Source organism: Cupriavidus necator (assembly GCF_040578825.1).
Lineage (GTDB): Bacteria > Pseudomonadota > Gammaproteobacteria > Burkholderiales > Burkholderiaceae > Cupriavidus > Cupriavidus necator_E.
Genome location: NZ_JBEFLI010000024.1, coordinates 1 through 57,671 on the forward strand (window position 1 = coordinate 1; position 57,671 = coordinate 57,671).

The 57,671-nt window shown below is 68.6% G+C and carries 40 protein-coding genes and 2 tRNA genes (1 of these 42 running past the window's edge); 19 read left to right on the plus strand and 23 right to left on the minus strand.

Annotation, left to right across the window (positions count from 1 at the left end):
- The 6 genes from AB1I47_RS13990 to AB1I47_RS14015 form a co-directional block, all read right to left on the minus strand.
- Window positions 1–229: NAD-dependent epimerase/dehydratase family protein (locus AB1I47_RS13990; protein ID WP_354684345.1), on the minus strand; the 229-nt coding region annotated here is incomplete at its 3' end.
- Window positions 226–1,164, minus strand: a complete 939-nt coding sequence (locus AB1I47_RS13995) for a formyltransferase (RefSeq protein ID WP_354684346.1) — start codon at window positions 1,162–1,164, stop codon at window positions 226–228. The genes AB1I47_RS13990 and AB1I47_RS13995, both read right to left, overlap by 4 nt.
- Complete coding sequence (locus tag AB1I47_RS14000; protein ID WP_354684347.1) at window positions 1,164–2,162, minus strand: glycosyltransferase; 999 nt, start codon at window positions 2,160–2,162, stop codon at window positions 1,164–1,166. The genes AB1I47_RS13995 and AB1I47_RS14000 overlap by 1 nt, the downstream gene beginning before the upstream one ends.
- The gene (locus tag AB1I47_RS14005; RefSeq protein WP_354684348.1) at window positions 2,141–3,310 is read right to left on the minus strand and encodes a DegT/DnrJ/EryC1/StrS family aminotransferase; all 1,170 of its coding nucleotides are present in this window, start codon (window positions 3,308–3,310) and stop codon (window positions 2,141–2,143) included. Before AB1I47_RS14005 ends, AB1I47_RS14000 begins: the two co-directional genes overlap by 22 nt.
- Window positions 3,311–3,364: 54 nt before the next feature.
- On the minus strand, window positions 3,365–3,736 hold the full coding sequence (locus tag AB1I47_RS14010; protein ID WP_354684349.1) for an EamA family transporter: 372 nt from the start codon (window positions 3,734–3,736) through the stop codon (window positions 3,365–3,367).
- Window positions 3,737–3,779: 43 nt separating this feature from the next.
- Window positions 3,780–5,516: a glycosyltransferase family 39 protein gene (locus AB1I47_RS14015; RefSeq protein WP_354684350.1), complete on the minus strand. Its 1,737-nt coding sequence runs from the start codon at window positions 5,514–5,516 to the stop codon at window positions 3,780–3,782.
- Between the two features lie 350 nt (window positions 5,517–5,866).
- Between AB1I47_RS14015 and AB1I47_RS14020 the strand changes: the two genes are divergently transcribed.
- Window positions 5,867–6,766: a hypothetical protein gene (locus AB1I47_RS14020; protein ID WP_407935835.1), complete on the plus strand. Its 900-nt coding sequence runs from the start codon at window positions 5,867–5,869 to the stop codon at window positions 6,764–6,766.
- Between the two features lie 62 nt (window positions 6,767–6,828).
- Here AB1I47_RS14020 and AB1I47_RS14025 read toward each other — a convergent pair whose 3' ends face one another.
- A complete protein-coding gene (locus AB1I47_RS14025; RefSeq protein WP_354684352.1) occupies window positions 6,829–7,140 on the minus strand; it encodes an amino acid ABC transporter permease in 312 nt (103 codons plus the stop codon).
- A 211-nt stretch (window positions 7,141–7,351) separates the two neighbouring features.
- On the opposite strand from AB1I47_RS14025, the gene AB1I47_RS14030 reads away from it, so the two are divergent.
- The 8 genes from AB1I47_RS14030 (at window position 7,352) to AB1I47_RS14065 (ending at window position 15,688) form a co-directional block, all read left to right on the plus strand.
- Window positions 7,352–8,461, plus strand: coding sequence for an acyltransferase family protein (locus tag AB1I47_RS14030; protein WP_354684353.1), 1,110 nt, complete (start codon window positions 7,352–7,354; stop codon window positions 8,459–8,461).
- A gap of 292 nt (window positions 8,462–8,753) precedes the next feature.
- Window positions 8,754–9,992, plus strand: a complete 1,239-nt coding sequence (locus tag AB1I47_RS14035) for a GTP cyclohydrolase II (protein WP_354684354.1) — start codon at window positions 8,754–8,756, stop codon at window positions 9,990–9,992.
- On the plus strand, window positions 9,989–11,311 hold the full coding sequence (locus AB1I47_RS14040; protein ID WP_407935836.1) for a URC4/urg3 family protein: 1,323 nt from the start codon (window positions 9,989–9,991) through the stop codon (window positions 11,309–11,311). Before AB1I47_RS14035 ends, AB1I47_RS14040 begins: the two co-directional genes overlap by 4 nt.
- A gap of 114 nt (window positions 11,312–11,425) precedes the next feature.
- Window positions 11,426–12,160, plus strand: coding sequence for a uracil phosphoribosyltransferase (gene upp, locus AB1I47_RS14045; protein WP_407935837.1), 735 nt, complete (start codon window positions 11,426–11,428; stop codon window positions 12,158–12,160).
- The gene (locus AB1I47_RS14050) at window positions 12,160–12,882 is read left to right on the plus strand and encodes a TetR/AcrR family transcriptional regulator (RefSeq protein ID WP_354684356.1); all 723 of its coding nucleotides are present in this window, start codon (window positions 12,160–12,162) and stop codon (window positions 12,880–12,882) included. The genes upp and AB1I47_RS14050 overlap by 1 nt, the downstream gene beginning before the upstream one ends.
- Window positions 12,883–12,963: 81 nt before the next feature.
- Window positions 12,964–14,244 carry an amidohydrolase family protein gene (locus AB1I47_RS14055; RefSeq protein WP_354684357.1) on the plus strand — a complete coding sequence of 427 codons (1,281 nt, stop codon included), beginning with the start codon at window positions 12,964–12,966 and terminating at the stop codon, window positions 14,242–14,244.
- A 97-nt stretch (window positions 14,245–14,341) separates the two neighbouring features.
- Window positions 14,342–14,428 (plus strand) — tRNA-Leu (locus AB1I47_RS14060).
- Window positions 14,429–14,800: 372 nt separating this feature from the next.
- Window positions 14,801–15,688, plus strand: a complete 888-nt coding sequence (locus AB1I47_RS14065) for a hydrolase (protein WP_354684358.1) — start codon at window positions 14,801–14,803, stop codon at window positions 15,686–15,688.
- Between the two features lie 80 nt (window positions 15,689–15,768).
- Here the strand turns inward: AB1I47_RS14065 and AB1I47_RS14070 are convergent.
- Window positions 15,769–15,845, minus strand: a tRNA-Arg gene (locus AB1I47_RS14070).
- 90 nt (window positions 15,846–15,935) lie between these two features.
- Window positions 15,936–17,648, minus strand: a complete 1,713-nt coding sequence (locus tag AB1I47_RS14075; RefSeq protein WP_354684359.1) for an MBL fold metallo-hydrolase — start codon at window positions 17,646–17,648, stop codon at window positions 15,936–15,938.
- A gap of 273 nt (window positions 17,649–17,921) precedes the next feature.
- On the opposite strand from AB1I47_RS14075, the gene AB1I47_RS14080 reads away from it, so the two are divergent.
- Entirely contained in the window at window positions 17,922–18,299 is a 378-nt protein-coding gene (locus AB1I47_RS14080; RefSeq protein ID WP_354684360.1) for a short-chain fatty acid transporter, read from the plus strand.
- Between the two features lie 224 nt (window positions 18,300–18,523).
- Window positions 18,524–19,939: a DUF1254 domain-containing protein gene (locus AB1I47_RS14085; RefSeq protein ID WP_354684361.1), complete on the plus strand. Its 1,416-nt coding sequence runs from the start codon at window positions 18,524–18,526 to the stop codon at window positions 19,937–19,939.
- Window positions 19,940–20,042: 103 nt separating this feature from the next.
- Here AB1I47_RS14085 and metE read toward each other — a convergent pair whose 3' ends face one another.
- Window positions 20,043–22,424: a 5-methyltetrahydropteroyltriglutamate--homocysteine S-methyltransferase gene (gene metE / locus AB1I47_RS14090; protein WP_354684362.1), complete on the minus strand. Its 2,382-nt coding sequence runs from the start codon at window positions 22,422–22,424 to the stop codon at window positions 20,043–20,045.
- Window positions 22,425–22,533: 109 nt separating this feature from the next.
- Between metE and AB1I47_RS14095 the strand changes: the two genes are divergently transcribed.
- Window positions 22,534–23,457 carry a LysR family transcriptional regulator gene (locus AB1I47_RS14095; RefSeq protein WP_354684363.1) on the plus strand — a complete coding sequence of 308 codons (924 nt, stop codon included), beginning with the start codon at window positions 22,534–22,536 and terminating at the stop codon, window positions 23,455–23,457.
- 18 nt (window positions 23,458–23,475) lie between these two features.
- Here the strand turns inward: AB1I47_RS14095 and AB1I47_RS14100 are convergent, their stop codons facing one another.
- Window positions 23,476–23,820 carry an AsnC family transcriptional regulator gene (locus AB1I47_RS14100; RefSeq protein WP_354684364.1) on the minus strand — a complete coding sequence of 115 codons (345 nt, stop codon included), beginning with the start codon at window positions 23,818–23,820 and terminating at the stop codon, window positions 23,476–23,478.
- A 151-nt stretch (window positions 23,821–23,971) separates the two neighbouring features.
- On the opposite strand from AB1I47_RS14100, the gene AB1I47_RS14105 reads away from it, so the two are divergent.
- Window positions 23,972–24,442 (plus strand): Lrp/AsnC family transcriptional regulator, encoded by a 471-nt coding sequence (locus AB1I47_RS14105; protein ID WP_354684365.1) that lies wholly within the window; start codon window positions 23,972–23,974, stop codon window positions 24,440–24,442.
- A gap of 27 nt (window positions 24,443–24,469) precedes the next feature.
- Here the strand turns inward: AB1I47_RS14105 and AB1I47_RS14110 are convergent, their stop codons facing one another.
- Entirely contained in the window at window positions 24,470–25,000 is a 531-nt protein-coding gene (locus AB1I47_RS14110) for a riboflavin biosynthesis protein RibA (protein ID WP_354684366.1), read from the minus strand.
- Window positions 25,001–25,292: 292 nt separating this feature from the next.
- Between AB1I47_RS14110 and ribA the strand changes: the two genes are divergently transcribed.
- From ribA to AB1I47_RS14135, 5 genes are all read left to right on the plus strand, one after another.
- Window positions 25,293–25,889: a GTP cyclohydrolase II gene (gene ribA, locus AB1I47_RS14115; RefSeq protein ID WP_354684367.1), complete on the plus strand. Its 597-nt coding sequence runs from the start codon at window positions 25,293–25,295 to the stop codon at window positions 25,887–25,889.
- Between the two features lie 389 nt (window positions 25,890–26,278).
- The gene (uvrA, locus tag AB1I47_RS14120) at window positions 26,279–32,182 is read left to right on the plus strand and encodes an excinuclease ABC subunit UvrA (RefSeq protein ID WP_354684368.1); all 5,904 of its coding nucleotides are present in this window, start codon (window positions 26,279–26,281) and stop codon (window positions 32,180–32,182) included.
- A 101-nt stretch (window positions 32,183–32,283) separates the two neighbouring features.
- The gene (locus AB1I47_RS14125) at window positions 32,284–32,643 is read left to right on the plus strand and encodes an endonuclease (protein WP_354684369.1); all 360 of its coding nucleotides are present in this window, start codon (window positions 32,284–32,286) and stop codon (window positions 32,641–32,643) included.
- A gap of 116 nt (window positions 32,644–32,759) precedes the next feature.
- Window positions 32,760–33,656, plus strand: coding sequence for an endonuclease/exonuclease/phosphatase family protein (locus AB1I47_RS14130; protein WP_407935838.1), 897 nt, complete (start codon window positions 32,760–32,762; stop codon window positions 33,654–33,656).
- The gene (locus AB1I47_RS14135; protein ID WP_354684371.1) at window positions 33,640–34,359 is read left to right on the plus strand and encodes a BON domain-containing protein; all 720 of its coding nucleotides are present in this window, start codon (window positions 33,640–33,642) and stop codon (window positions 34,357–34,359) included. The genes AB1I47_RS14130 and AB1I47_RS14135 overlap by 17 nt, the downstream gene beginning before the upstream one ends.
- 82 nt (window positions 34,360–34,441) lie before the next feature.
- On the opposite strand, the gene AB1I47_RS14140 is transcribed toward AB1I47_RS14135, so the two are convergent.
- From AB1I47_RS14140 to AB1I47_RS14150, 3 genes are read right to left on the minus strand one after another with little or no spacing between them, the layout of a single operon-like run.
- On the minus strand, window positions 34,442–34,843 hold the full coding sequence (locus tag AB1I47_RS14140; RefSeq protein ID WP_354684372.1) for a hypothetical protein: 402 nt from the start codon (window positions 34,841–34,843) through the stop codon (window positions 34,442–34,444).
- A gap of 30 nt (window positions 34,844–34,873) precedes the next feature.
- Window positions 34,874–35,107, minus strand: a complete 234-nt coding sequence (locus AB1I47_RS14145) for a hypothetical protein (protein ID WP_354684373.1) — start codon at window positions 35,105–35,107, stop codon at window positions 34,874–34,876.
- A gap of 36 nt (window positions 35,108–35,143) precedes the next feature.
- The gene (locus tag AB1I47_RS14150) at window positions 35,144–35,509 is read right to left on the minus strand and encodes a BON domain-containing protein (protein WP_354684374.1); all 366 of its coding nucleotides are present in this window, start codon (window positions 35,507–35,509) and stop codon (window positions 35,144–35,146) included.
- Between the two features lie 586 nt (window positions 35,510–36,095).
- Between AB1I47_RS14150 and AB1I47_RS14155 the strand changes: the two genes are divergently transcribed.
- Complete coding sequence (locus tag AB1I47_RS14155) at window positions 36,096–36,752, plus strand: malto-oligosyltrehalose synthase (protein WP_354684375.1); 657 nt, start codon at window positions 36,096–36,098, stop codon at window positions 36,750–36,752.
- Window positions 36,753–36,806: 54 nt separating this feature from the next.
- Here the strand turns inward: AB1I47_RS14155 and treY are convergent, their stop codons facing one another.
- The 8 genes from treY to AB1I47_RS14195 all read right to left on the minus strand — a co-directional run.
- Entirely contained in the window at window positions 36,807–39,515 is a 2,709-nt protein-coding gene (gene treY, locus AB1I47_RS14160; RefSeq protein ID WP_354684410.1) for a malto-oligosyltrehalose synthase, read from the minus strand.
- Window positions 39,515–41,509, minus strand: coding sequence for a malto-oligosyltrehalose trehalohydrolase (treZ, locus tag AB1I47_RS14165; RefSeq protein ID WP_407935839.1), 1,995 nt, complete (start codon window positions 41,507–41,509; stop codon window positions 39,515–39,517). Before treZ ends, treY begins: the two co-directional genes overlap by 1 nt.
- 312 nt (window positions 41,510–41,821) lie before the next feature.
- Window positions 41,822–44,365: a glycogen/starch/alpha-glucan phosphorylase gene (locus AB1I47_RS14170; RefSeq protein WP_354684377.1), complete on the minus strand. Its 2,544-nt coding sequence runs from the start codon at window positions 44,363–44,365 to the stop codon at window positions 41,822–41,824.
- Between the two features lie 111 nt (window positions 44,366–44,476).
- Entirely contained in the window at window positions 44,477–46,771 is a 2,295-nt protein-coding gene (gene malQ / locus AB1I47_RS14175) for a 4-alpha-glucanotransferase (RefSeq protein WP_354684378.1), read from the minus strand.
- Window positions 46,768–49,050, minus strand: a complete 2,283-nt coding sequence (glgX, locus tag AB1I47_RS14180) for a glycogen debranching protein GlgX (protein WP_354684379.1) — start codon at window positions 49,048–49,050, stop codon at window positions 46,768–46,770. The genes malQ and glgX overlap by 4 nt, the downstream gene beginning before the upstream one ends.
- Window positions 49,047–51,344 (minus strand): 1,4-alpha-glucan branching protein GlgB, encoded by a 2,298-nt coding sequence (glgB, locus tag AB1I47_RS14185; protein ID WP_407935840.1) that lies wholly within the window; start codon window positions 51,342–51,344, stop codon window positions 49,047–49,049. The genes glgX and glgB overlap by 4 nt, the downstream gene beginning before the upstream one ends.
- On the minus strand, window positions 51,341–54,703 hold the full coding sequence (gene treS / locus AB1I47_RS14190; RefSeq protein WP_354684380.1) for a maltose alpha-D-glucosyltransferase: 3,363 nt from the start codon (window positions 54,701–54,703) through the stop codon (window positions 51,341–51,343). Before treS ends, glgB begins: the two co-directional genes overlap by 4 nt.
- Before the next feature lie 23 nt (window positions 54,704–54,726).
- Window positions 54,727–57,671, minus strand: partial view of an alpha-1,4-glucan--maltose-1-phosphate maltosyltransferase gene (locus tag AB1I47_RS14195; protein WP_354684381.1) — the 3' portion only. 475 nt of this gene lie beyond the right edge of the window; the window shows 2,945 of its 3,420 coding nt (coding positions 476–3,420); its start codon lies beyond the right edge, outside the window; it ends in the stop codon at window positions 54,727–54,729.

The window sequence follows — 57,671 nt, forward strand, 5'->3', positions numbered from 1 at the left end:
CCACCAGCGGCAGCACCACGTCGCACTTGCGGATGTTGTACTCGATCCACTCCTTGTTGATGGTGATGTCACCTTCGAAGAAGTGCATGCGCGGGTGATCGACGAGGTCGCCCAGACGGTCCGTGGACATGTCCATGCCGTAGACTTCCCACGGCGTGGTTTCCAGGATGCGGCGCGTCAGGTGGTGGCCGATGAAGCCGTTGACGCCAAGAATCAGGACCTTTTTCATCGGTTTTCCTCGTTGGACTGTTCGGTAAGAAGTTGGGCGCAGGCATCCGGCGACACGGCAGAGCCGTCCTGCGCCAGCAGTTGGGTCACGAGCACCAGGCCGCCGTCGCCGCACAGGCCGACGATGCGGCCGTCGCGCAGGTGCAGGCCGGGCGGGGTGCCTGCCGGCAGCGCCAGCGCGGCATCAGGCAGCGGACGCCGCGCCTGCGCCACGATCAGGCGCTGGCCGGCCAACTCGGTGAACGCGCCGGGGTAGGGTGGCGCGACCGCGCGAATCAGGTTGTAGACGTTGGCGGCTGGCTGGCTCCAGTCAATGCGCCCATCCTCGGGCCTGCGCCCGGAGAAATAGCTGCCTTCGGCCAGCAGGTTCGGCCGCTGTGGCGTCTGCCCGGCGATCATCGCGGGCAGCGCGCGCCACAGGGTCTGTTCGGCGGCGACGGTGACCTTCGCGAAGACTTCGGCCGCGGTATCGTCGGGCAGGATTGGCACCGCGGTCTGTTCGACGATATAGCCGGCGTCGGGTCTGGCTTCCATCGCGTGCAGCGTGGCGCCGGTCTCGGTTTCGCCGTGCAGCACGGCCCAGTTCACCGGCACGCGGCCCCGGTATTTCGGCAGCAGCGAGCCATGCATGTTGAAGGCACCGCCTGGCGCCAGCGCCAGCACGTGCGCCGGCAGCATGGCGCGGTAGTAGAACGAGAAGATGACGTCGGGCCGCGCATCGCGCACGGCCTGCGCGATGGCGGGATCGTTGGGGTCTTCGCCGTAAAGGAAGGGGATGCCCAGTTCCGCCGCGGTATCGGCCACGCGCCGGAACCAGATGTTCTCGTCGGGCCGGTCGCGGTGCGTGATCACCAGCGCCACTTCCACGCCGCGCGCATGCAGCACGCGCAGGCAGCGGTCGCCGACATTGTGGTAGCCAAAGACGACGGCGCGCATCATCGCTCCGTGCTGGCCGCGGCAGGTGCCGTGGCGCTGCGCGCCGGATCCGCTTCCAGCACCGCCTTGATGCGGTAGCGCGGCCGGTCGCGCACTTCCTGGTAGATGCGGCCGACGTACTCGCCCAGCAGGCCCACGCCGAACAGCAGGATGCCGATCAGGAAGAAGTTCATGGCGAACAGCGTGAACACACCCTGCACTTCCGAGCCGAGCACAAAGCGCCGTACCAGCAGCAGCACGAACAGCACGCCCGAGAACAGCGACAGCATGGTGCCGATGGCGGAGAACCACTGCAGCGGCACGATCGAGAAGCCGGTCACCAGGTCAAAGTTCAGGCGGATGAGCTGGTACAGCGAATATTTGGATTCGCCGGCGTGGCGCTGCTCGTGGCTGACCTCGATCTCGACCGGGTTGGAAGCAAAGGTGTACGCCAGCGCGGGAATGAAGGTGTTGACCTCGCGGCAGGCGTTGATGGTGTCGATCACATTGCGGTCATAGGCGCGCAGCATGCAGCCCTGGTCGGTCATGCGGATCTTGGTGATGCGCTCGCGCAACCGGTTCATCGCGCGCGAGGCATAGCGGCGGAACGCGGTGTCGTTGCGATGGCGGCGGATGGTGCCGACGTAATCGTGGCCGGCGCGCATGGCTTCGACCAGCCGCGGGATTTCTTCAGGCGGGTTCTGCAGGTCGGCGTCGAGCGTGATCACGATCTTGCCGCGGGTATGCTCGAAGCCCGCCAGGATCGCCATATGCTGGCCGAAGTTGCCGTTGAACAGCACCACCCGGGTCACGTCCGGGCGTTTGTGGAACTGCGCTGCCAGCAGCGCCGCCGAGCGGTCGACGCTGCCATCGTTGATGAAGATGATCTCGTACGACTCGCCGAGGCCATCCAGCGCCGGATAGAGGCGGTCGAACAGGGCTTGCAGCCCGTCTTCTTCGTTGTAGACCGGAATGACGACCGAAACCTGGACCGGGCTCATTTGGAAAGACGTTTGCATGTTTCGCTGAGGGTTGCGCAGACCCGCTCTACGTCGGCAGCTTGCATCGCGGGGAACAGCGGCAGCGTGACGATGCCGCGCCCGATGCGTTCGGCGTGCGGCAGCATGCCTTCGCGCCAGCCGAGCGAGCGGTAGTAGGTGAAAAGATGAATGGGCGGGTAGTGCACGCCGGTGCCGATGCCGCGCTCGCGCATGGCTTCCATGACTTTCTGGCGTGCCTGCGCCGGACCGCCTTGCAGGCGTTCGGTCGGCAGCACCACCTGGAACATATGCCAGTTGGTGGTGGCGGCCTGCGCATCGAGCGGCTGCGGCAGTTCGATGCCGAGTTCGGCCAGGCCATGGTCGGCCGCGCCGCGGAAATACGCCTCGGCAAGTTCCGCGCGGCGCGCGGTGATGGCATCGAGCTTGCCGAGCTGCGCCAGGCCCACCGCGGCGTTGACATCGGTCAGGTTGAACTTGCCACCGGGCTCCTCGACGTCCATGCCGTCCATGCCAGTGCGGATCACGCCCTGCAGCCGCAGGCGCTCGGCGCGCACCGCTTCTTCCTGCGTGTTCATCACCAGGCAGCCGCCTTCGATGGTGGTGATGTTCTTGTTGGCCTGGAAGCTGAAGCTGACCAGGTCGCCGAAGCTGCCGATGCGCTGGCCTTTCCAGCGCGAGTCGATCGCCTGCGCGGCATCCTCGATCACGCGCAGGTTGTGCTTCGCGGCGATGGCGTAGAGGCGGTCCATGTCCACCGGCAGGCCCGACAGGTAGACCGGCATGATGGCGCGCGTGCGCGGCGTGATCGCGGCTTCCACCGCATCGAGGTCCAGGTTGCGCGTGCGCGGGTCGATATCGACGAACACCGGCTGCGCGCCGACCGCCAGTACCACGTTGGCGGTGGCAACCCAGGTGATCGGCGTGGTGATGACCTCATCGCCGGCGCCGATATCGGCGATGCGCAGCGCAATCTCCATCGTCGCCGAGCCGTTGGCGAAGGTGCGCACCGGGCGCCCGCCGAACAGGTCCGACAGCGCGGCTTCGAACGCCTGCATCTTCGGGCCGGACGTGATCCAGCCCGAGGCCAGTACCTTGGTGACTTCGGCAATGGCGGCGGCGTCGATATCGGGCCGGACGAAAGGCAGGAATTCGGCAGGAGCGGTCATGGGATTGGCAATGGGATGCGGTCGGTGCTGCGGTCGGGGTGCCGGGAAACCGCGTCAGGAGCGGGCGATCAGGAAGACGCCAGCCAGTATCAGCAGGATGCCGGCCACGCGCAAGGGGCCGATCATCTCGCCAAACAGGTACCAGGCGGCCACCGCGTTGACCACGTAGCCGAGCGACAGCATCGGGTAGGCGATCGACACGTCCACGCGCGACAGCCCCACGATCCAGACGCCCACGCTGACCACGTACAGCGTCAGCCCGGCCAGCACCGGCCATTGCGTCAGCACGCGCAGCGCGGTCAGCAGCAGCGTGCCGCGGTCCAGCGTGATCGCGCCGACGGCGTTGACGCCGGCCTTGAGCAGCAGTTGGGCGGCCGCATTGAGCAGCACGCCGGAAAAGATGAAAGCGAAAGTCGAAAGCGTCATGGAGCCGCGTGTTGCTGGCGTGGTGCCGTGGTGTCGTGCCGATTTACTGTCCCTGGGATGCCGCCCGCGGTCCCTGGCCCGGCAGCGCGAAATTGCCGACCACCACGCGGCGGCGATCGCCCGCGATCCGGTGCATCGGCACGCCGCGCGCTGTCAGCGCCTTGTACGTGTCGGGCAACATGATCGCCACCGCGCGCTGCCCGTCCTGCCAGCGCGCAATAAAGGCGTCCATGGTGGGAATCCACTTCTGCGGCTCCTGGCCGATGCCGAATTCCAGCTCGTCCGGATGCGCGACCAGGATGGTGGTGCGTCGCAGGTAGAACGGCAGCGTGTGGTCCAGCATGCCCACGCTGTACAGCGGCATGTCGGGCGCCAGCACGGCGTTGATCGCTGGCACCAGGTCTGCGCCGGAGCTCGGCCGGCCCATCGCCTCATGGCCGCGCAGCGCCACCGTGCAGCAGACGAACATGGCCAGCGCATAGGCGACCACGCTGGGAAACACGCCGCGGGTACGCAGCAGGCGGCGCGCCAGCAGCGCGCCGGCCAGCATCACGACGAAGGCGATGCCCATCCACAGCGTGAATTCGCGATAGACCGCATTGGGCGTGCTGGGCTTGTCCAGCATGGCGACGAAAGGGCAGGCCAGCAGCCCCACCACGCCGAGCGCGATCATGGCATTGACCTGCCAGCGCCACGCGCGTTCCGTCACGGTGTCCAGCGCCACGCCGGCGAGCAGCGCCAGCGCGGGGAAGATCGGCACGATATAGCCCGGCAGCTTGGAGCCTGACAGGCTGAAGAAGACAAAAATCGACGAGGCCCACAAAGCCGCCAGCAGCGCCGGCTGGAACGGCCGCGGCGAGGTGCCGCGCTCGACTCCCGCGCGCTCGCGCACCGCCTGCAACATCTGCGGCGCCAGGCCCAGCCATGGCAGGAAGCCCATCAGCAGCAGCGGCACGAAGAACCAGATTGCGCCGTCGCGCTGGTGCACGTTGGAGGTGTAGCGCTGCCAGTGCTCGTGGATAAAGAAGAAGCGCAGGAATTCCGGGTTGCGCTCGGACACCAGCCAGAACCACGGCACCGTCACCAGCAGCATGACGGCAATGCCGGCCAGCAGATGCAGGCGGCGCCACAGGCCCAGGTCGCGCGTCACCAGCGTATAGACCACCAGCACCAGGCCCGGCAGCGCCAGCCCCACCAGGCCCTTGACCAGCACCGCCACGCCCATCGCCGCCCAACAGGCCAGCATCCAGTTGCGGCGCGCCGCCGGCGTGGCGTCGGGGTGCTGTGCCAGCAGCATGAAGGCCAGCACGCAGGCCATGGCCCCGGCCAGCGTCATGTCGAGCGAATTGAAGTGGCCGGCGATATTCCACATCGGCGCCGATACCAGCACCAGCCCGGTCAGCATGGCCGCGCGCGTGCCGAACCAGCGCGCCGCGGCCAGCATCGACACGGCCAGCCCCAGCATGCCTGACAGCGCCACGCACAGGCGCGCCTGCCAGTCGCCGACGCCGAACAGCGTATAGGCCACCGTGGTCACCCACAGGTGGAAGGGCGGTTTCTCGAAGTATTTGAGTTCGTGGTAGCGGATCGTGACCCAGTCGCCGGTGGCGAACATCTCGCGGGCAATCTCGGCGTAGCGGCCCTCGTCCGAGCGCAGCAAGTGGCGCATGTCGAGCGTACCGAACCAGACCAGCAGGATGAACAGGCTGACCAGGGCGATGGCACCGGCGGTGGCTCCAACGGAGAGGCCGGCATACCGCGAGGTCAATGAACTACGCATAGAACTCCTGGAAAAGCACGACGGATGGATGATCCTTTGCGAGGGTGCGCCGTGACGGGAAGCCATCACAACGCATTGCGCGGCCCATTGGTGGACATCAGGGAGACACCAGGGCGCAAACTGCCGGATGGGCACCGTCGATGGTGGACTGGCATGCGCCTGGGACGCCACAGCCACCATGCGGGCACGCGAGGCGGGCATGTTAGCACGGCGGCAATGCGGCTCCTTCCGGGAGACGGGTGATTTACCCAAGGCGGCCCAAAGACACCATAATTCCGCTGAGCGGGCTTCGCTTGATATGCCGGGCGCTATGTCGGGGGCGACGGGACCATTCTAAGACAGGGAAGGATGTGAGGATCAAGGCGCAATATCAGCTGGCGTGCCTGGCGGTGGGGATCGCGCTGGCAACGGGAGCCGGCGCACAGCAAGGGGCTGCCCCTGCGGGAGGTGTTGCCGCAAGCGCTGCGGCCATGGCGGCCGCGCAGGCCGCGGTGAGCCAGGTCTCGGCCAAGGCGGCGGCGGTGCTGTGCAATGCACCGTGGTTCCAGTCGGGCGCGCACGTGCAGATGGAAGGCGACGGCGTGATGCCGATGTCGATCAGCATGACGCTGCGCGACGTCAGCCGCAGCGCCTCGGGCTGCCGCGCGCAACTGCAGATCAACTCCAAATCAGCGATGTCGGCGTTGATGGGCCCGCCGGTGATCATGGACCAGGTGCACCAGGTGGTGATCGAACGCAGCCCGGCCGACCAGACCAGCATCGAAAGCCAGAACGCCATCATCAACGCCCGTGCCCGCTATGCGCGCATGTACGGCGAGGCCGCCTTCCGCGGCAAGGGCGTGTTCAACTACGCGGGGCTGGACCTGCGCGAGGGCGGCACGCTGGAGGGCGAAACCTTTGAATCGAGCGTCTCGCTGAAGATCTACCCGCTGACATCGGACGAAGTGGTCAGCACCATGCGCGCGCTGCACGCATCGATCCATATCGGGTCGCGGCAGGTCGGGCGCAAGCAGATGATCGATACCGCCATGGGGCGCAAGGAATGCCTGCCGATCAACTATGACAAGCGCACTTCGCTGGGACCGCTGATGGTGGGTGCGGAGGTGGTGCAGGTCGATCCCACGGTGATGCATATCACCGACTGGTACTGCCCGGCCGAGGCCTTCGTGCTGCGCACCGAGGTGCGGCAGAACGACAAGGTGCAGCGTGTGGATGTGACGGCGCTGGAGCGCGACTCGCAGGCGCCCTGAGCGGGTCGCCAGTTCACAGAAAAACCCGCCGAGGCGGGTTTTTCTGTGCACGCGGCGGGCGCTCAGCTTGCGGCGGGTGCGGGAGCGGCTTTCTTCAGGGCCTTCTTCTTGGCGGCCTTCTTGGCCGGCTTCTTGTCGGCCGCCGGCGCGGCAGGGTCGGTCAGGTCGGTGCGGGTGCTCTTGTTCGCGCCCTGCGAGTACGGGTCGAACTTGTCGCCGGCCTTGGCGCCCTGGCTGTACGGGTCAAACTTCTCGCCCGACTTGGCTCCCTGGGAATACGGGTCGAACTTTTGCTTGCCGGCGGTCTGGGCCTGCACGGCCAGCGAGGCGGCGCCGAGGCAGAGCGCAATCGCGGTCGCGACGAACTTGTTCATGGTTTCTCCTGAGAAATGCCGCCGTCGGGCGGTCGTGTATGTGGCCTGCCTCACACAGAGGCGGCCCGGGCCAGTGTCGCCAACATCGCTCCGCGCTGTCAACTTGGGGCTTGCCCGGCGCCAACACCTCATGGAAACCCTGCATTGCGGCCCCGGCCCGCTTGCCGGGTAGAATCGCGGCTCTACGCCTGTTTGCAGTCTTCCTATAAACATGAGCCCCCGTCCATCGCGCCTGCCGTGCATCGACGCCCTGAAGGCGATCAGCTCGCAGCTGATCGTGCTCCACCACCTTGCCTTCTATGGCCCGATGTCGGACGCCGCCTATCGGCTGGCGCCCGGGCTGGTCGACTGGCTGTATGACTATGCCCGCATCGCGGTGCAGGTGTTCCTGGTGATCAGCGGTTTCCTCGCGGCGCGCAGCCTGGCGCCCGAGGGCCGGCTGGAGATCCGCCAGCCTGCGCTGGCAGTGCTATGGCGCCGCTACCAGAAGCTGGTGGTGCCCTATGCCGTGGCGATCCTGCTGAGCATTGCCGGCGCCGCCGTGGCGCGGCAATGGATGGTGCACGAATCGATCCCCGCGCCACCGCAGTTGCTGCAGTTCCTTGCGCACGTGGCGTTGCTGCATAACGTGCTGGACGTGGACGCGCTGTCGGCCGGTGTCTGGTACGTCGCCATCGACCTGCAGCTGTTTGCGCTGCTGCTGGCGGCGCTATGGGGCGCACGCGCACTGGCGCGCGGCCAGATGGCGGCGCGTGCCGGCGCGAGCATCGGCATCGTGGCCGTGCTGGCGGTGGCCTCGCTGTTCTGGTTCAACCGCGATGCCGCATGGGATATCTGGGCGGTGTACTTCTTCGGCGCCTACGGCATGGGGGCGCTCGCCTACTGGGCGTCGCACCCGGGCCGCTCGTCGATGGCGCTGCTGGTACTCGGCGCCGTAGTGCTGGCGGCGCTGATCGTCGATTTCCGGCTGCGCATCGCCGTGGCGCTGGCCACCGCACTGGTGCTGGCGATCTCGCGCCGCGGCGGCTGGATGGAGCGCTGGCCGCAGGCGCGTGCGGTCGGCTTTTTCGGGCGGATTTCCTATTCGGTATTCCTGGTCCACTTCCCGGTGTGCCTGCTGGTCAATGCGCTGGTGTCGAGCCTGGCACCGGGGCAGCCGGTGCTGAACGCGCTCGGCATGGTGGCCGCGTGGATGCTCAGCAACGTGGCCGGCGCGCTGTTCTATCGCTATGTGGAAAGCGCCAGCCCGCTCGCCGCGCTGCGCGCGATGCTGAGCAACGAGCGCGACAAGCGGGGTTCTCCCACTCCTCCCACCGTGTAAGGGTTGCAAGCGCTGCCGCTGCGCGAGCGTCAGCTTGCGCAGCGGCAGCGCCGTGCCCTGCCGTGCTGCCGATGCGCGCCGTTTCTTGGTGCATGCTTGCCGCAATGCGCACGAAAACGTCATGCGGCCGGCACGCGACGCGTGCACGGCATCGTCGCGGCTTGCGTTCGCCGCCACACATAACGCGGCAAAACTGGCGTAAACGGGCATTGGGTGATGGCATGAAGGTTGCCTAGTATGGAAACGTAAACCTGACCATTTGGTCAGGATTCCATCGGGAACCGAGGGTGCCATGTCTGACCATATCGTCCTCACTTCGCACGCGCGCCGCGACAAGCCGGCCGAACCGATCCACTGGGGCGCCCCCACGGCGGCCGGGCGCGGACCGGTGATCGCCAGCCTGGCCAACCCCGCGCAGCGCAACGTGATCGGCACCCATGCCGGCGCCTATGCCATCTACCGCGCGCTGGCGGTGGCCGCGGGGGCACTGCAGCGCGACCATCGTACCGACCTGACCGATACCGCGCCGGCCGAGGCCATCGGCCCGCACCCGCAGTGGGGCGACCCCGACAAGATCGTCTCGCTCGATCCGTGGGGCCACCTGGTGTCGACGGTCTTCGCCGACCGCATTGCCGCCGGCGTCGATATCCGCCCGACCATCGCCGTCACCCGCGCGCATATCAATATGCCGGAGCTGACCTCGGCCATCGCCGCGGGCCGGCTCACGCCCGACGGCAGCATCCTCTACGCCAACGGCGATGTGCGCGTGACCAAGGCGGCAGTGGATCCGGTCTGGTACCTGCCGGGACTGGCGGCGCGTTTCGGCATCAAGGAAAGTATGCTGCGCCGCAGTCTCTTCGAGCAGACCGGCGGCATGTTCCCGGAGCTGGTGACCCGTCCCGACCTGAAGGTGTTCCTGCCGCCCATCGGCGGCATGACGCTGTACTTCTTCGGCGACATCAGCCAGCTTGGCAGGCCCGAAACCCGCGTGGCCTGCCGCGTGCACGATGAATGCAACGGATCCGATGTGTTCGGGTCAGACATCTGTACCTGCCGGCCGTATCTGGCACATGGCATCGAGGTGTGCATCGAAATGGCGCAGCAGGGCGGTGTCGGGCTGGTGGTCTACAACCGCAAGGAGGGCCGCGCGCTGGGCGAAGTGACCAAGTTCCTGGTCTACAACGCGCGCAAGCGGCAAGTCGGTGGCGACCGTGCCGAGACTTACTTCGCCCGCACCGAATGCGTGGCAGGCGTGCAGGATATGCGTTTCCAGGAACTGATGCCGGATGTGTTCCATTGGCTTGGCATCCGCCGCATCGACCGCTGGGCGTCGATGAGCAATATGAAGCACGGCGCGCTGGTGGCGCAGGGCATCGAGGTGGTCGAGCAGGTGGCGATCCCCGAGGCCCTGATTCCCGCCGACGCGCGTGTGGAGATCGACGCCAAGGTGGCCGCCGGCTACTTTACGCACTACACGCCGCCGGATGCCGATGAACTGGCCCTGGCAAAGGGCAGGGGGTTGAACGAATGACCATGTATCCCGAAGAGGATCGTGACGGCATGGACCGTCGGGGAGCAGGAGAGGAGATGCGGCCGGGCGCAGGCTGGTTGAGCCCGGTGCCGGAAGGGCACCCTGCGTCGGCGCTGCTGTGCGCCGAGGCGGTGCGCACGCATTGCGCGGCGGTCACGGAGCACGTGGCCAGCGGCGCGTCACAGCTGTTCACGTGGCATCCCGACCGCGTGCATGCGATTGCCGACTACGTCGCCAGCACCATCCGGCAACGGTACCCGGACCTGCAGGTGCCGTACCACAGCCGCTGGCGCCACTTTGAGAGCGGCGGCATCGAGCAGCGCGCCGACCGCTGGCAGGTGCTGTGCGAGCGCGCGGGGCTGAGCGGGCCCGACCACCGTGAAGAGCGCGCCCGCATCGGCATCGACCTGGTGATCCCGAGCGTACTGCTGGACGCCGGTGCCGGTGCCGACTGGCGCTACCGGGATCCGTCGAGCGACCTGGTGCTGACCCGTTCGGAAGGACTCGGCGTGGCCAGCTTCGTGCTGTTCGCGCGCGGCGGTTTCTCGGCCGCGCCCGGCGACCCGCTGCGCGCGGATGCCGAGCGGCTGCAGCGTATCGACGCCGACAGCATCGCGCACGCTTTCCAGGTCGCGCAGCACAACCCGCTGGTGGGGCTGGAAGGCCGCGCCGGGCTGCTGCGCCGGCTGGGCGAAGTGATGGAGGCGACGCCGGCGCTGTTCGGCCGGCCGGCGCGGCTTGGCAACCTGTTCGACTACCTGAAGGCGCACGCGGTCAATGAGCGGCTCGAGGCCAGCTTCCTGCTGCGCACGTTGCTGGTGGGGCTGGGACCGGTATGGCCGGGGCGCATCACCATCGAAGGCGTGTCGCTGGGCGATTGCTGGCGCCATCCGGCCGCGCCGGGCGGGCTGGTGCCGTTCCACAAGCTGACGCAGTGGCTGACATATTCGCTGCTCGAGCCGCTGGAAGACGCGGGCCTGACCGTAACGGGGCTGGATGCGCTGACCGGGCTGCCCGAGTACCGCAACGGCGGGCTGCTGTATGACTTCGAGCTGATGGTGCCGCGCGACCCCGACTTCACCGCCCACCCCCATGCGGTGGACGAGCCGGTGATCGTCGAATGGCGTGCGCTGACCGTGAGCGGGCTCGACCTGGTGGCCGATGGCGTGCGCCAGGCGCTGGGGCTGTCGGAAGCGGACTTTCCGCTGGCGCGCGTGCTGGAGGGCGGGACCTGGGCCGCGGGCCGGCGCATCGCGGCCAAGCGGCGTCCGGGCGGCGCGCCGCCGTTCAGCATCATCAGCGACGGCACGGTGTTCTGAGCCTGCGGGCGCCCCATCTCCGCGGCGCCCCGCGGCAGCACCAGCATCGCGCGGGCAACCGCGCGATGCCGGCAAGGGATTGCGTGTAAAACGTGGCCACAGGAGTGCATCACCATGAACGACATCTCCGCTGTTCCCGTCGATGCTGTTGTCGTCCCTGACCTCATCCCTGACGTGATCCCCGACGTCAGTTCCCCGGCCGCGGCCGATGCCGCCGTGATGACCGGGGTGCTGGTGGTCGACCATCCGCTGGTGCAGCACAAGGTCACGCTGGTGCGCAGCGAAGAAACTACCACCGACAACTTCCGCCGGCTGGTGCGCGAAATCGCGCAGCTACTGACCTACGAAGCCACGCGCGACCTGGCGATGGAGACCATCTCCATCCGCACGCCGATCGCGCCGACGCAGTCGCGGGTGCTGTCGGGCAAGAAACTGTGCCTGGTGTCGATCCTGCGCGCCGGCAACGGCTTTATCGACGGCATGCTGGATCTGCTGCCGGCGGCGCGCGTCGGCCATATCGGCCTGTACCGCGATCCCGAGACGCTGGAGCCGATCGAGTACTACTTCAAGATGCCCGAGGACATCCAGGAACGGATGGTGATCGTGGTGGACCCGATGCTCGCCACCGGCAATTCGGCCATCGCGGCCCTGAACCGGCTGAAGGAGGCCGGCGTCACCACGATGAAGTACGTGTGCCTGATCGCCTCGCGACCGGGATTGCGCGCGCTGCGCGCCGCGCATCCCGAGGTGGGCATCGTCACCGCCGCCATCGACGACACGCTCAACGAGCACGGCTATATCGTGCCCGGCCTGGGCGATGCCGGCGACCGCCTGTACGGCACACGCTGATGGATGCGCGCGCCAGCGCCGCGCCACGGCGAGGGCTGCCCCTGCGGGAGGTACGGCAGGGGCGGGACACCTCGGGCGGCCGCATCCGGCAGGAGAACCAGGCCATGATCCTGCGCGCGGCCGAGCATGTGTTCGCGCGCGCGGGATTTGCCGGCGCCACCATGGCAGAGATCGCGCTGCGCGCGGGCGTGCCGAAATCCAACCTGCATTACTACTTCCGCACCAAGCAGGCGCTGTACCGCGCGGTGCTGGCGCACACGCTGCAGCTGTGGCTGTCCGAGACCGATATCATCCGCGCCGAACTGCCGCCGCAGGTCGCGCTGGAGCAGTACATCCGCGCCAAGATGCGGTTGTCCGCCAGCCATCCCGATGCGTCGCGCGTGTTCGCCAACGAGCTGCTGCACGGCGCGCCGGAGATCGGCGAGATCCTGCGCAATGCGCTGCGCGAACTGGTGTCGCGCAAGGCCGCGGTGGTGCGGCACTGGATCGACAACGGCCAGATGGCGCCGGTCGACCCGCAGCACCTGTTCTTCACCATCTGGGCGGCCACGCAGACCTATGCGGATTTCGAGGCCCAGGTGTGCGCGGTGCTCGGCGTGAGCCGGCTGCGCACGCAGGACTATGCGCAGGCCACCGAGCACCTGGTGGCGCTGCTGCTGCGCGGCTGCGGGCTGGCGCCCGAGCCGCGCGCCGTTGCCGCGATCGCGGACGGGCAGGCGTAAGGCCTGGACCGGTGGCAGTTGGCGTGCGATGCATCGCCGTGAGACGATGCACGCTGTATTCCGCCTGAGAGAAGACACCCCATGCTCGACCTGATCCTGCGGCACTGCAATCTGCCCGACGGGCGCACCGACATCGATATCGGCATTGCCGAGGGACGCATTACCGCGGTGGAGCCAGCGCTGGCCGCGCGTGCGGGCGAGGAGATCGATGCCGCCGGCCAACTGCTGACGCCGCCCTTCGTCGACGCGCACTTCCATATGGATTCGGCGCTGTCGTATGGACTGCCGCGCGTGAACCAGTCGGGCACGCTGCTCGAAGGCATTGCGCTGTGGGGCGAACTGAAGCCGATGCTGACGCAGGAGGCCATCGTCGAACGCGCGCTGGCCTACTGCGACTGGGCGGTGGCGCGCGGGCTGCTGGCGATCCGTTCGCACGTCGACGTATGCGATCCCAGGCTGCTGGCAGTGGAGGCGCTGCTGCACGTGCGCGAACGCGTGCGCCCGTACCTCGACCTGCAACTGGTGGCATTCCCGCAGGACGGCGTGCTGCGCGCGCCCGGTGCGCTGGACAACCTGAAGCGCGCGCTCGATATGGGCGTCGACGTGGTCGGCGGCATCCCGCACTTCGAGCGCACCATGGCGCAGGGCGCGGAGTCGGTGCGGCTGCTGTGCGAGCTTGCTGCCGGGCGCGGCTTGCGCGTCGACATGCATTGCGACGAGAGCGACGATCCGCTGTCGCGCCATATCGAGACGCTGGCCAGCGAAACCGTGCGGCTCGGCCTGCAAGGGCGCGTCGCCGGCTCGCACCTGACTTCGATGCATTCGATGGACAACTACTACGTGTCCAAGCTGATTCCGCTGATGCGCGAGGCCGGTGTCGCCGCGATCGCCAATCCGCTGATCAATATCACGCTGCAGGGCCGGCACGACAGCTACCCCAGGCGCCGCGGCATGACCCGCGTGCCGGAGCTGCTGGCGGCCGGCGTGCCGGTGGCCTTCGGCCACGATTGCGTGATGGACCCCTGGTACGGGCTGGGCTCGGGCGACATGCTGGAAGTGGCACACATGGGGCTGCACGTCGCGCAGATGACGGGCCAGGAGGCGATGCGCGCCTGCTTCGCCGCGGTGACCACCACGCCGGCGCAGATCCTCGGGCTGGACGGCTACGGCATTGCACCGGGCAACCGCGCCGACCTGGTGCTGCTGCAGGCGCGCGACCCGGTCGAGGCGATCCGGCTGCGCGCGACGCGGCTGCTGGTGCTGCGTGGCGGCAAGGCCATCGCACGCACGCCGGCGGCGACGGCGTCACTGGCGCTGCCGGGGCGGCCGGCGCAAGTCGATTTCCGGCGCGGCGGCGCCTAGAAACTGCAAAGTTTTTTTGCGGGAGGGTGTTGACAGTACCTGCCGCACTCAGCATAATGTCGTTCTTCGCATCGCAGCAGCAATGCAGCGAAACGAAGCCCAGATGGCGGAATTGGTAGACGCACTAGGTTCAGGTCCTAGCGGTGGCAACACTGTGGAGGTTCGAGTCCTCTTCTGGGCACCAAATTTTGGAAAGGCTCGCGCAAGCGAGCCTTTCTTCGTTTTCAGTCAGGAAGAAACCGCAGCGATGCGGTTTTTTTTCGTCCGTGTTTTGCGAGGCCACAGCGCAGGGTTTCAGCGTTATCCCTTGCGCACCGTTTTCCCTCCTCCCGCTGCCCCTCACGGACGCCATTGCGGCCTTGACGAAAAGGCGTGATTTTCGGATAAGCCGCCCCCGGAATATCTCTGCCAGCGCCGCGCAAACGCCCGCGGCGCGCGGGAATTCGCCTGCCTTTGCGAAGCGCGCGGGCGAACATTCGACGCTAACGCTGGCAGGGCATTTGTCCTATCCTCAAGCTCATCGGGCAGGTACCTATAACGTCCGAAGGTGGTAGCCATGATGCGCTTGTCATCATCGAGAGAGAGGGAGGCAGGGACTTGCCCTGGTTGGCATTCATGTGCCGCTCGCCCGGGACACGGCCTGCATCATCTTCAATACTGCGGCATCCTTGCCATGCTGTTGTGTGCGCTGGCCCATGCGGATGACGTGGTGCCCGATAGTCAGGGGCAGGCGGCCCCGGCGTCAGGCTGGGGTTGGGATCTTCCCCCGCCCGCGCAACCGGCGGCCGACGTGCCTGACCTGCTGCTCGCCGGCATGGACAGGTCGCCCAAGCCGGCCGAATCCGTCACCGTCGAGTATGCGGCACCATCGCCGCCATCCCCGTCTTCAGCATTGCCGCTTGGACCCGGGCCGGATGACGATGCCCCCGGCCTTGCGGCCGTGGATCGCGAGACGGCCGCCATGCCTGATCGGCCGCGCCGCCTGTCCTTGCACCTGGACGATGTGACCACCGCGGGCGGGTTTGCCGATAACCGCGTGCGCACCATGGCGCTGGCCGTCGATGCGGTGGTGCCGCGCGCGGGCGGGCTGACCATCCAGCCGCGGCTGCAGCTGGCCTACCAGCCCGGCATGTCTCCCGTCAGCGGCATGCCGCAGGCCATGCCCGGCGATTCCAGTGCCACCGGCGTCGGCGTGCGTCTTTACGGCGCGCAGCCAACACGGCTGGCCGGCATCTATCCGTTCGTGGAAGCGGACTGGTGGCAGGACAGCCGCAAGCAGACCATCAACATCAATGGCACCAAGATCGATACCGATCTGCTGCGCGGACTGTTCTCGTTCAACATCGGCGCGCACGGCAATACGGCGACCGGCGTGAAGTTGTGGTTCAAGGTGAGGGCGGGGCGCAATCCGAGCGGGACCATCGGGGCGCGGTATCGCTGGTAGCGAGGCAGGGCGCTATCAAAAAATCAGCGCCAACGAAAAAGGGCTTCCGTTTCCGGAAGCCCTTTCTCTTTCTGCATAGGTGGCGCGGCTGGCAGGATTCGAACCCACGACCCCTTGGTTCGTAGCCAAGTACTCTATCCAACTGAGCTACAGCCGCACACGAGAGGCGCCATTGTATCGGAATTTTCGATTTGCGCAAGTGGTCCGCGAAAAAATCTTCCGAGGATCAACGTTGCATCGTTGCCCGCTATGCCGCGACCTCCGACCAGAGCCCATCGATCTCCTGCGCCTTGCCTTCGTCGCGCAGCTTCAACAGGTGCGCCAGCAGGGATCGCTGCGCAACCGGGTGCATGCGCGGCGGCACGTCGTCATAGACGCGCACCACCAGCTCGCCGAGCGGCGCGGGCCCCAGCTCGCGCAGTGCGCCGGCCACCTTGGCCTCGCGCTGCAGCCGGTGCCGGATCAGGATGCGGATGGTGTCCTGCGGGCGGGCGATCAGGAAGCCATGCCCCGGTGCCAGCCACTCCAGGTCTTCCGCCTGCAAGGCGGCCAGTGAATCGAGGTAGGCGCGCATGTCGCCGTCGGGCGGCCCGATGACGACGGTCGAACCCTGCATCACGTGGTCGCCGGTGAAGAGGGTCTTCTCTTCCTCCAGCAGGTAGCACAGGTGGTTGGACGCGTGTCCCGGCGTATGGCAGACACGCAGCGTGCAGTGGTCGCCCAGCGCAATGCGCTCGCCATGCATGACTTCGCGCTGCGGCGCGAAGGTCGTGTCCTGCCACTGTCCCGCCGGCGCGGCGCGGCCCATCACGGTGGCGCCGGTGGCCGCCTGCAGCGCCGCGGCCGCGGGCGAGTGGTCCAGGTGCGTGTGCGTGGCCAGGATCCAGCGGATCGGCCCGGGCGCGGCTTCGAGAATGGCGCGCACGTGTTCGCCATCGTCGGGGCCGGGATCGATCACCGCCCATTCATTGCGCGCGCCGCCGCCGACCAGGTATGTGTTGGTGCCCGGACCGGTCATCACGCTGCCGTTGTTGGCGGTCACGCGCCAGATGCGCTCGGACAACTGCACCGGCACGCCGGGCGCCAGCTCATAGCGGCCGTGCACCTTGCTGCCATCCGGATCGATACGGCCGATCTCCGCGTAGCACGGCTCGTTGGGCATCACCGGGCGTACACCCGCTGCGCCGGTGGCCAGCCGCGGCATGATGCAGGCGATGCCGCGCAATTGCGCGAAGTAGGCAAAACAGGCCTCGGCAGTCTCGAACTGCGCGATCGAGCCCAGCGTGCGGCGCGTGACGTGCATCATCGGCAGGCCGCTGGCCGGATCGGCGCCTTCGGCCGGACGGATCCAGCGGTGTTCGACGATTTCGCTGCCGTCGGGCACGACCTCCTGACCTTCCGGCGCGATCGCGACGAAGAAGCGCGTATCGAAACGCTTGGGCAGGCCGGGCGGGGTCAGCCAGTAGCTGTGATAGGCGAGCCGGTCGGCCGCGAGCCGCAGGCCGAGCTGCTCGCACGCATGCGCCAGGCCGGGGCCGCTGCGCTGTACGGCGTCGCGCAGCAGCGCCTGCGCGGCCGCGTCGAGTGCATGCGGCGACTGCAGCCGGCCGTCGCGATCATAGGCGAACAGCAGGCCGGCCTCTTCATAGCATTCGCGCAGCGCGGCGACATAGAAGTCCAGGCCATGGGCCAGCAGGCCGAGCCGTTCGCTGGCAATCGCATCGTCCAGGCCATGGGCATGCGCGTGCAGCACCTTGTCCTGCGCGTCGAGCGTGCCGCCGGGAAAGACATAGGCGCCGCTGCTGCGGTCATTGGCGCGCTCGACGCGGCGCACGATCAGCACTTCCATGCCGCCGGGCGCATCGCGCACGACGAGCAGGCTGGCGGCATTGCGCAGCAGCGGGGTGGGTCGGGCAGTGGGGGTGGCAGGGCGGTTGCCGCTTGTCTCTGTGATTGTCATTGTGTCGGCATCTTGGGTGTGCTTTGCGGCGCGGGCGCAGGGCCAGCCTGGTCGGGCCGGGGTGCGGGGGAGCCGGGAAGCCCATAGTGTAGCCGCGTTGAACGATTCGCTTTCCCCGGGATTTCCGGTCGCGGGCGGGATGCCCGGGAGCCGGCTGGACTTTGGCTTTTCGGGCCAGACGCAGTAACCTGATAGCTCCGCTTCACTTTTTGGGGCCGCGATGGCCGGCGCAAGCCGCGCAGGATGCGCTGGCGCACCCCGTAGGAGTTCCGCGTGATCCGAGCTTTAACCCTGTGCCTGCCCGTGGCGTTCTTGCTGGCCGCCTGCGAAACGCCACCGCCCATGGTGCGGCGTCCGCTGCCACCGCCCACCACCCGCATCACGGTCGATCCGCAGGCCGTAGCCAAGGCCGCCTCGGTCGCCTGCGAACCGGCCGTGGCCGAAGCGCTCAAGCGCCGCTATCCCCAGCCAGGCAGCGTGATGCTGATGGCCGACCGCGAGCAGTACTACCACCGCCCGAACGCCCAGACTTCCGTCAATGGCGATGGCGTGTTCGAGCCGGATGACAGCTCGTCGTCGATCGGGTTTCACTATGCGTGCCTGTACAACGCGCGCACGGGGAGGGTGGAGGATGTGCAGATGCGTTATTGATCGGCGAAGGCGTGAGCTGCAGATGCGCCTGAGCTTCCTTAGTCCAAATTTAGCAGCGGATCTGTCTTCTCCGGTGCGCCCGCTCGCTATCCCCCCCGCGGGAATTGACATGAAGCCGGTGCGCGGCCAAGATGCGGGCGATACAGATGCGCCTCCGGGACGACATGCCGGCAGTCATCGCCGCACCGCCCGGACCCGCCGCAAGAATATTGGGAATCGGGGTCATGAAGCCTTCCTTTCGTCTACTGGCGAGCGCGGTCGCGTTCGCCGTCATGCTGTCCGGCTGCGCTTCCGCGCCAAATAACGCCGCCAACCCGTTCGTCGCCGAGCAGCCGCCGTCCGACCAGGCCATGAAGACCTTGTCGGCCGAGGTCTTCACCTACGCCTATCCGATGGTGCTGATGGACGTGACGCGCGAGCTGATGACGGCGCGCACGCCGGTCAATACCTTCCACCACAAGCGTACCTTCCCGGACGCCAGTTTTACCGACGTGGCCAGCCCCAATGCCGACACGCTGTACTCGTCGGCCTGGCTTGACCTGTCGCAGGGGCCGGTGATCCTGTCGGTGCCCGATACCAACGGCCGCTATTACCTGATGCCGATGATGGACGCGTGGACCAATGTGTTCGCGTCGCCGGGCAAGCGCACCACCGGCACCCGCCGTGGCAATTTCGTCATCACCGGGCCTGACTGGCGCGGCACGCTGCCCAGGGGCATGCAGGAAATCCGCTCGCCCACGTCGATGGTCTGGCTGGTCGGCCGCACGCAGGCCAACGGCAAGCAGGACTTCACCGCGGTGCACCGGCTGCAGGACCAGTACCGGCTGACGCCGCTGTCGGCCTGGGGCGGCGGCCGGCGTGTGCCGGACAAGCCCGCGCCGCGCGCGGCCGGCGTCGATACGCAGAGCTCGCCGGTGGAACAGGTGGCCGCCATGGACGCGCAGGCGTTCTTCACGCGCTTTGCCGCGCTGCTGCCGACCAACCCGCCGGCACCCGCCGACAGCGCCATGGTCGACAAGATCCGGCGCATGGGCATCAAGCCCGGCGTGCCGTTCAAGACCACGGTGATGGAACCCTCCACCGCGCGCGCGGTGCAGGAAGGCGCCACTGCCGCGCTGGCGGCCATCGCGCAGTGGGCGCGCAAGGGCAATGCCGATGCCGGCAATGGCTGGGTCATGCACCGCGACCTGGGCAACTACGGCACCAACTACGGCCGCCGCGCCATGACCGCATGGGTGGGGCTGGGCGCCAACCTGCCGGAGGATGCGGTCTACGCTTCCACGCGCACCGATGCCAACGGCAAGCCGCTGCAGGGCGGGGCGCGCTATGTGCTGCATTTCGACAAGGGCCAGTTGCCGCCGGCACGCGCGTTCTGGTCGCTGACGCTGTACAACGACCGGCAGGCGTTTATCCCCAACCCGATCAATCGCTATGCCATCGGCAGCCGCGATCGCCTGCGCTACAACCGCGACGGCTCGCTCGACCTCTATATCCAGCACGAGCGGCCGCCCGCATCGAAGGTATCGAACTGGCTGCCGGCACCGCCAGATGGGCTGAACATGATGCTGCGCGCCTACTGGCCTGAGCAGGCGCTGCTGGACGGCAGCTGGATGCCGCCCGCGGTGATGCGGGTGAACTGAGACGGATTTTTCGCGCTGCGGCAGTACGCCGCGCTAAAGCCAAAAAAGGCCGCATGCCCTCGCGGGCATGCGGCCTTTTGTCTTGGTGCCGGGTCTGTCAGGCTCAGTGCGCCTGCGTGGCGCAGGCCGTGCACGTGGCGCTGTCATGGCGCGCCGCGGCCGCAGCCGCGGCAGGGGCTGCCTTGCCGACGCGCTTCCACGCCATCGCCGCCGGCGCGGACCACTGCTCGCGCAGCGCCCGGGCCGCGCTGACCATATTGGCCAGCGCCGCTTCGGTTTCCTCCCAGCCACGCGTCTTCAGGCCGCAGTCGGGATTGACCCACAGCCGCTGCGGCGGCACCACCTCGCAGGCGCGGTTGAGCAGCCGCTCCATCGCCTGCACCGACGGCACGCGCGGCGAGTGGATGTCGTAGACGCCCGGACCGATCTCGTTCGGGTAGTCGAACTCGCCGAAGCCTTCCAGCAGTTCCATCGCCGAGCGCGAAGTCTCGATGGTGATCACATCGGCGTCCATCGCCGCGATCGACGGCAGGATGTCGTTGAACTCCGCATAGCACATATGCGTGTGGATCTGGGTCTGGTCCTTTACGCCGCTGGCTGACAGGCGGAACGCCGTGACGGCCCAGTCCAGGTAGGCGTCCCAGTCGGCGCGGCGCAGCGGCAGGCCCTCGCGCAGCGCCGGCTCGTCGATCTGGATCACGCGGATGCCGGCCTGTTCCAGGTCGCACACTTCGTCGCGGATTGCCAGCGCGAGCTGGCGCGCGGTGGTGGCGCGGGGCTGGTCGTCGCGCACGAAGGACCATTGCAGCATGGTGACCGGGCCGGTCAGCATGCCCTTCATCGGGCGCTCGGTCAGCGACTGGGCGTAGCGCGCGGTATCGACCGTCATCGGCTCGGGACGGTACACGTCGCCGTAGATGACAGGCGGCTTGACGCAGCGCGAGCCGTAGCTCTGCACCCAGCCGTTCTCGGTAAAGCCGTAGCCGCACAACTGCTCGCCGAAGTATTCGACCATGTCGTTGCGCTCGGCTTCGCCATGCACCAGCACGTCCAGGCCCAGCGCTTCCTGTTTGCGCACCGCCAGCACGATTTCGGCGCGGATGCGCTCCAGGTATTCCAGCGCGCCCAGTTCGCCGCGCTTGAAGGCGGCGCGGGTCTGGCGAATGGCCGCGGTCTGCGGGAACGAGCCAATGGTGGTGGTCGGCAGCAACGGCAGCTGCAGCGCCTGGCGCTGGCGTTCGATGCGTTCGGCAAACGGGCTGTTGCGCCTGGCCATGTCGGCGGTCACATCAGCCAGCCGCTGCTGCACGCGCGGGTTGACCACGCGGCGCGACTGGCGGCGCGAGGCCTGGGCGGCGTCGGATGCGGTCAGTTCTGCCGCCACCGCCGCATCGCCCTCGTTCAGCGCGCGCGCCAGCAGCGACAGTTCATCGAGCTTCTCGGTGGCGAAGGCCAGCCATGACTTCAGCTCGGCATCGAGGCGCGCTTCATGTGCCAGCGACACCGGCACATGCAGCAGGGAGCACGACGGCGCCAGCCACAGCCGGTCGCCCAGCGCGGCATGCACGGGGCGCAGCGTGTCGAGCGCGCGGCGCAGGTCGGTGCGCCAGATATTGCGGCCGTCGATCACGCCCGCCGACAGCACCGCATGCGCGGGCAGCGCGGCCTGCCAGGCGGACAGTTGTTCCGGTGCGCGCACCAGGTCGATATGGAAGCCGTCGACGGGCAGTGCGGCGGCACGTTGTGCGTGGTCGGCGGCGGTGTCGAAGTAGGTAGCCAGCAGCAGTTTGGGACCCGCATCGCGCAGGCCGGCGTAGGCGGTATCGAAGGCGTCGAGCCATGCCGGTTCCAGGTCCAGGCACAGCGCGGGCTCGTCGATCTGCACCCACTCGATGCCGCGCGCCTTCAGTTGACCGAGAATGCGGCGATAGGCCTGCACCAGCTTCGGCAGCAGCGTCAGGCGGTCAAAGCCTGCCACATGGCTCTTGGACAGCCACAGGTAGGTCACCGGGCCGATCAGCACCGGACGCGCGCGCAGGCCCTGCGCCAGCGCCTCGTCGGTTTCCTCGAAGAACCACGCCGGGCCGCCGTCGAAGGTGGTATCGGCATCCAGCTCGGGGACCAGGTAATGGTAGTTGGTATCGAACCACTTGGTCATTTCCATCGCCGGCTGCTCGCGGTTGCCGCGCGCCAGCGCGAAATACTGCGTCAGCGTGAGCTGTGCCGCATCGAAGCCGAAGCGTTGCGGCAGCGCGCCCAGCAGCGCGGTCAGGCTCAGCATCTGGTCGTAGTAGGCAAAGTCGCCGGTGGCGACGGTGTCCAGACCGCGCTCGGCCTGCAGTTGCCAGTGGCGGCGGCGCAGTTGCGCGGCCACGTCGCGCAGCTCGGCCTCGGTGCGTTCGCCGCGCCAGAAGGCCTCTTGCGCGAATTTCAGTTCACGGCGTTCGCCGATGCGGGGAAAGCCGAGGATATGGGTGCGTGCCATGAGTCTTGCTCCGGAAGATGTCTGGCGCACAGTGTCGGTTTGCCCGTAAAATGAATCAAGCGACAAGTTTTAAACAACGTATGAATCTATCTCATATCAAGGGCGGGGCATGATCGAGGTCCGCCATTTCCGCTCACTGGTGGCGATCGCCGAATCCGGCAAGCTCGCCACCGCCGCCGAGCGCGTGCATGTCAGCCAGTCGGCGCTGTCGCACCAGATCAAGGCAATCGAAGCGCACTACGGGCTGCCGCTGTTCGACCGGACCCGGCAAGGCCTGCGCTTCACGCCAGCGGGCGAGCGCCTGCTGGCGCTGGCGCGCGAGGTGCTGGCCGCGGTCAGCGCGGCTGACCGCGATATCGAACGGCTCAAGGGCGACACCCGCGGCGAGCTGCGCGTGGTGCTGGAATGCCATACCTGCTTCGACTGGCTGATGCCGGTGATGGATGAATTCCGCCGGCGCTGGCCGGAGGTGGAGGTCGATCTGGTGGCGGGCTTCCACGCCGATCCCATCGCGCTGCTCAGCGACGGCCGCGCCGACATGGTGATCGGCTCGCAGCCGGCCATGCGGCGCGGGCTGGAAGTGGCGCCGTTGTTCCGCTTCGAGATCCTGGCGGTAATCGCCAACGAACACCGGCTGCGCAACAAGCGCCGCATTGAAGCCGCCGACCTGGCCGGCGAAACACTGATCACCTACCCGGTGCCGGAACAGCGCATCGACCTGATCCGCGAGGTGCTGGAGCCCGCGGGCATCCGGCTGGAGCGCCGCACCGCCGAACTGACCGTGGCCGTGCTCCAGCTGGTGGCCAGCCGTCGCGGCGTGGCGGCGCTGCCGAACTGGGGCGTCAAAAACTACGTCGACCACGACTACGTGCTGGCCAAACGCATTGGCGCGAGGGGGCTGTGGAGCGAGCTCTACGCCACGGTGCCGGCGGCAATGGCGCAGCGGCCCTACGTGGCGGACTTTGTCTCGATCGTGCGCGATACCTGCGCGGCGCAGCTCGACGGCATCGCGCTGCTGCCGGAGGCGGCCTAGTCAGCCTGGTGGCCTTGCTCAGGCAGAGAGAGCGACGGCGGTGTCGTTGCCGGCGTGCCGGCTGATGGCCGGCGGGGCCGGTTCCGCCACGATATCGTCGCCATCCGGGTCGTCCACATCGGCGACCAGCAGTTCGACGTCGCAGCCGTTGTCCAGCCGGCGCAAAAACAGCCACAGCAGATTCACGTCATCCGCCGTCATCGTGGCGTGCAGCACCGCCTGCCGGCTCGCATCGAAACCAAGCTGCGCCGGCGCCAGCCCGGTGCGCCGGGCATTGGCCAGTACCCATTCCATGGCGCCGAACAGGTCGGCGGTGTCGAGTCGGAGCGAAAGTCGCAGGGTAGGAAGGGCAGTGGCGGGCATGTGGCGTTTCCGGCTGGTATGTCGATGAAGTTAATTTACCAGCGGCACCGCAAAATTGGCTTCTTTATTCTCTCCAAATCTACCATCAGTGGAGAATTAATATCTCCTTATGTCACAATACATAGATATTCATTCTTTCATGGATGGCGGCATGGCCCAGCAACCCAAACTCGACGACACCGACCGGCGCATCCTGCGCGAACTGCGGCGCGACGGCCGCCTGTCCAATGCCCGGCTGGCCGAACAGGTCGGGTTGTCCGCCACGCCGTGCTGGAACCGGGTACGCGCGCTGGAAGAGAGTGGGGTGATCGAGGGCTACGCTGCGCTGCTGAACCAGAAGGCGCTGGGGCTGCCGGATACCGTGCTGATCGAGGTCACGCTGGAGCGGCATGACGACGACATGCTGTACCGCTTCGGCAAGGCGCTGGCGGAACTGCCGGAAGTGATGGAGGCCTACCTGCTGACCGGCGACTATGACTACCTGATCAAGGTCGCGGTGGCTGGGACGCAGGGCTACGAGGAGTTCTTGCGGCACAAGCTGTACAAGCTGCCCGGCCTGCGCCACAGCCGCTCGACCTTCGTGCTGCGCACGCTCAAGCGCGAGCCCTCGGTCGAGCCTTGACTGCCGCGGTCATGGTGCGCGATAACCCTACGCGGTCCTCAGCACTTCGCCCGTGGTATTGCGCAATGCCCGCATCGCCTCATTGCATTGCTGCGGCGTGGTGGCATGGACGACCAGCGCCCAGCGTCCGTGCTGCACGGCTTCGCGCACCGGCGCGATCACAAGCTGGTGGTCGGGCCGCGCCGTCACCAGGCCGGCCAGCAGCATGCCGAATACCACGCCCAGGAAGATGGCGGCGCCCATCGCGGCCCCCGGGTTCTGCATCACCGCCTCGACCTCCTGACGGTGCAGGATGCCGACCACGGCCAGTCCGATCACCGCGCCCAGCGCCCCCATCATCAGGTGCGAGCGCACTGCGGTCTTGACGATGCCGTCGTTCTCCGGCTCCAGCTTGCGGCCGAAATGTGCCTCATAGGGATGAACCAGCCTGACCTGGCCGCGCTTCAGGTGTGCCTCATAGCAGACGCGTTCGGCGGCGTTGCTGGCGGCCGACTTGGTGTCAAACAATGCCGCGATCTTTGTACTCGCTGCTTCCGCGCTCAAAGGATTAACCGTCATGGCGAACTCCTGCCTGGGCCCGCGGTAGCCGCCAGGTGATGCGCGATGCGCATCGGAGACCCTGGCGAGGCCCCGGGGGCCGTGTCCTTGCATACGAGTCTATAGACCCGTTTGAAGCGTCTGCATAAGTGGACAGCGCGTACTGCTGTAGGAATTGACCGACGACCGATCCGCGGTCGATTTGCCTGTCTGCCGCCACGGTCGGCCGGGCAAACCGAGCGCGAACCTCCAATTCCGCTCATAATGTCGCCGGTGCCGGGCCGCCCGGGCACGAATGACCACGAATTCCGGTATGAATGACACAGAAATTGAGCTGATCGATTCGGCGCGCCTGCCGACCCGGTTCGGCGACTTTACGGCGCACGCTTTCAAGGGCGCCCATTCGGGCATCGAACACCTCGCGCTGAGCGTGGGCGACGTGTCAGGCGATGACGTCCTGATCCGCATGCATTCCGAATGCCTGACCGGAGATGTCTTCGGTTCCTGCCGCTGCGACTGCGGTCCGCAGCTCGAGCTTGCCATGCAGAAGATTGCCGCCGAAGGCCGCGGCATCCTGCTGTACCTGCGCGGCCACGAAGGGCGCGGCATCGGCCTGGCGGAAAAGATCCGCGCGTACCGGCTGCAGGACGGCGGGCTCGACACGGTCGACGCCAACCTGGCGCTGGGCCAGGCGATCGATGCGCGCAACTACGCCTTTGCCGCCGACCTGCTGCACCAGTGGGAGGTCAGGTCCGTGCGCCTGATGAGCAACAATCCGCTCAAGGCTGCTGCGCTGGAAAAGGCCGGCATCAAGGTGGTCGAGCAAATGCGGCATATCGTGCCGTCCAACGCCGAGAACGAGAAATACCTGGCGACCAAGCGTACGCGCATGGGGCATTTGCTCGATTGAGCGGCGCGCCTCCGCCACGGCCCACATGGAGTGATCGACTCCCATCGGCGCTCCATTTTTCGTGTCGGGTTTACCGCGGAACAATGCTCTGGTTTCTCGCCGCCCTTGCCGTGCTGGCTCGGAAGAGAGCCGGGCGGCTTTTACCAGGCAGATCTCGAACTCTATGGTCCGATCGGGGGCCGGACACGCGCGCATAAGAGCGGGTTGTCTGCCGCCAAGCTGATAGACTGTATGGATGTACAGTGGTCACCGTCGTCTCAGCGCTTCGAGGCGGGACTGGCCAGAACCAGTCCAACCCCTGTGCTATGGTGGTTCCCTTGCCGGGCAGCCGCGCCTGAAAGTGGCCGCCGGACCGCCCGCCTCTCCCTTAACGCTTCGAAAGAGAAAACGTGTCGAGCAAGCAGCTAATCCGCATTCGCGGCGCGCGCCAGCACAACCTGAAGGACGTCGATCTCGACCTGCGCCCCGGCGAGATGACCGTGGTCACCGGGCCATCGGGGTCGGGCAAGTCCAGCCTGGTGTTCGACACGCTCTATGCCGAAGGCCAGCGCCGCTACGTCGAGACCTTCAGCGCCTACGCCCGCCAGTTCCTGGACCGGATGGACCGGCCGCAGGTGGACCGCGTCGACGGCGTGCCACCGGCCATCGCCATCGACCAGACCAACCCGGTGCGCAGCTCGCGCTCGACCGTGGGCACGATGACGGAGCTGAACGACCACCTGAAGCTGCTCTATGCGCGCGCGGCGGAGCTGTTCGACAAGCAGACCGCGCAGCCGGTCCGTCACGATTCGCCCGAGACCATCTACACCGAACTGCAGGCACGCACCGCCGTGGGCCAGCCGCATCACGACGCGCGGCTGGTGGTGACGTTCCCGGTCGAGTTGCCGGAATCGGCCACCGACGAGGAGGTCCAGCAATGGCTGTCCGTCAGCGGCTATACCCGCGTGCAGGCACAGCGCGTGGTGCAGTCACCGACCGGTGCGCGCAAGCTGCTCGACGTGGTGGCCGACCGCTTCCGCATCGGCAACGCCGAGAAGGTGCGTGTGGTCGAGGCCATCGAAGCCTCGCTCAAGCGCGGCGGCGGCCGCGTCAATATCTACGTGCTGAGCGACGGCGATGACGGCCCGGTCTGGCGCTTCTCCACCGGGCTGCACAGCCCGGACAGCGACCTGCGCTATGCCGAGCCGCAGCCGGCGCTGTTCTCGTTCAACTCCGCCTACGGCGCCTGCGAAACCTGCCGCGGCTTCGGCCGCGTGATCGGCGTGGACCTGGGGCTGGTGATCCCCGACGCGCGCAAGACGCTGCGCGGGGGCGCGATCAAACCGATGCAGACGCCGGCCTGGAAGGAGTGCCAGGATGACCTGATGCGCTATGCCGCCAAGGCGGGCATCCCGCGCGACCTTCCCTGGGCCGACCTGAGCGAGGCCGAGCGCCACTGGGTCATCCATGGGTCGCCGGACTGGAATGGCCAGTGGAACAAACACTGGTACGGCGTGATGCGGTTCTTCAGCTACCTGGAGTCGAAGGCCTACAAGATGCACATCCGGGTGCTGCTGTCGAAGTACCGCAGCTACACCCCGTGCGAAACCTGCGGCGGGGCGCGCCTGAAGACCGAATCGCTGCTGTGGCGCCTGGGCTCGAAGGACAATGCCGATGCGGTGCTGGTGCCGGAGCGCCGCTTCCTGCCGCGCGGCGTCGACTGGGACCGCTCGCAGCTGCAGGCGCTGCCGGGTTTGACGGTGCACGACCTGATGCTGCTGCCGATCGAGCGCATCCGTCGCTTCTTCGACGAACTGACGCTGCCCAGCGCGATGCTGGACGATGCGCTCAAGCTGCTGCTGGCCGAGGTGCGCACGCGCCTGAAATACCTGTGCGACGTGGGCCTGGGCTACCTGACGCTGGACCGCCAGAGCCGCACGCTGTCGGGCGGCGAGGTGCAGCGGATCAACCTGACCACCGCGCTCGGCACGTCGCTGGTCAATACGTTGTTCGTGCTGGACGAGCCCAGCATCGGTCTGCACCCGCGCGACCTGAACCGCATCGTCGAGGCCATGCACCGGCTGCGCGATGCCGGCAACACGCTGGTGGTGGTGGAGCACGACCCTTCGGTGATGCTGGCGGCCGACCGCCTGATCGACATGGGCCCCGGCCCGGGCGAGCGCGGCGGCAATATCGTCTTCGACGGCACGCCGGCGGATATCCGCAACGGCGGCACGCTGACCGGCGAATACCTGGGCGGGCGCCGCCGCGTTGCCGATGCGTCGCACTGGCAGCGCCGCCCCGTGGACGACAAGCTGCCGCGCATCGTGCTGGAGGGCGCCACCCAGCACAACCTGAAGGACGTCACGATCAAGATCCCGCTGCAGCGGCTGGTGTGCGTCACCGGTGTGTCCGGCTCGGGCAAATCCACGCTGCTGCAGGATGTGCTCCATCCCGCGATGGCGCGGCATTTCGGCAAGGCGACCGAAGCGCCGGGCGCGTATCGCCAGCTGAACGGTGTGGAACATGTCGATGATGTGGTCTTCGTCGACCAGTCGCCGATCGGCAAGACCGCGCGTTCCAATCCGGCCAGCTATGTCGGCGCATTCGACGAGATCCGCAAGATCTTCGCCAAGGCGCCGATGGCGCTGCAGCGCAGCTATACCGCCGGCACCTTCAGCTTCAACTCCGGCGACGGGCGTTGCCCCACCTGCGGTGGCTCGGGTTTCGAGCATGTCGAGATGCAGTTCCTCAGCGACGTGTACCTGCGCTGCCCGGACTGCGACGGCACCCGCTATCGCCCCGAAGTGCTCGAAGTCAAGATCGAGCGCGCCGTCGCCGGCCAGCCGCCGCGCGCGCTGAGCATTGCCGATGTGCTGGAGCTGACCGTCAGCGAAGCCGCCGCCTGTTTTGCCGGCGATGCCGCGGTGCTGCGCGTGCTGCAGCCGATCGTCGATGTCGGCCTGGAATACATGAAGCTGGGCCAGCCGGTGCCGACGCTGTCGGGCGGCGAGGCGCAGCGCCTGAAGCTGGCCGGCTTCCTGGCCGAGGCCGCGCAGGCCACGCCGTCGCGAACCAGGCCCAGCAGCGTGCCGCGCCGGTTGTTCATGTTCGACGAGCCGACCACCGGCCTGCATTTCGACGATATCGCCAAGCTGATGCGCGCCTTTGGCAAGCTGCTCGACGGCGGGCATTCGCTGATCGTGATCGAGCACAACCTGGACGTGATCCGCGCGGCGGACTGGCTGATCGACCTGGGCCCGGAAGGCGGCGACGCCGGCGGGCGCGTGGTCTGCACCGGCACGCCGGACGACGTCAAGGGTTGCGCCGAATCGCATACCGGCCAGGCGCTGATCCACTATGACGGCGCGCTGGGCGAAGCCGGCATGCTGGCGGCAGGACGCGCCGACAGCGAAGGCATCCCGCTGCAGGCCGCGTTGCAGGCACGTCGCGCCCGTCGCGAAGTGGAGGGCGAGGACGTGGTGCGCATCGTCAATGCGCACGAGCACAACCTGAAGTCGCTGAACGTTGATATCCCGCACGGCAAGTTCAATGTGGTGACCGGCGTGTCCGGCTCGGGCAAGTCGACGCTGGCGTTCGACATCCTGTTCCACGAAGGGCAGCGCCGCTACCTGGAATCGCTCAACGCTTATGCGCGCTCGATCGTGCAGCCGGCGGGCCGGCCCGAAGTCGATGCCGTCTACGGCATCCCGCCCACGGTGGCGATCGAGCAGCGCCTGTCGCGCGGCGGCCGCAAGAGCACGGTGGCGACCACCTCCGAGGTCTGGCACTTCCTGCGCCTGCTGTACGTCAAGCTGGGCATCCAGCACTGCGTGCATGACGGCGCCCCGGTGACCTCGCAAAGCCCGGAATCGATCGCCGCGCAGTTGCTGCGCGACCATCGCGGCCTGCACGTGGGCCTGCTGGCGCCGCTGGTGGTCAACCGCAAGGGCGTCTATACCGATCTCGCCAAATGGGCCAAGGCGCGCGGCAACACGCACCTGCGCGTGGATGACGAGTTCCTGCCGGTGGACCCGTGGCCGCGGCTGGACCGCTTCCGCGAGCACACCATCGAACTGCCGGTCGGAGATCTCGTGATCTCGCCGGAGAACGAGGGCCAGTTGCGCGCACTGCTGGCGCAGACGCTGGAAGCCGGCAAGGGGGTAATGCACTTGCTGGCGCCGCTCGACGGGCTGGACCATGCCATGACCAATGGCGGCACCGCGCACGTGGGCGAGGTCAAGGTGTTCTCGACCAAGCGTGCCTGCCCGGTGTGCGGCACCAGCTATCCGGAGCTGGATCCGCGCATGTTCTCGTACAACAGCAAGCACGGCTGGTGCGGCACCTGCGTCGGCACGGGCCTGGCGCTGACGCGCGAGCAGCGCGCGGCCTACGACGATACCGTGCTGGTCGAAGACAACCGCGGGCGCGAGCAGAGCCTGCCGTCCGAGGAGCAGGAACCCGAAGGGGTGGGCGACACGCCGTGCCCGGACTGCAACGGCACGCGCCTGAACCCGGTCGCGCGCGCGGTGACGTTCGATGACAACGCCATCGTCGATGTGGCCCAATGGACCGTATCCGATACCCGCCGCTGGGTCGAGGGCCTGCGCCTCACCGGCCGCGATGCCGAGATCGCCCGCGACGTGGTCAGCGAGATCGGCAGCCGCCTGCAGTTCCTGGAAGAAGTGGGCCTGGGCTACCTGAGCCTGGACCGCGCCGCGCCGAGCCTCTCGGGCGGCGAAGCGCAGCGCATCCGCCTGGCCGCTCAGCTCGGCAGCAACCTGCAGGGCGTCTGCTACGTGCTGGACGAGCCTACCATCGGCCTGCATCCGCGCGACAACCAGATCCTGCTGAACGCACTGCGCAAGCTCGGCGACAAGGGCAATACGCTGGTGGTGGTCGAGCATGACGAAGACACCATCCGCCGCGCCGACCATATCATCGATATCGGCCCGGGCGCGGGCAAGCGCGGCGGCACGCTGGTGGCGCAGGGCGGCGTGAATGACCTCGCCGCGGCGCCGACGTCCACCACCGGCCGGTTCCTCGCACGGCCGATCATCCACCCGCTGCAGCCACGGCGCACGGTCAGGCCGGGCGCCGCCGGCAAGCCGGCCGAGCCGCCCGAATGGCTGACCGTGCATGGCGCGTCGCTGCATAACCTGCGCAAAGTGACCGCGCGCATTCCGCTGTCGCGGCTGGTGGCGATTACCGGTGTGTCCGGCTCCGGCAAGTCGACGCTGGCGCGCGACGTGCTGATGACCAACCTCCTCGACGCGGTGGGCCGCTCGGTGCTGTCGTCGCCGGCGACGCGCCGCGCGCGCAATGCGGCCAGGGACGACGAGGCCAGGGGGGCAAGGTCAACAGCGAAGAAACCGCTCAACGTCGCGCTCAACGTCGAACACAACTGGCATGGCTGCGAGGCCATTACCGGCTGGGAATCGATCGACCGCGTGCTGGAAGTCGACCAGACCCCGATCGGCAAGACGCCGCGCTCCTGCCCGGCGACCTATATCGGGGTATGGGACACCATCCGCAGGCTGTTCGCCGATACGCTGGAAGCGCGCGCACGCGGCTACACCGCGTCGCGCTTCTCCTTCAACACCGGCGACGGCCGCTGCCCGGCATGCGAAGGGCAGGGCGTGCGCACCATTGGCATGAGCTTCCTGCCGGACGTAAAGGTGCCGTGCGATGTCTGCCATGGCCAGCGCTTCAACCCCGAGACGCTGGCGGTTACCTGGCGCGGCAAGAATATCGGCGACGTGCTGACGATGGAGATCGACGAGGCGGTGGCGTTCTTCTCCGCGATGTCGAACATCGCCCATCCGCTGCAGTTGATGAAGGATGTGGGGCTGGGCTACCTGACGCTCGGCCAGCCGTCACCGACGCTGTCGGGCGGCGAGGCGCAGCGCATCAAGCTGGTGACCGAGCTGAGCAAGGTGCGCGACGACATCACGCGCCGCGGCCAGAAGGCGCCGCACACGCTGTACGTGCTGGACGAGCCCACCGTGGGCCTGCATATGGCCGACGTGGCGCGGCTGATCCGCGTGCTGCACCGGCTCACCGACGGTGGCCACAGCGTGGTGGTGATCGAGCACGACCTCGACGTGATTGCCGAGGCGGACTGGATCATCGACCTCGGGCCGGAAGGCGGCGCGGGCGGCGGCACCATTGTCGGCGCGGCCGCTCCGGAGCGGTTGTCGCGCATTGCGGCAAGCCATACCGGCGCTGCGCTGGTGCCCGTACTTGCGCGTGGGGCGCACGGCGAGACCAGCGCCAGCACGCCGGCGGAGGCGGGCGAGGTGGACATCGTGTAGGGCGGCGAAGTGCATGACGGTGCAGGCGGGAGGCGTACGGGCACGCCTTTCGCTTGCCCATGGTTACTGGCGCGCACATTGCGTCCCTACCGGAGGTAACCATGAAGCATTTCCGACCCAGCCAACTCCTCGCCGCCGTAGCCCTGGCCGCCGCCGCGATCCCCGCCATGGCGCAGGCACCGGGTACGCCGCGCGGCACGTATGACCCGTATTCACAGGGCGCGCGCAGCACCGACAAGTTCGACCCGTACAGCCAGGGCGCCAATGCGCCGACGCGTCAGGATCTGGCCCCCGCGGCCACTGCGCCCGAGGCGCAGCCTTCGACCGTGCCGGCGCAGCCTGGCATGCCGGGCACGACCCTGCAGCGCACCCCCGATCCGTATCTGGAGGGCGCGCGCTGGGAAACTCCCGACCTGGGCCGCAAGGTCGGCAAGCCGAACCCATTCCTGGACGGTGCCTGACCGAAGGAATCCTCTCTGGCCTTTCATCCCCAGCCACACCGGGTCCGGCGCACAAGCGTGCCGGACCGGTACCCCTTTCCTGACCTGACACACTTCACGCAGAGAGGGCACGGCCAATGCGAATGCAACCGGACTTACCACCCGTTGTAAATCCTGCGCAGCAGCGTGATTCTGGCGACGCGCCGCGGGTGTCCGGGGTCTCCACCGCGGCCCAGTGTGGCCCGCTGCGTTCCGACAACCTGACGCGGATGATGGTGGTCAGCTACAACATCCATCGCGCGGTTGGCACCGATCGCAAATACCGCCCCGACCGCATTGCCGCGGTGCTGGAAGAGCTTGACGCGGATATCGTTGCGCTGCAGGAAGTTGAATCCGGCAGCAGCCATGATCACACGCTGGAATACCTGGCCGGGCATACCGGCCTGCATGTGGTTTCGGGTTTCACGCGCGTGCGCGGCAATGCGGACTACGGCAATGCGCTGCTGACGCGGTTCGAGCCGCAGGGGGTCAACCAGCTCGACCTGACGGTGAAGGGCTGCGAGCCACGCGGCGCCATCGACGTGACGCTGGCCTGCACGGCTTCCGGCCACGCCAGCGAATTGCGCGTGATTGCGACGCACCTGGGCTTGCGGCCCGGCGAGCGCCGCCATCAGGTGCAGCAACTGCTGAACTACATCGCCGCCGCGCCGCCACTGCCGACCATCCTGCTCGGCGATGTCAACGAGTGGTTCTTGTGGGGCCGCCCGCTGCGCTGGCTGCACGCCTACTTCGAACACACGCCGCACACGGCCACGTTCCCGTCTCGCCTGCCGGTGTTCGCGCTCGACCGCATCTGGGCATCGCCGCGCGCGCACCTCGTGTCCGTAGCCAGCCATCGCAGCCCGCTGGCGCGCGTGGCCTCCGATCATCTGCCGCTGCTCGCCTGCTTCGAGGTGCCAGTGGTGGCCGGACCAAGACGAAACGACATCGAAGCGCACCGCTATCAAGGAGCAAGCGATGAGGTACAGCGATGACGAATACCCGCCCCCGGGCGGTGACGAAGACTACCTGCGCCGGCGGCCCGAGCGCCAGTACGGTAGCAGTGAACAGGGCTATAGCGGCATTCCAGCGCATGCGCGCAATCGCCGCCAGCGCGAACTGACGGGGGGCCGCTACGGCAACACCGCAGAGCGCTTGCCGCGTGACGAAACCCGCGAGGTTGAGGCCGAAGAATCAGGCCGGTACGGCGAATATGCCGAGCCCTGGCGCTATCCGGCCCGCGGCCCGGGCGACGAGCGTTACGAGGATGAATGGTCGCGCCGCCGCAGTATGTCAGGCGGTGGCTATGGTGGCTGGCGCGAGGTGCCACGCGGCGAATATGGTGGCGGCTACGGTGGTGAATACGGCCACGAATACGGCCGCGAATACGGTCGTTACGCGCCGCCGGAATGGGACCGCCCGGAAGCCGGCTGGCAGCGCCGGCCCGGCCCGAAGAACTACCGCCGCGACGACGATCGCCTGCATGACGAGGTCTGCAACCGGCTTGCGCACGAGCAGGCGCTCGATGTCAGCGAAGTCTCGGTGCGCGTGCAGGACGGCGTGGTGACGCTCGAAGGCAGCGTCACCGATCGCCGCGACAAGTACGAAATCGAGGAAATGGCCGAGCGCGTCTTCGGCGTGCAGGACGTGATCAACCATATCCGGGTGCAGCCCTTCGGCATCCTCGCATCCGAGTAAAAAGCACGGCATCAAAGCCAGCGGCGCTTGCCTGCAGCAAACTACAGGGAAGCGCCGCTATGCCACAGCGCCTGCCGCCGCCTCAGGCCTTGCCGGTGTTCTCCCCGCCGCGCGGCGGGTGGGGCGGCTGCTCGTCGCGGTCGTCGGTGCGGTCGGCCTTGTCGACCGGCATGTCCGCCGGCAATCCTTCCGCGGCGCGCACCACTTCATCCGCAATCTCTTCTTCCGGAATTTCGTCTTCCGTCGGCATGTGCGACTCGTCGTCGCGGTGGGTGATTTCATCCTCGATATCGTTGGTCTCCTGGTCGAGATCCGGGTCCAGCGTGCTCGGGATATTGCCGGCGTCAGAGCGCGCGGCGCCCGTGGCGGTCTGGCCACGCGAGCGCTTGCCGCCCGCGGCCGCATGCGGGGCGCCGCTGCGCCCGGCCGGGATGCCGCCCACGCGGTCACCGTGGCGCGCGCTGATACGTACGGTCTTGCTCATGGTCTCTCCTGTGCAAGGTAGCCGGCGGTTTCAGGTGTTCTCGACCGGCGGTTCGCTTTCCTCTGGCTTGCTGCCCGGCCGCCTGACTGATGGCGGCTCGCCGTTCTCGTCCGGGATGTCATGCTCGCGCTCGACATCGTGGCGGCGGTCGCGTCCGGGCTTGCCGCGCTCATGCTCGGTGTCCGGGCCGCCCTTGTGGGGGTCCGGACGCGGCTCGGTCCTGCGTCGGGTAGTGTCGTGGTCAGGCTGGCGATGGGTGCTCATGGCGTCTCCCTTGTCTGCAGGTAAGGTGTCGATGCGCTAATCGGTGCCGGCGCGCAGTTCGTCGGACACGGCGGTCACGCCGCGCACCGAGCGCGCCAGTTCCATGGCCATGGTGCGCTGCTTGTCGTCACGCACGGTGCCTTCCAGCTTGACCACACCGTCGGTGGTCGACACGCGGATCTTGGCCGGATCGAGCGTGCGGGCGTTGGCCAGGCGCGCCCGGACTTCGCTGGTGATGGCGCGGTCGCTGGCGACTTCGGTGTCGCGCGGTGCGGCCGTGCGGCCGGTGGATGACGGCGCCGCGGGCGCATCCTGGTGGGCGGCCTGGACGGCCGGGGAGGCGGCCAGCACCGCCAGCGGCAGCGCCAGGCTGGCGATGCTAAAGCGGGTGCGGGATGTCATGACGGTCCTCCTGTTCTGCGGCGGGCAGGGGATTCCTGTCCGCATCTGCATACGACCTGCAAGCTCCATTCCCGCCGCAATCGGCCGGGGCCGGCGCGGCGCAATCGTCCAGTCATTTCAGAGTAGGCGGTAATTCAGCGCCTTTGAAGTCACTGGTCGCACGCGGGCGGATGCCGGGCTGCAGCGATGCGGCACTCTGCGCCCTGCGCTGCCGTCGTGATGGGCAAGGGCAGCACCCACGGCGGAACGCCGCAGCATTCGCAGCGCCCCCAGTGTCCCAAACGCCGTAGTTTTTACAGCCGCTGCAGAAACTGCATGTCCCTCCGCGCACGTGTCCGCGGGGCTTGGCGACCTTGCCTGTGGCACCGCTGGCGCGCCGCTTGCGTGCCGTCGTGTGCTTGCGTGCCGTCCTGTCTATAGTGAAGGAAATGCTGGCCATAACTGGCGTGCGGCATGTGCCGGCGAGCACAGCGCGCAACGTCGGCCCGATGCCGCGGCGCACTCCGCATGCCGCGTGCAAGAACGTGCAAAGGGGCCCATCAGCGCAGCCGGCCGGGGGGAGCGGCTCATCAGTTGCGAGGTAGCCATGAATCTAGCCAGCATCCTGTCGAGCGCGATCCTGGCCTCATCGGTCGCGGTCTCGTCCGCGCCCGTCGAGCGCCAGTTGCTCGCCATCACGCCATCCGACTTTGCCCAGCGCTTCAATACCGTGGCGCAAGGCACCGGCTCCGGCCTGACCCTGCCCAGCTTCAAGGTCAAGCCCGGCTGGCACAAGGCCGCGCCAAGTTCAGGCGTTTCGGTGCTGGTGCGCGCCAGCCGCTCCGGCTACGCCATCGATGAAGTGGTGGTGGTGTGCCGCGAGGTCGAGCGCTGCTTCCTGACCATCTGCACCGCCGCGCTCGCCATCGACGACAGCGTCAATCCGCTGCTGCTGCAGCGCTTTATCGTGGCGCGCATTGCCACCGAGCTGGGCGAGGTCGGCCTGGTGATGTCGGGACTCGCGTATATCGTGGTGACGCCGAAGGAAGACGACTACGTCGCGGTGGTGATCCGGCCCTACCAGCCGCAGGAGCGCAGCGCTTCGCCCAGCCAGGCCAGACGGCTGCCGCCACACGGCATTCCGCACCATCCTGATGGCTATCACGCGGCACCCTACGGTCCCCCGCACGGTCACCCGCACGTTCCCAGGCACGGTCCGCTCACGCCGATCGTGTCGCAGGCGCCGCCGGCGCAGCAGTCCTGAGGGTCTTGCCACCGTCGCTTACGTCGTCACTTACGTCGTCGCTCACGTCACCGTCTACGTCGCGCGCAGCAGCAGTGCCACCGGCAGCCCGCCGAGCACGTCGTGCAGCCGCAGCCGGCCCGCCGGCGCGTCGAGCACATGGCCGGTCAGCGCATCGGTCCAGCGGCTGGCCTGGGGCGCGCCGACGTTCAGCGTGGTATCGCCCCAGCACGCGGGCGGAATGCGCGGCAGCGCCGGATCGACATACGCGGCGGACAGCCGCGTCACCACGGTCAGTGCCTGCCGAGCACCCGCAGTGCGCGCAAAGGCCAGCACCTGCGACACCAGCGCGCCATGCGCCGCCAGCATGCTGTACTGGCCGTCACCGAAGAGATCGGGATCGTCGCGGCGCACGGCCAGCACCTGGCGTACCAGCTGCTGCTTGATGCGGCCGTCGCGCCAGTGCGCGAGCCAATGCGCCCAGCCCGCGCTGCAGCCCAGGCGCGCCTGCAGCCGCGAGAAATCCGGCTGGCAGCGGTTGTCCGGATCGACCAGGCTCAGGTCCCAGCCCTCGCAGCCCTGGTAGCGGTCGGGAATGCCGGGCGCGGTAAGCTGCACCAGCACCTGCGCCAGGCTGTTGAGCGCGCCGGCGCTGGCGATGCGCCGCACGAACTGGCCGATATGCGCCAGCACGCCCTGCGGCCAGCCCGCCGCAATGCCGCGCAGGAAGGCTTCGCAGGCGGCTTCGTATTCGGTATCGGGACAGGTCCAGTTGCCGTGGCGCTTGGCTTCGCGAATGGCCTTGAGCTGCCACGCGGACACGCGCGCGAGCAGCGCTTCGGGCAGGTCGGGCGCTTGCTGCGTGCCGTCATGCTCGGCTGGCGCTGCGGTATCTTCCATCGGCCACGCGCCGACCAGCGCCTGGTACAGCATCAGCCGGTCGCCAGGGTCCGGTGCCAGCGGCAGCGTCGCCAGCAGCGGCGCGCATTCGCGTTCCCATGCGGTCACCGCGTCGGTCCAGGGGCCCGGGATCTCGCTCAGTACCGCCAGGCGCATGCGCGCATCTTCGCCGCGTTTGTGGTCATGGGTGGCGGTGGCCAGCATAGCGTGCGGGCAGGCCAGCCGCCGCGCCGCCATGCGGGCGTGGAACTGCGCTGGCGGCATCGCCAGCAGGGCGGGATCGCTGCCCACTTCATTGCGCGACAGCAGCCGGCCATAGCGGTAGAACGCGGTGTCCTCGCCGGCCTTGGCCGCCAGCGCCGGCATCAGTTGCTGCAGGCGCCGGCGCAGTGCGCCGGTTTCGCTGTCGGGCGCGGCCACGGTGCGCAGGCAGCCGGCGATAAAGGCCAGCGCCACCACTTCGTCCGGGGCCAGCCCGGCACGCGCCGCGTGCATCGCTTCTTCCAGCATGGCCTCGTCGGCCTGCACGGCCGTGGCTTCGCGCGCAACGGGCTGCGCGTCGAAGTAGCTGCGGTAGACCGGCACCGCCGCCATCAGCGCCGCCAGCGCGCGCCGCAGCGCGGCGCGGGTCAGGTCGCGCGTGGCGGGGTCCTGCCTGGCGCATTCGTGCAGGCGCGCGGCGGCGCCTTCGTATTCGGTCACCAGGTGCCGGTCCATCACCTGGCGGCGCGCCTCGGTGGCATGCGCGGCATAGGGTCGCGCATCGCCGCTGACCTGCGCCCACAGTGCGGCCAGCGGCGCGTCGCCTTCGCCGTCGTGCAGTACCGCGGCGACATCGTCCATGAAGTCGTAGCCGGTGGTGCCGTCGACCTGCCAGTCCGGCGCGAGCCGTTCGCGTGGGCCGAGGATCTTCTCGACCACCAGCCACGGGCGCTCGAGCCTGAGCAGCGGCGGGCGCGCCGCGGCGTGGCGGTCCAGTTCCTCGCGCAGCCGGCGGCAATAGCCGGCGGGATCGGCCAGGCCGTCGACATGGTCGACGCGCACGCCGTCGATCCAGCCTTCGCGCAGCAGCCTGAAGACCAGCGCATGGACCATGTCGAAGACTTGCGGATCCTCCTCGCGCACGCCGATCAGGTCGCTGATCTCGAAGAAGCGGCGCCAGTTCAGCGCCGCGGCGGCGCTGCGCCACCACGCGAGCCGGTAGTGCTGGCGCTCCAGCAACGTGTGCAGGCGCGCGCGGCCATCGGCATGGGTGGCGTCGTACCACCCCGGCTCGAGCTCCGCTTCGGTGTCGATGCTGCCCGGCGCGAGCGGCAGCAGGTGGTCGAAGTAGCGCAGGTGCGCGGGCGTGTCGTCGCTCGCCGGCACCCATTGCAGCTCGCCCGCCACCAGCGTGTCCCAGTACGACTGGCCCAGGATCGGCAGCAGCACCTTGTCGTGCAGCGCGGGGTCGCGCGGGGTCCAGTCGATATCGAAGCAGGCGGCAAAGCGGCTGTCGCGGCCGTGGGCCAGCACATCGCGCCACCAGCCGTTGTGGGTCACATCGGCGGCCATATGGTTGGGGACGATGTCGAGGATCAGCCCGAGACCCGCCGCACGTGCGCGGCCGGCGAGAACCTTCAGGCCGCCCTCGCCGCCGAGCTCAGGCCGCACGCAGGTGAAATCGGTGACGTCGTAGCCGTGCGTTGAGCCCGGGCGCGCACTGCACACCGGTGAGAGGTACAGGTGGCTCACGCCCAGGGCGGCGTAGTAGTCGACCACGCCGGCGGCATCGGCGAAGGTGAAGTCCGGATGAAGCTGCAGCCGGGCGGTCGCGCGCGGCAGTGCGCCGGGACCGCTGTCCCCGGCGCCGCGTCCGGCAGGGTCCGGCGCGGGGGCCGGCATCATCGCGGCCGCGCCGGCGCGGGCTCGCACAGGGTGGCGACGCAGGCCAGCGGCGGCAGCATGCCGGCGGACAGCTCGGCGGCGGCGCCGGGCGTGCTTTCATGCAGCGCGGTGCTCTTGTCGCGGCACGGGCGCGTGCAGGGCACGGCTTCGCTGCCCAGGTTCAGCCACAGGCTCAGCTCCACGCCGTCCACCAGCCGCCAGCGCGCGCACAGCGCGGCGGGCCCGAGGATATCGACGCCCTTGCTCTGGCAGCCGGCGATCCGGTGCATCAGGTCGCGGCGCCGGATCGACAGCAGCTCGCGGTAGTACGGAGTCCAGTCGCCGTCGTCCTCCAGTGCCGGGCGCGAGGCCTCGAACGTGGCGACGTCGTTGGGGTCGGGAATCGCCGCGGCGCGCGCGTCGTCGCGGAAGGCCGCGCTGGCGGCGAATTCGCGCCGCCGTCCCTCGCGCACCGCAGCCGCCAGCTCGGGCGGATGGCTGGTGAAGTAGAGGAAGGGCCGCTGCGAGCCGGTTTCTTCGCCCATGAATACCAGCGGCACCTGCGGGCACAGCAGCTGCAGCGCCACCGCGGCGCGCAGCGCGTCGCGGTCGGCCAGTGCGGCCAGCCGCTCGCCGAAGGCGCGGTTGCCGGTCTGGTCGTGGTTCTGCAGGAAGGTGATGAATGCCGTCGGCGGCAGGTGCGCGCTGGGCTGGCCGCGACGCACCGGCGTATCGGGGAATGTGGCGGAGGGGGCGGAGTGGGCAGAGCGGTGCAGCGACGGCTCGCCCTGGTAGGCAAAGCCCTCGGCCAGCACGCGCGCAAGGTGGCGCAGCGCCGGCAGGCCGCGTTCCGCGCCGCTGCCGGTGTCTGCCGCCCCGGTGTAGTCGCGATAGTAGCCGTCGTCCTCGCTGGTCAGCAGCACGTGCAGCGCATGGTGGGCATCATCGTTCCATTGGGCATCGAAGCCGGTGGCCAGCAGCCCGGCATCGTTGTTGTCGTTCTCCAGCACCAGGTGGATATGGCGGTTGCTGCCGTCGCCTGCGGCCCGCATGGTGCGCAGCTCGCCGGGCAGTGCTGCCAGCCAGCCTTCGTCCTCGATCGCATGCACGGCGTCGAGCCGCAGCCCGTCGAAGCGGAACTGCTCCAGCCAGTAGCGCGCGTTTTCGGTGAAGAAGCGCCGCACCTGCGGCCGGCGGAAATCGATGGCCGGGCCCCATGGCGTCTGGCAGTCGGCGCGGAAGAATGCGCTGGCATAGCGGTGCAGGTAGTTGCCCTCGGGGCCGAAGTGGTTGTAGACCACATCCAGCAACACCATCAGGCCGAGCTGGTGGGCACGGTCCACCAGCGCGCGCAAGTCGTCCGGCGTGCCATAGCTGGATTCGGGTGCGAACGGCAGCACGCCGTCATAGCCCCAGTTGCGCTCGCCGGGGAATTCGGCCAGCGGCATCAGTTCCACGGCTGTGAACCCAAGCGCCGCGATCCGCTGCAGTTGCTGCGCGGCGCCGGCGTAGCCGCCGCACAGGCCCACGTGCAGCTCGTAGACGATGGCTTCGTGCCAGGGCCGGCCGCGCCAGTCGGGGCAGCCCCACGCGAAGGCGCGGGCGGCGTCGCGCGCCGGCACGATGCTGGGCCCGTGCACATCGTCGGCCTGCCAGCGCGAGGCCGGATCCGGCACGGTGGTGCCGTCGTCCAGGCGAAACCAGTAACGCGCACCTTCGCAGCACGGCACGATGGCCTCGAACCAGCCATTGGGCCCGCCCGCCATGCGCACCGGGCCGAGTCCCGCGATTTCCAGCCGCACCGCCTGTCCCTGGTCGGCCGCATCGGGCGCCCACAGCCGGAAGCGCACGCGCCCGTCGGGCAGCCACGCGGGCCCGAACAGGTAGTCCTGGGCATGGTCGTCGTTGGAGGTGAAGGCTTGCGCCGAAGGCGCCGCAAAGCAGTCGAGCGGGGCCAGGTTCGGCATGGCGGACCTGGCACCGGGGGCGAGAGGAAACGGGTTCGCGTTCAAATTCGGCTCCTGCCTTCATGGGCTTTGCGAGGGCGCGCAGCGGGACGCAGTGGCGGCGGTCGGTGGCGCGTAGTGCAAGCGGCGATGCTGCGGATGGCGGCCCGCTTGCGGAGTGCGACACCGCCGGTTCAGCCAGCCCTTGCGCAATGCGAACTCCATGCCAGCAGAACGGCGCATTCGTGGCGCGGTCAGCAAGGAAGGGCGCGCTTGCGCGGCGGGCCTTGTTACATGGCTGATTGTAGAAACTACTGGAGCCCTTTGCGCATGCGATACCGCACGCTGCGCCGCATTCGGCCAGCCCGGGAGGCGGCCTCAGGCCGCGCGCGGCGCACGCGCCCCGCCTTCCATCTCGCCCGGCGCGCCGCTGGCGCGGTGCAGCAGCCGCACCGGCACCGGCCCGACTTTCCAGATGCGCTCGCAATATTCGCGAATCGCCCGGTCCGACGAAAACCGGCCAGAGCGTGCGCATGACAGCACCGACATGCGCTGCCAGCGCTCGGTATCGGCAAACGCGTCCGACGCCTTCTGCTGGCAGTCGATGTACGAAGCGAAATCCGCCAGCAGCAGGTAAGGGTCATGCCGCAGCTGCGGATCAAAGAGCGGGCGGAACAGCGTCGGATCGCCGCGCGAGAAGAAGCCCTGCTGGATCAGGTCGATCACCGCGCGCAGCTGCGGGTTGCTGTGGTAATAGGCCGCGGGATCGTAGCCGTCGGCGCGCAGCGCGTAGACCTCGGGCGCGGTCAGGCCGAACGGGAAGAAGTTGTCGTTGCCGACCGCCTCGCGCAGCTCGATATTGGCGCCGTCCATGGTGCCGATATTGAGCGCGCCGTTCATCGCGAACTTCATGTTGCCGGTGCCGGACGCTTCCTTGCCCGCCAGCGAGATCTGCTCGGACAGGTCCGCCGCCGGGTAGATGCGCTGGCCGTAGGTGACGTTGAAGTTGGGCAGGAACACCACCTTGAGCCGGTCGCGCACCTGCGGGTCGCGGTTGATCACGTCGGCCACCGAGGTGATGAAGCGGATCATCAGCTTGGCGTAGACGTAGCCCGGCGCGGCCTTGCCGCCGAACAGGAAGGTGCGCGGCTGGATCTCTGCGTTGGGATCGGACTTGATGCGGTGGTACAGCGCGATCACGTGCAGCACGGCCAGGTGCTGGCGCTTGTATTCGTGGATGCGCTTGACCATCACGTCGAACATCGACGACGGGTCCACCACCACGCCGGTGATGTCGCGGATAAGCTGCGCCAGGTCGGCCTTGTTGTCGCGCCGCGCCGCCTGCCATTGCTGGCGGAAGCCGGCATCGTCCGCATAGGGCTCGAGCGCGTGGATCTGGTCCAGGTCGGAAATCCAGCCGTCGCCGATCGCATCCGACACCAGCCGCGTCAGCCGCGGATTGGACAGCGCCAGCCAGCGCCGCGGCGTCACGCCGTTGGTGATGCTGGTGAATTTCTCCGGCCACATCGCGAAGAAATCCTTGAGCACGTCCTCGCGCATCAGGCGCGAGTGCAGCTCGGCCACGCCGTTGATGGCATGGCTGCCGACGCACGCCAGGTTGGCCATGCGCACATGGCGCTCGCCGTGCTCGTTGATCAGGGACAGACGCGCCAGGCGCGATTCGTCGCCGTAGAAGCGGATCCGCACCTCGTCGAGAAAACGCGCGTTGATCTCCAGGATGATTTCCAGGTGGCGCGGCAGCACCCGCCCGAACAGCGGCAGAGGCCATTGCTCCAGCGCTTCTGGCAGCAGCGTGTGATTGGTGTAGGCAAAGGCATTCTGCGTGATGCTCCAGGCCTCGGCCCAGGGCAGATCATGATCGTCGACCAGCAGCCGCATCAGCTCGGCGATGCCCACCGCCGGGTGGGTGTCGTTGAGCTGTACCGCGAACTTCTCATGGAAGCGCGTGACCGGAATGCCGTCGGCATCGAGCAGCCGCAGCATGTCCTGCAGCGAGCAGGCGACGAAGAAGTACTGCTGCTCGAGCCGCAGCTCTTTGCCCTGGCTGGTTTCGTCGTTGGGGTAGAGCACCTTGGTCAGGTTCTCTGACGTCACCTTCTTGCTGACCGCGCCGAGGTAGTCACCGCGGTTGAAGGTGTGGAAGTCGAAGGCCTCGGTGGCGTCGGCGCGCCACAGCCGCAGCGTGTTGACGGTATTGACCCGGTAGCCCAGGATCGGCGAATCGAACGGCACGCCCACCACGGTCTTGGCCGGGACCCAGCGCACGCGGTAGTGGCCGCGGTCATCGGTGTAGTGCTCGGTGTGGCCGCCCAGGCGCACTTGCACCGCCCATTCGGAGCGCTGGATTTCCCACGGGTTGCCGTTGCGCAGCCAGGTGTCGGTCTTCTCCACCTGCATGCCGTCCATGATGGTTTGCTGGAAGATGCCGTATTCGTAGCGGATGCCGTAGCCCAGCGCGGGGATTTCCAGCGTCGCCAGCGAATCCATGAAGCATGCCGCCAGCCGGCCCAGGCCGCCGTTGCCCAGCCCCGGCTCGACCTCCTGATCCAGGATGCGGTCCAGGTCCAGCCCGGCCGCGGTCATGGCCTCGCGCACCTCGTCGTAGATGCCCAGGTTGATCAGGTTGTTGCCCAGGTGCGGGCCCATCAGGAATTCGGCCGAGAGATAGGCGACAGTGCGCGAGGGCTGGCCCAGGTACGCTTCGGCGGTGCTGATCCAGCGCTGCACCAGGCGGTCGCGCACGGTATGCGCCGCCGCCTGGTAGAGGTCGTTCTGGCCGGCGTGGCCGGGCAGCTTGCCCTGGGTATGGAAGACGTGGTCGAGAAAGGCGCGGCGCAGGCTGGCGCCGGACAGGGCAGTACGGGTGTCGTCGGCATGCTCGGGCCGGGGGGCTTCCTTCATGGCGGGGCTCCTGCACATGTTGGTGAGAAGAGCTTAGCGGATCAGGCAATCCCGCGGGGAAGGGAATTGCCCTGAGGTCTGCAGCCGCCACATGGATCGGCTGCGCGGCGGCTAGCGCCGCCGCGGCGGCGGATGGCGCGCGCCGTGGCGTCCGCTGCGCACGGCCTCGGCGCGCGCGCGCACCTCGGGTGTGTCGGCGAGCGCGCGTGCGTCGGCATCGAGGCGCCGTTGCCAGTTGGGATGGACGCTGGTGGTGCCGGGCAGGTTGGGCTGCTCGGCGGCGCCGAGCAGGTCTTCCAGCGGCACCAGGCGCAGCGCGGTGCGCGCCGTGCCGAGCCAGGCCAGCACTGCGTCGAGCGGGGCGCGCTCGGGGCTCGGCTCACGCCCATGGCACAGGCCGGCGGCGGACAGTGCCTGCCACAGCGCGCTGCGTTCGCGCGCGCGTGCGGCCTGGGCCTGTTCGATGGTTTCGCCGGGCGCCAGCAGGTGCAGCTGGTCGCGCCAGTCCAGGTCGCGCCCCGCCCACCAGCCGACCACCGTGGGCAGGTCGTGCGTCGAGGTGGTGGCGACAGCCTCCGGCGGCCATTGCGCGGGGGGCAGGAAGGCGGGCACGGTGTCGCTGTTGGTGGCGCTGGCGGGGTTCCTGTCGCGCGCGGTTTCCGCGTCGTCAGATGGCTGCGTGGTGCCAGCGCTGTGTTCCTCGCGCTGGAACCACAGCACGTCGATGCCGAGCACGCCGCGCGCCGACAGCGCGGCGTTCAGCTCCGGCGGCACCGTGCCGAGGTTCTCGCCGATGATGATGGCGCGGTGCCGCCACGATTCCAGCGCCACCAGCCGCAGCATGTCGTCAAGCGGATAGCGCAGGTAGGCGCCGTTGCTGGCCGGCGCGCCGGCGGGTACCAGCCACATCCGCGCCAGGCCGAGCACATGGTCGATGCGCAGCCCACCTGCATGGGCCAGGTTGGCGCGCAGCATCTCGAGGAAGGCGGCAAAGCCGTGCCGGCGCAGCCCGCGCGGCGAGAACACCGCGACGCCCCAGTCCTGCCCCAGCGGGTTATACAGGTCAGGCGGCGCGCCGGCGTGGACGCCGGCGAGGATTTCCTGCTGGCGGGTCCAGGCCTGGCTGCCGCCGGGGTCGGCCCCTACCGCCAGGTCGCTGACGATGCCAATGGCCATGCCGGCGTCGCGGGCCGCACGCTGCGCGCGCGCCAGCCCGTCGGCGGCGATCCATTGCAGGAAGGTATGCCAGGCCACGTCATCGGCATGGGCCTGCGCAAAGGCCGCGACCGCGGCATCGGCGGGCGAGCGCAGCGTGACCGGCCAGCTGCGCCAGTCGGGCGCGGCGTTGTGGTTGGTGCCGTTGGCGCTGTCGGCAAGCCGCTGCGCCTGGATGGCCTCGTAGCAGGCATGCGCGTGCAGCGCAGTGCCGCCGCGCGCGCGGAACGCGGCGCAGTCGTCCAGCGCCGCGCGCGGCAGCAGCGTCCCGCGCCGCTGCCACAGCCAGTGCAGGATGGCATAGCGCAGCGGCGCCAGCGCGATCCAGTCGATTTCGCGGCGCGCTTCCAGCGCGGCCAGGGTCTCGCCCGCGCCAAGGTCAGCGATGGCGGCGTCGACCGCGGCCTGCCCGAACAGTGCCGCGGGATCGGCGTAGAGCGGGTTCAGGAACAGCCGGCTGGATGGCGCGTACGGGCTGTAGCGCTGCGGCAGCGCGGCAAAGCCGGCGTGCAGCGGGTTGATGGCCACGGCATCGGCGTGCGCGGCGGCGGCCGAGGTGCAGCACTGCGCCAGCGCGGTCAGGTCGCCCATGCCGCAGGGCGCGCCGCGGCGCAGGCTGTAGAGCTGTAGCGCCAGGCCCCAGGGGCGCGCAGGGTCGCGCGTGCGGCCGGCGTGGCGCAGCGCGTCGGCGACGCCATAGCAGCGCGGCGGCGCCACCGCCAGCACCGTGTGCGCTTCGCCGAGTTCCAGGCGGTGATAGCCGCACACATCGATCGCAGGCAGCAGCATGGTGCCGCCATTGGCGCTGTCGTTGCCCTGGCGCACCGCGGTGCCGGCGACGATGGCGCCGTCTTCGAGCGTGAGCCGGTACGGGCGCTGCGGCAGCGTATGCGGCCACGGCACCGCCACCGGCTGGCCGCGCTCGGCGGTAATCAGCGGCGGCAGCGCATGGGCCGCGTCGTCGGCGGCCAGCCGCGCGCGCGAAGCCTCGCACTGTCCGGTGGTGGCGCAGGGCAGGCCGAGGCCATTCAGCACGCGCTGCAACGCGTCGTCGGATACCGTTTGCGGATGGTTCCAGGCATCGGTCCACTGCGGCAGCAGGCCAGCGCGCAATGCCAGCGCCTGCAGCGGAGTAAGGCCGCGTTCCGACGCTGTGCGAGCCGGGCTGTGGATGCCGGTACGCCGGCTCATGGCGCAGCCTCCTGGCGCGCTTCCAGCGCGACTTCTTCCGTAGCTTCCTGAGGGGCTTCCTGCGGCGCCCCGAGCGGCGGGCTTTCCGGGCGCGCGCTCTCGCGGCTGCGCGCCTGCGCCGCCAGCAGCACCAGCGAGTGGCCGGCCACGTCCTGGCTGTCGCCGACGGCTTCGCCGGCAAGCTCGGCCTCGGTCGCTTCGGGCCGGCTGCTGTCGAACAGCAGGGTCCAGTCCAGCGTGGGCCCGGGCAGCCGGAACGACGCGTCGGCATCGCCGGCGTTAAGCAACAGCAGCGTGACCTGTACGTTGCGGCCGTCGTCCTCTTCCTCCTGCGCCAGCGAACCGAGTTGCGGCCGTTCCGGCTGCTGCGGCGCGGCCGCGCGGCGCAGCGCCAGCGTGCGGATCTCGGGATCGGCCCATTCCTCTGACGTGGGCGGCTTGCCGTCGGTATCGAACCAGGCGATGTCGGCAATGCCGCGCGCCGGCTGTTCGCGCCCGTGCGCGAAGCGGTCGCCGGCGAGCGCATGCAGCCGGCGGCGCAGCGCCAGCAGCCGGCGCACCATATGCTGCAGCGGCTGCGCGCTGCCCGCCTGCGCCTGCTTCCAGTCCAGCCATGAGATCTCGTTGTCCTGGCAGTAGGCGTTGTTGTTGCCCTGCTGGGTGCGGCCCCATTCGTCGCCGGCGGTCAGCATGGGCGTGCCCTGCGACAGCAGCAGCGTGGCCATCAGGGCCTGCGCCACGCGCTGACGGCATGCCAGGATGTCGGGGTCGTCGGTGGGGCCTTCGACGCTGCCGTCCGCACTCCAGTTGGCGCTGGCGTTGTCGTCGGTGCCGTCGCGGTTGTCTTCGCCGTTGGCTTCGTTGTGCTTGCCGCTGTAGCTGACCAGATCGGCCAGCGTGAAGCCGTCATGCGCGGTGATGAAGTTGATGCTGGCCCACGGGCGCCGGTAGCGGCGGTCGAACAGGTCGGCCGAGGCTGTCAGCCGCGCCGCCAGCTCGCCGCGCTGGCCGGCATCGCCGCGCCAGAAGCGGCGCACCACGTCGCGGAACTTGTCGTTCCACTCGGCAAAGCCCGGCGGATGGTTGCCAAGCTGGTAGCCGCCGGGCCCCAGGTCCCACGGCTCGGAGATCAGCTTCACGCGGCGCAGCACCGGGTCCTGCATCAGCGCATCGAAAAAGCCCGAGCCCTGGTCGAAGCCGTTGCCCTCGCGCCCCAGCGTGCTGCCCAGGTCGAAGCGGAAGCCGTCGACGTGGTAGCACTCGACCCAGTAGCGCAGCGAATCCAGCACCATCTGCAGCACGCGCGGATGCGACAGGTTGAGCGTGTTGCCGCAGCCGGTGTCGTTGATGTAGTGGCGCGCGTCGCCGGGCATCAGCCGGTAATAGCTGGCGTTGTCGAGCCCGCGCCAGGACACCGTCGGCCCCAGTTCGTTGCCTTCGCAGGTGTGGTTGTAGACCACGTCCAGGATCACTTCGATGCCGGCGGCATGCAGGCGCCGCATCGCCACCTTGCATTCCTGCAACTGCCCGGTGCCGAGGTAGGCCGGCTCCGGCGCGAAGAACGACATGGTGTTGTAGCCCCAGTAGTTGCGCAGCCCGCGCTCCAGCAGGAAGCGGTCCTGCAGGATGGCGTGGATCGGCAGCAGCTCGATGGTGGTGACGCCAAGCTGCACCAGGTGGTCGATAAAGCGCGGGTCGCACAGCGCGGCGAAGGTGCCGCGCAGGTTGGGCAGCAGGTCGTCGCGCAGCATCGACAGGCCGCGCAGGTGGGCTTCATAGATGACGGTGGACGGCCATGGCACCGCCGGCGGGCGGTCGTCGCCCCAGTGGAAGCTCTCGTCGATCACCACCGCCTTGGGCATGCTCTGGGCGCTGTCGCGGCGGTCCAGCGTCAGGTCGCCGCGCGCGCTCTGCAGGCGGTAGCCGAACAGCACATCGGCCCAGCGCACCGGGCCGCTCAACTGGCGCGCATACGGGTCCAGCAGCAGCTTGTGCGGGTTGAAGCGGTGCCCGTGCATGGGATCGTAGGGGCCATGCGCACGGTAGCCGTACAGCGTGCCCAGCGCCGCGTTGGGCAGGTAGCCGTGCCAGATCTCGTCGGTGCATTCCGGCAGCGGCAGCCGCGCCAGTTCCTTGCGGCCGTTGCCGGAGAACAGGCACACGTCGATGCGCGACGCATGCGCCGAGAACACCGCGAAATTGACCCCCAGCCCGTCCCAATGGGCCCCCAGTGGATACGGCTTGCCCGGCAGCAGCCGGTCCGCGAACGGTCGGTTCATGTCGCCGCGCCTTGTGCGCCACTACCTTGTTCAAATCGCAATACCAGTGTGGCCAGCGGCGGCAGCGTCAGCGCCAGCGACGCGGGCTGGCCGTGCGAAGGCACTTCCACCGCGGCCACCGCGCCGCCGTTGCCGACATTGCTGCCGCCATAGCATTCGGCATCGGTGTTCAGGCATTCCTGCCAGGTGCCGGCAAAGGGCACGCCCAGGCGATAGCCCTGGCGCGGCACCGGCGTCATGTTGGCCACTACCAGCACTACCTCCTGGCTGTCCGGTGCGGCGCGGCGCAGCCAGGCAAAGACGCTGTTGTGGTTGTCGTCGCCCACCACCCACTGGAAGCCTTCGGGGCTGTGGTCCAGCGCGTGCAGCGCGGGCAGTTCGCGGTAGAGCCGGTTCAGGTCGCGCACCAGCGTGTGCATGCCGCGGTGCATGGGGTGGTCCAGCAGCGCCCAGTCGAGCTCGGCGTCGTGGTTCCACTCCTGCCATTGCGCCAGCTCGCCGCCCATGAACAGCAGCTTCTTGCCTGGATGGGTCCACATGAAGCCGTAGTAGGCGCGCAGGCCGGCAAAGCGCTGCCAGTCGTCGCCGGGCACCTTGCCGATCATCGAGCCCTTGCCGTGCACCACCTCGTCATGCGACAGCGGCAGCACGAACGCTTCGGACCACGCATAGACCAGGCCGAAAGTCATGTCCTGGTGGTGCCACGCGCGGTGGATGGGCTCATGTCCCAGGTAGCGCAGCGTGTCGTGCATCCAGCCCATGTTCCACTTGAAGTCGAAGCCCAGCCCGCCGCTGGCGACGCTGGCGGTCACGCCGGGCCACGCGGTCGATTCCTCGGCGATGGTCAGCGCGCCGGGGCAGCGTTCGTGCACCACCGCGTTCAGTTCGCGCAGGAAGTCGACGGCTTCAAGGTTTTCGCGGCCGCCGAAGCGGTTGGGGACCCACTGGCCGGGCTCGCGGCTGTAGTCGCGGTACAGCATCGATGCCACCGCATCGACGCGCAGGCCGTCGGCGTGGAAGTGCTCGAGCCAGTGCAGCGCGCCCGCGAGCAGGAAGCCGCGCACCTCGTTGCGGCCGAGGTTGTAGATCAGCGTGTTCCAGTCCTGGTGAAAGCCTTCGCGCGGGTCCTTGTGCTCGTACAGCGCGGTGCCGTCAAAGCGCGCCAGCCCGTGCGGGTCGGTGGGGAAGTGCGCCGGCACCCAGTCCAGGATCACGCCGATGCCGGCCTGGTGGCAGCGGTCGACAAAGGCAGCGAAGGCCTGCGGCGGGCCCAGCCGCGCGGTCGGCGCATACAGCGACAGCGGCTGGTAGCCCCACGAGCCGCCGAACGGGTGCTCGGTGACGGGCAGCAGTTCGATATGGGTGAAGCCCAGCTCCTGCACGTATGGCACCAGCCGCTCGGCCAGGATCTCCCAGCCGCGCTGGGTATCGTTGGCGGCGCGCAGCCACGACAATGCATGGACTTCATAGACCGACATCGGCGCGCCGTACGGGTCGGTGGCCTCGCGGCGCGCCATCCATTCGGCGTCCTGCCACTCGAACGGCGGCGCGCCCTTGCCGGGCGCCGTTACCACCGATGCGGTCTCGGGCGGGGGCTCGGTGGCCAGCGCCAGCGGGTCGGCCTTGTCGGGCAGCTCGGTGCCGTGCGGATCGAGCAGGTCGTACTTGTAGCGGCAGCCCGGCTCGGCGCCCAGCGCCGCGGGCACGAACAGCTCCCAGATGCCACTGGGATGGCGCAGCCGCATCGGGTGCCGCGCCGGATGCCAGCCATTGAAATCGCCGATCACGGACACGCGCTGCGCATTGGGGGCCCATACCGCGAAGCGCACCCCGTCGACCCCGTCCACGCGCTGCCATTGCGCGCCCATGCAGGCGCCGAGCCGGAAGTGGCGGCCTTCCGCAATCAGGTGCAGGTCGAGCTCGCCCAGCAGCAGCCCGAAGGCATAGGGGTCGGCGCTGCACTGCCCGGTGCCGTCGGCCCATTGCACGCGCAGCCGGTAGTCGGCGGCACTGGCCTTGCCGGACCGGTTTTCGCGCGGCAGCCACCCGGCAAAGATGCCGCCGCCGTGCAGCCGTTCCATATCCGCCAGCGGCGCGCCGCCGGCATCGGCAAGCTGCACCGACACCGCGCCCGGCAGGCAGGCGCGCACCAGCACGCCGTCGCCATCCGGATGCGGCCCCAGTACCGCGAACGGGTCAGGGTGGCGCGCGCCCAGCAGCGCATCGAGCTCGTGGCCGGGCAGCATGCCGGCCTGCTGCGCGCTGCGGCTTCCGGCTGTGGTGGAGGGGTTCATGGTTGCACCCCCGTGGCCGCTGTCAGCTTGCGGACCAGCCGCGCCAGACCGCTTACCGGCAGGTCGATCCAGGCGACGCGATTGGCGGCTTCGTAATCGACCTCGTAGGCCGCGCGTTCCAGCAGGAACAGGTCCAGCAGCGGCTGGAGCTGGTCGGGCTGCACCCATGGTGCGGCCGAGCCCTCCATATGTTGCCGGTAGGCGTTCAGGAAGGCCTCGTTGGCGGTGGTGCGGAAGCGCTCCAGCAGCACGGCGCGGCGTTCGGCCAGCGCGGGCGGCAGTTCGGTATGGGTGCGTTCCTGGCGATCGGTGCCGACCGTGGCCGCGGCATAGTCGATCGAGCGCAGCAGCCCGGCCACGTCGCGCAGCGGCGAGGTCTTGCGCCGCCGCCAGTCCAGCGGCAGGCCGGGCTCGCCCTCGAAGTCGACCAGGTAGGTGTCGTTCTGCGCGATCAGCACCTGGCCCAGGTGGAAGTCGCCGTGGATACGGGTCTGCAGGCTGCCCGGCGCCGACGCGGCCAGCTGATCGACCAGCCCCGGCAGCGCGTCGCGGGCATCCATCAGCGTCTGCACGTCGGACTCGAACGCCATGCGTACCGAACCCTGCACGTTGTCGGCGCGCCGTTCCAGCAGCGTCAGCGCGCGCTGCAGCGCCTTCATTGCCTGTCCGGCCCAGGCGCGCGCATCGTCGTCGCTGGCCGGCACCGGCGTGAACGGCGCTTCATCGGTGGGCCGGGCCAGCACCGCATGCAGTTCGGCCAGGCGCCGTCCCAGCGTGCCGGCCAGCGCGGCGTAGCCGTTCATGGCCTCGGCGAACTCGTCCTCGCTTTCCGGCGCCGGCAGCGCATCGTCGATGGCGCGGCCAAGGTAGTCGAGGGTCCAGTCCCAGCCGTTGCCCTGGTTGAGGATATAGCCCTGCAGCAGCATCAGCGTATGCGGCACGCCGTCGGCACCGGTGCGCACCACCTCGCCCAGCAATGGCGCCGCGTGCGCGTAGCTCTGCGCGGTCAGGTAGCGTGTCATCTCGGCTTCGGGATGGATGCCGCCGGAGAGCCGGCGCACCAGCTTGAGCACCGCGGTGTTGTTGTACGACAGCGAGCTGTTGGACTGCTCGGCCGACATGTACTCGATGGGGTCGCGCTCCAGTTCCAGCGCGGCCAGTCCCGGTTCGGCCTGGAAGCGGATGAGGTCCTGCCCGGCGCGCATTTCCACGCCATTGCGCAGCGCACGCACCACTTCGCGCGCGAAGGGCTCGACCACGAATCCGTCGGTGGCCAGTCCCACGCGGCTGCCCTGGCGCACGCGCGCCATCGACAGCCCGTGTGCAAGCTGCGACACGCCGTCGGCGCTCTCGCGGTCCCACAGGATGCCTACCGGCAGCTGGTAGCGTTCGGTGCGGCCGGACAGCGCCACCTCGACCTCGGCCAGGTAGACGTCTTCGCCCGCGCCGCCGCGCGCGAACGGCAGCACGTACGCCATGCCGACGCGCTCGATGCGCTCATGCTTGGCGCCGAACCAGCGGCGCCGGCTGATGTAATGCGGCAGCACTTCGCTGGCCATGATGCGGCGCGACGCGTCGGTCAGTTCCGGCCGGCCTATGTTCTGCATCACGAGGGTGATCTGGTCTGGCATTTGCTCGGGCGCCTCCACGTGCCACGACGGCGGCTGCGCCTCGTCGCTGAGCACGAACCAGTAGAAGCCGTAGGGCGGCAGCGTCAGCAGGTAGGTAAGCGTGCCGATGGCGGGAAAGGGGGTGGCACCCATCATCTCCACCGGCACGCGGCCGTTGAAGGCGGACAGGTCCAGTTCGACGGCCTGCGGCGCGCGCGACAGGTTGGCCACGCACAGGATGTGCTCGCCCTCGTATTCGCGCAGGTAGGCCAGGATCTTGCGGTTGCCGGGAAACAAGAAGCGCAGCGCGCCGCGGCCGAAGGCCTGGTGCTTGCGCCGCAGCGCCAGCATGCGCCGCATCCAGTTCAGCAGTGAATGCGGATCGCGCGCCTGCGCCTCGACATTGACCGCCTCATAGCCGTACAGCGGGCCCTGCAGCGGCGGCAGCACCAGCCGCTCGGGGTCGGCATGCGAGAAGCCGCCGTTGCGGTCGGGCGACCACTGCATCGGCGTGCGCACGCCGTCGCGGTCGCCCAGGTGGATGTTGTCGCCCATGCCGATCTCGTCGCCGTAGTAGATCACCGGCGTGCCCGGCATCGAGAACAGCAGGCTGTTCATCAGTTCGATGCGGCGGCGGTCGCGCTCCATCAGCGGCGCCAGCCGGCGGCGGATGCCCAGGTTGATGCGCGCGCGCCGGTCCGAGGCATAGACCTCCCACAGGTAGTCGCGCTCGCTGCTGGTCACCATTTCCAGCGTCAGTTCGTCATGGTTGCGCAGGAAGATGGCCCACTGGCAGTTCGGCGGCACCTCCGGCGTCTGGCGCATGATGTCGGTGATCGGGAAGCGGTCTTCGCGCGCGATCGCCATGTACATGCGCGGCATCAGCGGGAAGTGGAACGCCATATGGCATTCGTCGCCTTCCGGCTCGGGGCCGGTCAGGCCGAAATACTGCTGCGCGTCCTCGGGCCACATATTGGCCTCGGCCAGCAGCATGCGGCCCTGGAAGTGCTGGTCCAGGTGCGCGCGGATATGGCGGATGACGGCGTGGGTCTCCGGCAGGTTCTCGTTGCTGGTGCCTTCGCGCTCCACCAGGTACGGCACCGCGTCCAGGCGCAGCCCGTCGATGCCCATGTCGAGCCAGAAGCGCATCACCGACAGGACTTCGTTGAGCACCTGCGGGTTATCGAAGTTCAGGTCGGGCTGGTGCGAATAGAAGCGGTGCCAGAAGTACGCGCCGGCGACCGGGTCCCAGCTCCAGTTGGACTTCTCGGTATCGCAGAAGATGATGCGGGTGCCGGCGTAGGACTGGTCATGGTCGGACCATACGTAGTACTTGCGCGCCGCCGAGCCGGGCTTGGCCTTGCGCGCGCGCTGGAACCACGGATGCTGGTCGGAGGTGTGGTTGATCACCAGCTCGGTGATCACGCGCAGCCCCCGCGCATGGGCCGCGGCGATAAAGCGGCGGGCTTCGGTCAGCGTGCCGTAGTCCGGGTGGACGTTGCGGTAGTCGGCAATGTCGTAGCCGTCGTCGCGGCGCGGCGACGGGTAGAACGGCAGCAGCCAGATGGTGTCCACGCCCAGGTTGACCAGGTAGTCGAGCTTGGCCAGCAGCCCGGCAAAGTCCCCGACGCCGTCGCCGTTGGCGTCGTAGAAGGACTTGATGTGGAGCTGGTAGATGACCGCGTCCTTGTACCAGAGGGGATCGGCGTTGAGCAGTGCGGCGCTGGCGGTTTCTGTTAGGCGTTTCATCCGTGTCTCCACGTGTGCCTTTGTCAGGCGCCGTGCGGGTCGGTCGAGGCCGGGGCGGCGGCGGGGCGGGGCGCGGGCCGCTCCAGCGGCCGTACGTGCCAGACCACGAAGGGCGTCTGCGCCGGGTCCAGCCGGATGCGCTGGTGCTTGCCGCGCAGTTCAAAGCGCTGTCCGCGCATCAGGTCCTGCACCGACACGCGGGCATGGTCGGACAGGCCCCATTCCCACAGCGGCAGTTCGATATCGGTCTCGTGCGGGGTGCGCGGGTCCAGGTTGATGGCGACCAGCAGCACGTCGTCGCCGAAGCGGTAGTCGGTGCCTGGCACGAAGCGCGCGAACCACAGCACCGCATCGCTGGTGGCGTGATAGAAGCGCAGGCCCAGGTGGTTCTGCAGCGCCGGGTGGCCGGCGCGGATCTCGTTGAGGCGCGAGATCTCGGCGACGATATTGCCGGGCTGGTTCCAGTCGCGCGCGCGCAGCTGGTATTTCTCGGAGTCGAGGTACTCCTCGCGCACCTTGCCGTCCAGCACGAACGGCGCGCTCTCGCACAGCTCGAACCCGTTATACATGCCCCACAGCCCCGACAGCAGCGTGGCCAGCGCCGCGCGGATCAGGAACGCGGGGCGGCCGCCGTTGTGCAGGAAGTAGGGATTGATGTCCGGCGTGTTGACAAAGAAGTGCGGGCGGAAGAAGTCGCGCAGCGGGCTCTGTGTCAGCTCGTTCAGGTACTCGGTCAGCTCCCACTTGGCGTTGCGCCAGGTGAAGTAGGTGTACGACTGGCTAAAGCCCAGCTTGGCCAGGCGCGCCATCATCTTGGGCCGGGTAAACGCCTCGGCCAGGAAGATGGTGTCGGGGTGGCGCGCGCGTATGTCCGCGATCATCCATTCCCAGAACGGCAGCGGCTTGGTGTGCGGGTTGTCGACGCGGAAGATGCGCACGCCCTGGTCGGCCCAGAACATCACCACGTCGCGCAGCGCCTGCCACAGCGCGGCACCGGCGGGCGGCGCGGCGTAGAAGTCGACATTGACGATGTCCTCGTACTTCTTGGGCGGGTTCTCGGCGTAGCGCAGCGAGCCGTCGGGACGGTGCGCGAACCATTCCGGATGGTCGCGCAGCCACGGGTGGTCGGGCGAGCACTGGATGGCGAAATCGAGCGCCAGCTCCAGCCCATACCCCGCGGCGGCGTCGCGCAACCGGCGGAAGTCGTCGAAGGTGCCCAGCTCGGGATGCAGCGCGTCATGGCCGCCTTCCTCGCCGCCGATGGCGTAGGGGCTGCCGGGGTCGTCCGGCTCGCTGCGCAGGCTGTTGTTGCGGCCCTTGCGATGGGTGCGGCCGATCGGGTGGATCGGCGGGAAGTAGAGCACGTCGAAGCCCATCGCGCGGATCGCGGGCAGGCGGGCGATCACGTCGTCGAACGTGCCGTGGCGATTCTCGTCGTTGCTTTGCGAGCGTGGGAACAGCTCGTACCAGCTTGCGTAGCGCGCCGCGAGGCGGTCGGCCTCGACCGGCATCGCCATCGGATGCCGCGAGGCGAACGGGCGCCCGGCGGGTGTGGCCATCACCGCCTGCATCGCGGCAGCAGTGCGCGGCGACAGCAGGAGCTCCAGCCGGCGTTCGTCGTCGCCGGCCGCGGCGGTCAGTTCATCCACGAGGGCGGACAATGCGCCGCCCGCGGGCACCCTGGCGCCGTTCTTCCGGCCATTGCCTTTCTTGCTGCTCCTGCCGTTCTTGCCGGCCGGCGGCAGCAGCGCATCGGCCACCAGCCGCGCGCCTTCCTCGATTTCCAGCGCGACGTTCAGCCCGGCGGCGCGCTTCTTGCCGATCTCGTCGAGCCAGCTCGCGAAGGTGTCGCGCCAGGCTTCGACGGTGAATTCATGCCGGCCCAGCGCCACCAGCGGGAAGCTGCCATGCCAGCGGTCGTTGACCACATGGTGCATCGGTGCTTCATGCCAGTCGGTCTCGCCCGGCGCGCGCCACAGCACTGCCGCGGCGAGCTTGTCGTGACCGTCCATCCAGATGTCGGCGCTGACAGTCACGCGTTCGCCCACGATGCGCCGCACCGCGAAGCGGCCCTCGTCGCAGGAGGGCTCGACGTGTTCGATGGCGATGCGCGGGGATTCCATCGCCGCCACCACGCTGCCCAGGCCGGTCGCGGCCAGCGTTTCGTGGCCGTGCGGCGCGCTCGCATCGGCGCGCGGCATGCCGGGGCGCGTCAGCGGCACCGGCGGCACTTCATAGAGGCGGATATCGGCGGGTGCCAGCGTGATGCTGGCCAGCGCATCGAGGCGGCTGGTGCCGTCGATCGTGCCGCCGGGGCCGCCCGGCGAGGCTTCCAGGTGCGCGCTGGCATGTGGCAGCGCGCTCAACACGCGGTCCGCGCCCAGCGTGCCGGGCGCCGCCGGATCGGGGTTGACCACCACGGCCAGCGCTGCGGTGCCATCAGGCAAGCCGGGTGCTGTATCGTCGCCGGCATCGCGCGGCAGGCCGCAGGCGCCATCGGGGGCGGGCAGCCTGGCCAGCACCGTCAGCGGCGCATCGGGACCGCTCAGCAGCCGCACCGACAGCGCCGGCGCGGGGTTGCGCGAGGCCAGCCAGGTATTGGCCTCGAGCAGTTCGTGGGTGAGATCGTACGGGGCGCCGTCATGCGCCGCGCCGTCCGGCGTCAGCGGATCGCGCGCGAGCGCGCCGCCGGTCTCGAAGCCGGCCGGCACCAGGATGCCGTCGCCGATGGCGGCGGCGGTCCACAATGCGCGCCGCGCGCTCAGCGCATCCTGGCGTGCGGGTGTCAGCGCGGGCGCGGCCAGCACCCGGCCAAAGCGGCGCAGCCGTGCGATTTCCTCGGTCAGCCAGGGGCTGCGGAAATCCCACCACGGCAGCGAGCAGAAGGCGGCATCGAAGCCTGCCGGCGCGAGGTCGTCCAGTTGCGCGGGCGTCAGCCCCGGCGTCCAGGCGAGAAACAGCGGCGTGC

Coding starts and splice junctions, on each gene's coding strand:
- AB1I47_RS14025 (WP_354684352.1), bottom strand. CDS start 7,140: ATGAACAAGTTCGTCGCGACCGCGATTGCGCTCTGCCTCGGCGCCGCC.
- AB1I47_RS14145 (WP_354684373.1), bottom strand. CDS start 35,107: ATGAGCACCCATCGCCAGCCTGACCACGACACTACCCGACGCAGGACC.
- AB1I47_RS14010 (WP_354684349.1), bottom strand. CDS start 3,736: ATGACGCTTTCGACTTTCGCTTTCATCTTTTCCGGCGTGCTGCTCAAT.
- AB1I47_RS14000 (WP_354684347.1), bottom strand. CDS start 2,162: ATGCAAACGTCTTTCCAAATGAGCCCGGTCCAGGTTTCGGTCGTCATT.
- AB1I47_RS14065 (WP_354684358.1), top strand. CDS start 14,801: ATGATGCGCTTGTCATCATCGAGAGAGAGGGAGGCAGGGACTTGCCCT.
- AB1I47_RS14170 (WP_354684377.1), bottom strand. CDS start 44,365: ATGAAGGAAGCCCCCCGGCCCGAGCATGCCGACGACACCCGTACTGCC.
- AB1I47_RS14135 (WP_354684371.1), top strand. CDS start 33,640: ATGAGGTACAGCGATGACGAATACCCGCCCCCGGGCGGTGACGAAGAC.
- AB1I47_RS14035 (WP_354684354.1), top strand. CDS start 8,754: ATGTCTGACCATATCGTCCTCACTTCGCACGCGCGCCGCGACAAGCCG.
- AB1I47_RS14095 (WP_354684363.1), top strand. CDS start 22,534: ATGATCGAGGTCCGCCATTTCCGCTCACTGGTGGCGATCGCCGAATCC.
- AB1I47_RS14055 (WP_354684357.1), top strand. CDS start 12,964: ATGCTCGACCTGATCCTGCGGCACTGCAATCTGCCCGACGGGCGCACC.
- malQ (WP_354684378.1), bottom strand. CDS start 46,771: ATGAGCCGGCGTACCGGCATCCACAGCCCGGCTCGCACAGCGTCGGAA.
- AB1I47_RS14125 (WP_354684369.1), top strand. CDS start 32,284: ATGAAGCATTTCCGACCCAGCCAACTCCTCGCCGCCGTAGCCCTGGCC.
- treS (WP_354684380.1), bottom strand. CDS start 54,703: ATGAAACGCCTAACAGAAACCGCCAGCGCCGCACTGCTCAACGCCGAT.
- glgB (WP_407935840.1), bottom strand. CDS start 51,344: ATGAACCCCTCCACCACAGCCGGAAGCCGCAGCGCGCAGCAGGCCGGC.
- AB1I47_RS14100 (WP_354684364.1), bottom strand. CDS start 23,820: ATGCCCGCCACTGCCCTTCCTACCCTGCGACTTTCGCTCCGACTCGAC.
- ribA (WP_354684367.1), top strand. CDS start 25,293: ATGAATGACACAGAAATTGAGCTGATCGATTCGGCGCGCCTGCCGACC.
- AB1I47_RS13995 (WP_354684346.1), bottom strand. CDS start 1,164: ATGCGCGCCGTCGTCTTTGGCTACCACAATGTCGGCGACCGCTGCCTG.
- AB1I47_RS14105 (WP_354684365.1), top strand. CDS start 23,972: ATGGCCCAGCAACCCAAACTCGACGACACCGACCGGCGCATCCTGCGC.
- AB1I47_RS14110 (WP_354684366.1), bottom strand. CDS start 25,000: ATGACGGTTAATCCTTTGAGCGCGGAAGCAGCGAGTACAAAGATCGCG.
- AB1I47_RS14040 (WP_407935836.1), top strand. CDS start 9,989: ATGACCATGTATCCCGAAGAGGATCGTGACGGCATGGACCGTCGGGGA.
- AB1I47_RS14130 (WP_407935838.1), top strand. CDS start 32,760: ATGCGAATGCAACCGGACTTACCACCCGTTGTAAATCCTGCGCAGCAG.
- metE (WP_354684362.1), bottom strand. CDS start 22,424: ATGGCACGCACCCATATCCTCGGCTTTCCCCGCATCGGCGAACGCCGT.
- AB1I47_RS14150 (WP_354684374.1), bottom strand. CDS start 35,509: ATGACATCCCGCACCCGCTTTAGCATCGCCAGCCTGGCGCTGCCGCTG.
- AB1I47_RS14050 (WP_354684356.1), top strand. CDS start 12,160: ATGGATGCGCGCGCCAGCGCCGCGCCACGGCGAGGGCTGCCCCTGCGG.
- AB1I47_RS14005 (WP_354684348.1), bottom strand. CDS start 3,310: ATGACCGCTCCTGCCGAATTCCTGCCTTTCGTCCGGCCCGATATCGAC.
- upp (WP_407935837.1), top strand. CDS start 11,426: ATGAACGACATCTCCGCTGTTCCCGTCGATGCTGTTGTCGTCCCTGAC.
- AB1I47_RS14030 (WP_354684353.1), top strand. CDS start 7,352: ATGAGCCCCCGTCCATCGCGCCTGCCGTGCATCGACGCCCTGAAGGCG.
- AB1I47_RS14085 (WP_354684361.1), top strand. CDS start 18,524: ATGAAGCCTTCCTTTCGTCTACTGGCGAGCGCGGTCGCGTTCGCCGTC.
- treY (WP_354684410.1), bottom strand. CDS start 39,515: ATGCCGGCCCCCGCGCCGGACCCTGCCGGACGCGGCGCCGGGGACAGC.
- AB1I47_RS14015 (WP_354684350.1), bottom strand. CDS start 5,516: ATGCGTAGTTCATTGACCTCGCGGTATGCCGGCCTCTCCGTTGGAGCC.
- AB1I47_RS14155 (WP_354684375.1), top strand. CDS start 36,096: ATGAATCTAGCCAGCATCCTGTCGAGCGCGATCCTGGCCTCATCGGTC.
- AB1I47_RS14140 (WP_354684372.1), bottom strand. CDS start 34,843: ATGAGCAAGACCGTACGTATCAGCGCGCGCCACGGTGACCGCGTGGGC.
- AB1I47_RS14075 (WP_354684359.1), bottom strand. CDS start 17,648: ATGACAATCACAGAGACAAGCGGCAACCGCCCTGCCACCCCCACTGCC.
- glgX (WP_354684379.1), bottom strand. CDS start 49,050: ATGAACCGACCGTTCGCGGACCGGCTGCTGCCGGGCAAGCCGTATCCA.